This is a genomic window from Labilibacter marinus (genome assembly GCF_001659685.2).
GTDB classification, from domain to species: Bacteria; Bacteroidota; Bacteroidia; order Bacteroidales; family Marinilabiliaceae; genus Saccharicrinis; species Saccharicrinis marinus.
In genome coordinates, this window is the sequence record NZ_LXYE02000003.1 from 1 (window position 1) to 45,281 (window position 45,281).

Annotated in this window: 33 protein-coding genes and 1 other RNA gene; 25 read left to right on the plus strand and 9 right to left on the minus strand. The window is 35.6% G+C overall.

What is annotated here, in order from left to right:
- Positions 1–179: 179 nt before the first annotated feature.
- Positions 180–1,718, minus strand: coding sequence for an AbgT family transporter (locus A8L32_RS02315; protein WP_075589964.1), 1,539 nt, complete (start codon positions 1,716–1,718; stop codon positions 180–182).
- A gap of 295 nt (positions 1,719–2,013) precedes the next feature.
- The gene (locus A8L32_RS02320) at positions 2,014–3,219 is read right to left on the minus strand and encodes an S-adenosylmethionine:tRNA ribosyltransferase-isomerase (RefSeq protein ID WP_075589965.1); all 1,206 of its coding nucleotides are present in this window, start codon (positions 3,217–3,219) and stop codon (positions 2,014–2,016) included.
- A 201-nt stretch (positions 3,220–3,420) separates the two neighbouring features.
- Here A8L32_RS02320 and A8L32_RS02325 point away from each other — a divergent pair, with 201 nt between their 5' ends.
- The 24 genes from A8L32_RS02325 (at position 3,421) to truA (ending at position 35,746) form a co-directional block, all read left to right on the plus strand.
- Positions 3,421–4,080 (plus strand): hypothetical protein, encoded by a 660-nt coding sequence (locus A8L32_RS02325; protein ID WP_075589966.1) that lies wholly within the window; start codon positions 3,421–3,423, stop codon positions 4,078–4,080.
- A 255-nt stretch (positions 4,081–4,335) separates the two neighbouring features.
- Positions 4,336–5,340 carry a Smr/MutS family protein gene (locus A8L32_RS02330; RefSeq protein WP_075589967.1) on the plus strand — a complete coding sequence of 335 codons (1,005 nt, stop codon included), beginning with the start codon at positions 4,336–4,338 and terminating at the stop codon, positions 5,338–5,340.
- A gap of 432 nt (positions 5,341–5,772) precedes the next feature.
- Positions 5,773–6,429 carry a hypothetical protein gene (locus tag A8L32_RS02335; RefSeq protein WP_075589968.1) on the plus strand — a complete coding sequence of 219 codons (657 nt, stop codon included), beginning with the start codon at positions 5,773–5,775 and terminating at the stop codon, positions 6,427–6,429.
- Between the two features lie 471 nt (positions 6,430–6,900).
- Positions 6,901–15,843 (plus strand): gliding motility-associated C-terminal domain-containing protein, encoded by an 8,943-nt coding sequence (locus A8L32_RS02340; RefSeq protein WP_143524998.1) that lies wholly within the window; start codon positions 6,901–6,903, stop codon positions 15,841–15,843.
- A 52-nt stretch (positions 15,844–15,895) separates the two neighbouring features.
- A complete protein-coding gene (locus A8L32_RS02345; RefSeq protein WP_075589970.1) occupies positions 15,896–16,825 on the plus strand; it encodes a PorP/SprF family type IX secretion system membrane protein in 930 nt (309 codons plus the stop codon).
- 146 nt (positions 16,826–16,971) lie between these two features.
- Positions 16,972–18,966 (plus strand): OmpA family protein, encoded by a 1,995-nt coding sequence (locus A8L32_RS02350; protein WP_083631146.1) that lies wholly within the window; start codon positions 16,972–16,974, stop codon positions 18,964–18,966.
- A 15-nt stretch (positions 18,967–18,981) separates the two neighbouring features.
- Positions 18,982–19,611 (plus strand): hypothetical protein, encoded by a 630-nt coding sequence (locus A8L32_RS02355; RefSeq protein WP_075589971.1) that lies wholly within the window; start codon positions 18,982–18,984, stop codon positions 19,609–19,611.
- A 52-nt stretch (positions 19,612–19,663) separates the two neighbouring features.
- Positions 19,664–20,036, plus strand: an RNA gene (gene rnpB / locus A8L32_RS02360) — RNase P RNA component class A.
- Positions 20,037–20,079: 43 nt separating this feature from the next.
- Positions 20,080–21,399 (plus strand): YihY/virulence factor BrkB family protein, encoded by a 1,320-nt coding sequence (locus A8L32_RS02365; RefSeq protein ID WP_075589972.1) that lies wholly within the window; start codon positions 20,080–20,082, stop codon positions 21,397–21,399.
- 196 nt (positions 21,400–21,595) lie between these two features.
- Complete coding sequence (locus tag A8L32_RS02370) at positions 21,596–22,759, plus strand: iron-containing alcohol dehydrogenase (RefSeq protein WP_075589973.1); 1,164 nt, start codon at positions 21,596–21,598, stop codon at positions 22,757–22,759.
- A gap of 80 nt (positions 22,760–22,839) precedes the next feature.
- On the plus strand, positions 22,840–23,880 hold the full coding sequence (locus A8L32_RS02375; protein ID WP_075589974.1) for a DUF6340 family protein: 1,041 nt from the start codon (positions 22,840–22,842) through the stop codon (positions 23,878–23,880).
- Complete coding sequence (gene dacB / locus A8L32_RS02380; protein ID WP_075589975.1) at positions 23,877–25,268, plus strand: D-alanyl-D-alanine carboxypeptidase/D-alanyl-D-alanine endopeptidase; 1,392 nt, start codon at positions 23,877–23,879, stop codon at positions 25,266–25,268. The genes A8L32_RS02375 and dacB overlap by 4 nt, the downstream gene beginning before the upstream one ends.
- A 3-nt stretch (positions 25,269–25,271) precedes the next feature.
- Positions 25,272–26,432: a DUF819 family protein gene (locus tag A8L32_RS02385; RefSeq protein WP_075589976.1), complete on the plus strand. Its 1,161-nt coding sequence runs from the start codon at positions 25,272–25,274 to the stop codon at positions 26,430–26,432.
- Positions 26,433–26,489: 57 nt separating this feature from the next.
- The gene (locus A8L32_RS02390) at positions 26,490–27,260 is read left to right on the plus strand and encodes an amidohydrolase (protein WP_075589977.1); all 771 of its coding nucleotides are present in this window, start codon (positions 26,490–26,492) and stop codon (positions 27,258–27,260) included.
- 294 nt (positions 27,261–27,554) lie between these two features.
- Positions 27,555–27,854 (plus strand): hypothetical protein, encoded by a 300-nt coding sequence (locus tag A8L32_RS02395; protein ID WP_075589978.1) that lies wholly within the window; start codon positions 27,555–27,557, stop codon positions 27,852–27,854.
- 146 nt (positions 27,855–28,000) lie between these two features.
- On the plus strand, positions 28,001–28,633 hold the full coding sequence (locus A8L32_RS02400; RefSeq protein ID WP_075589979.1) for an energy transducer TonB: 633 nt from the start codon (positions 28,001–28,003) through the stop codon (positions 28,631–28,633).
- A 146-nt stretch (positions 28,634–28,779) separates the two neighbouring features.
- Positions 28,780–30,015: a M48 family metallopeptidase gene (locus A8L32_RS02405; protein WP_075589996.1), complete on the plus strand. Its 1,236-nt coding sequence runs from the start codon at positions 28,780–28,782 to the stop codon at positions 30,013–30,015.
- A gap of 33 nt (positions 30,016–30,048) precedes the next feature.
- Complete coding sequence (locus A8L32_RS02410; RefSeq protein ID WP_075589980.1) at positions 30,049–31,302, plus strand: CinA family nicotinamide mononucleotide deamidase-related protein; 1,254 nt, start codon at positions 30,049–30,051, stop codon at positions 31,300–31,302.
- 331 nt (positions 31,303–31,633) lie between these two features.
- The gene (gene rpmB, locus A8L32_RS02415; RefSeq protein ID WP_075589981.1) at positions 31,634–31,876 is read left to right on the plus strand and encodes a 50S ribosomal protein L28; all 243 of its coding nucleotides are present in this window, start codon (positions 31,634–31,636) and stop codon (positions 31,874–31,876) included.
- A gap of 13 nt (positions 31,877–31,889) precedes the next feature.
- A complete protein-coding gene (gene rpmG, locus A8L32_RS02420; RefSeq protein WP_075589982.1) occupies positions 31,890–32,078 on the plus strand; it encodes a 50S ribosomal protein L33 in 189 nt (62 codons plus the stop codon).
- A gap of 11 nt (positions 32,079–32,089) precedes the next feature.
- On the plus strand, positions 32,090–32,242 hold the full coding sequence (locus A8L32_RS02425) for a DUF4295 domain-containing protein (RefSeq protein WP_075589983.1): 153 nt from the start codon (positions 32,090–32,092) through the stop codon (positions 32,240–32,242).
- Positions 32,243–32,454: 212 nt separating this feature from the next.
- Complete coding sequence (gene ftsY / locus A8L32_RS02430) at positions 32,455–33,405, plus strand: signal recognition particle-docking protein FtsY (RefSeq protein WP_075589984.1); 951 nt, start codon at positions 32,455–32,457, stop codon at positions 33,403–33,405.
- A gap of 213 nt (positions 33,406–33,618) precedes the next feature.
- The gene (gene rimO, locus A8L32_RS02435; RefSeq protein ID WP_075589985.1) at positions 33,619–34,914 is read left to right on the plus strand and encodes a 30S ribosomal protein S12 methylthiotransferase RimO; all 1,296 of its coding nucleotides are present in this window, start codon (positions 33,619–33,621) and stop codon (positions 34,912–34,914) included.
- A gap of 67 nt (positions 34,915–34,981) precedes the next feature.
- On the plus strand, positions 34,982–35,746 hold the full coding sequence (truA, locus tag A8L32_RS02440; RefSeq protein WP_075589986.1) for a tRNA pseudouridine(38-40) synthase TruA: 765 nt from the start codon (positions 34,982–34,984) through the stop codon (positions 35,744–35,746).
- Here the strand turns inward: truA and A8L32_RS02445 are convergent.
- The 5 genes from A8L32_RS02445 to A8L32_RS02465 form a co-directional block, all read right to left on the minus strand.
- Positions 35,743–36,183, minus strand: a complete 441-nt coding sequence (locus A8L32_RS02445) for a VTT domain-containing protein (protein ID WP_075589987.1) — start codon at positions 36,181–36,183, stop codon at positions 35,743–35,745. The two genes, truA and A8L32_RS02445, sit on opposite strands and share 4 nt — an antisense overlap.
- A 94-nt stretch (positions 36,184–36,277) precedes the next feature.
- Positions 36,278–37,024: a shikimate dehydrogenase family protein gene (locus tag A8L32_RS02450; protein ID WP_075589988.1), complete on the minus strand. Its 747-nt coding sequence runs from the start codon at positions 37,022–37,024 to the stop codon at positions 36,278–36,280.
- Positions 37,025–37,059: 35 nt separating this feature from the next.
- Complete coding sequence (locus A8L32_RS02455) at positions 37,060–37,974, minus strand: DUF368 domain-containing protein (RefSeq protein ID WP_075589989.1); 915 nt, start codon at positions 37,972–37,974, stop codon at positions 37,060–37,062.
- A gap of 81 nt (positions 37,975–38,055) precedes the next feature.
- On the minus strand, positions 38,056–39,459 hold the full coding sequence (locus A8L32_RS02460) for a tetratricopeptide repeat protein (RefSeq protein ID WP_075589990.1): 1,404 nt from the start codon (positions 39,457–39,459) through the stop codon (positions 38,056–38,058).
- 138 nt (positions 39,460–39,597) lie between these two features.
- Entirely contained in the window at positions 39,598–41,145 is a 1,548-nt protein-coding gene (locus tag A8L32_RS02465; protein WP_075589991.1) for a DUF4301 family protein, read from the minus strand.
- Between the two features lie 151 nt (positions 41,146–41,296).
- Here A8L32_RS02465 and A8L32_RS02470 point away from each other — a divergent pair, with 151 nt between their 5' ends.
- Complete coding sequence (locus A8L32_RS02470) at positions 41,297–42,238, plus strand: TIGR01212 family radical SAM protein (protein ID WP_075589992.1); 942 nt, start codon at positions 41,297–41,299, stop codon at positions 42,236–42,238.
- A 49-nt stretch (positions 42,239–42,287) separates the two neighbouring features.
- Here A8L32_RS02470 and A8L32_RS02475 read toward each other — a convergent pair whose 3' ends face one another.
- Both A8L32_RS02475 and A8L32_RS02480 read right to left on the minus strand, forming a co-directional pair.
- The gene (locus A8L32_RS02475) at positions 42,288–43,028 is read right to left on the minus strand and encodes a DUF4197 domain-containing protein (protein WP_075589993.1); all 741 of its coding nucleotides are present in this window, start codon (positions 43,026–43,028) and stop codon (positions 42,288–42,290) included.
- 64 nt (positions 43,029–43,092) lie between these two features.
- Positions 43,093–44,997 carry a YgiQ family radical SAM protein gene (locus A8L32_RS02480; RefSeq protein ID WP_233145449.1) on the minus strand — a complete coding sequence of 635 codons (1,905 nt, stop codon included), beginning with the start codon at positions 44,995–44,997 and terminating at the stop codon, positions 43,093–43,095.
- Positions 44,998–45,281: the final 284 nt, after the last annotated feature.

The window sequence follows — 45,281 nt, forward strand, 5'->3', positions numbered from 1 at the left end:
CAATATTTATCTAAAATATATTCCCCGATAGGATTTATTCTTATCGGGGATTTTTTTGTCGTTGCATGATCTGTATTTTGATAATGACACCTTTGAATACTATCAAAGCTTATTGCTTGTTCCATAGTTTATTGGCAGCGCCAAAAGGTTTAATACCTCAAGGCTTGCTCCGAGGTGGTTCACTGTAGTTGATAAAACATTTCTGCTCCAGGACCTAAAGGCAAACCAAAAAACAGCCATACCACAAGTAAGAGTATCCATGCCAATAAAAATACAAATGTATATGGAAGCATAGTGGCTATAATGGTTCCAATGCCAGACTTTGGATCGTATTTTTGGACAAAGGCTATAATAAGGGCATAGAAGCTCATCATGGGTGAGATGACGTTGGTAACACTATCTCCAATTCTGTATACTACCTGAGATAATTCAGGAGAGTATCCCATAATCATAAACATAGGAATAAAAATAGGTGCCAGTATGGCCCATTTGGCAGATGCACTTCCCATCAGCATATTAATAGCGGCAGAGAGTAGTATAAATAAAATCATTAATGGAATTAAGCCAATATCAGCAGCCATTAACAAGCTAGCTCCTTTTACGGCGAGTATAATTCCAAGATTACTCCATTTAAAGTAGGCCACAAATTGAGCGGCAAAAAACACCAATACTAAATAAGAAGCCAGTGTTTTCATCGATTTAGCCATGCCATTCATTACGTCGGCATCGTTTCTGAAAGTTTTAGTAACAAAGCCGTAACACAAACCCATAGAACCAGCCACAATCAACAACATAGCTACTACGCCTTTTATAAGGGGTGAGTTTAATAAACCTCCGCCTTCGCCGCGTAAAAATCCATTGCTAGGTATAATTCCGAACAAGATAATTGCAATGACTGCTAATAATACCAAGCCAGAATACAATAAACCCTTTTTCTCTAGTTTATTTAAGGGGTTAAAAGCTTCCTGTTCAGTCTCTGAGGTGCTGGTGTATTTTCCTAGCCTAGGTTCAACTAGCTTTTCTGTAACAAAGGTGCCTGCAAAAGCTATAATAAATGTTGAAGCCACCATAAAGTAATAGTTGGCAGTTGGGTTTACTACATAGCTAGGGTCAAGAATATGAGCTGCTTCCTGCGATAATCCTGCCAGTAAAGGGTCTACTGTTCCAAGGACTAGGTTAGCGCTGAATCCTCCTGAAACTCCTGCAAAAGCAGCGGCCATTCCTGCAATGGGATGACGATTTACGGCTGCAAAAATTACTCCCGCTAAAGGTATCAATAACACATACCCCACATCAGAAGCTAGGTTGGAAAGAATCCCAGAAAAAACGATAATAAATGTAAGGAGGCGTTTATGTGTATTTAAAACTAGTAAACGAATAATGGCACTAATCAAGCCGCTCTGTTCCGCAATGCCAATGCCTAGCATAGCCACTAGGACTATTCCTAATGGAGCAAAACCGGTATAATTGTCAACCATTTCAAGTATGATACGATGAATACCATCGTGAGAAAGTAGGTTGATGGGTTTAACTATCTCTTGCGTTCCTGGATGAATAACTTCCCATTGCAGATAACTTCCCAATGCAGATATCAATAATGTAGATAATGCGAATAGTGCAAATAAAGTGGCGGGATGAGGTAGTGCATTCCCAGCTCTTTCAGTCCAATTTAATATGATGTCTAAAAAACTCCTTTTACTAGTCTTGGTTTTGTGCATAGTCAATTCTTATTTATCCTTATAAATATAAGCTTTATTTAAGAAGTCTATCTACTACAAAATGTTTACCAAACTATACGCCTATGTTTTTATTTAATATCTATAACTCAAACATCTTTTATTGACAAAGCTACTGCCGAATGCCAACTGCCGAATTTCAACTGATTACTGAATGCTGTCTATTATTGACTGCCCACTGAGAATTGCTAACTACCTGCTATTTACTTCGACTGCCTACTGAATACTGCCCACTGCTATCTAAATACTATTTTAAACTATCCTCTGAACTTCGCAACTACCCTTTATATAACAGCGAACTATCACCATAGCTCAGGAATCTAAAATCGTTATCTAAGGCGTAATTGTATATCTCCTTCCATGAATCACCTTTTGTAAATGCCGATATTAGCAATAATAAGGTGCTGTTAGGTTGATGGAAATTTGTAATCAGTCTATCTATCACTCTGAATTCGTAACCAGGTGCAATCAATATTCCAGTGTGACTTTCTAAAATACTTAATTCGTTCTGTTGCAAATAGTCAATTAACTTGTTGATGGCCTCCTCTAATGTGTAATGTTGTGGAAGTTGGTAGGCATCCCATTGGTTAATGAAAAGTTCTGAATCGCCATTTAATAACTTAACGCCTAGCCAGTATAGGCTTTCTAACGTTCTAACGGTGGTGGTTCCAGTACTGGTGATATTACCTTTGTATTTCAGTAATAATTTTAAGGTGTTGATATCCACAAAAAAGTGCTCAATGTGCATTTCATGGTCGCCAATAGCTTCCGACTTTACAGGTTTAAAAGTGCCAGCGCCCACGTGCAGTGTTACATGAGCTGTTTCTATGTTGTTGTCATTGATTTCTTTCAGAATCTCATCTGTAAAATGAAGTCCAGCCGTAGGAGCGGCAACCGATCCTTTATGATTGGAATAAACGGTTTGGTAACGTTTGGTATCTAACTCTTCGGACTTTCTTTTAAGGTATGGAGGAATGGGAGTATTGCCAATAGCATCCAATAGTTCGCCAAAGCTAACAGAGCCATTATTCCAGCTAAACTCTATAAGCTGGGCATCCTCCTGAGTTTCTTTTCTGATGATGCTAATTTCAATAGCCTCATTATTTATAACAACCTCTTTGCTTAGGCTGCCATCCTTCCACTTTTTAGAGTTGCCCACAATGCATTTCCAAACGGCACGCTCTTTTACTTGAAAAGCCATCGATATGTCGGCGGGTTCTATGGGCTCCAGACAAAATATTTCAACTTTAGCACCAGTCGCCTTCTGAAACATTAATCGAGCCTGAATGACCTTGGTGTTATTAAATAATAGTAGGCTATTGGCTGGTAAAATAGATGCAATATGGCAGAATTTATCTTCCTTAATTTTACCATCATAAACTAAAAGCTTTGAATCGGATCGATTCTCAAGTGGGTATTTTGCGATGCGTTCATCGGGTAGCTCGTAGGTGTAGTCCTCTATTTTAATATCCTTGGTATTCATTCCTCTATTTTTAAACGAGCACAAAAATAATCAACAATTATTAATGTGCTGTAGTATTCCTCCATTATAAATTAAAATTCCTGTTTGATATTAATAATGATATTATTATATTTAATAAGCTAAAATTATCTGGTTTTGCAGTATGCTTGTTAATGTATTTAATATCAGACTGTATATTGTGTAATTATTAAAAATAATAACATGAAATCTCAAGTGAATTTAACCGAAGAGGCTACTATGGAAAAATACAGAAACGCCTTAGGTAATGTGATTAGTATCTCAGAAATTGCTGAAGCGATGGAAGAACTGGGGTACGATGAACTAAAAATTGCTGAAGGAAAAAAGATTTTTAATTTGGCAGAGCTGTCATTAATGGATGCTCAAAAAGAAAGGAAGGAATCGAGTAGAGCTCAGAAGGTGTTTTCGCAAAAGTTTAAGGAGTTATTAAAAGTATATAAGTTGGATAGAAAGAAGGCAAAAGCCGAATTTATGCGAGAGGCATCGCTGCTGGAGTTTTTAGGCATTAATCATGTGGTGCCCTTAAAGTACGTGCAAGTGATGAGTGAAATAAAGATGTATTACAGTCAGTTGTCGGACAATGCTGATGTTTTGGAGCGCTTAGCTAAAATGAAAATAGATGCAGAGAGAGTGAACCTGGCTATGGGTTTAATTGAAGAAGTGGAGGTGAATAAGCTTAATTGTATGAAAGGAAAAGGAGAGTCGCAGGATGCTACTCAGTTAAAAAATAATGCCTTAGATGAAATAGATGATTGGATGAGTGAATTTTATGCAGTGGCAGCTATTGCGCTGGAGGATAGACCTCAGTTATTAGAGGCCTTAGGGAAAGTAGTGAAATCGTAAGTTTGGTTAATAGTGATGAGCGCCCTCTGTTATCCTTTGTGGAGTAGAGGGCGTTTTTTTTGGTCATCTATCTTCGTTAGTAAAAGTAAGTGGTGCAAAAATTATAATCATCCAGTTTATCGTATCAATAGTCAATTTAAAGCCATTCTTGGTGCAGTAAATTGTATATTCGCAATCCTTTGCTAATTTTAATACCCTAGTGGATGAATTAGCATTCGCAAAAGATAAAAAACAACAACTTAATACACCTCAAAAATGAAAATCTCAGTTGGAGACAAAGTGCGCTTTCTTAATGATGTTGGAGGCGGCGTAGTCAGTAGAACCGAAAGTGACAAGCTTCTGTTTGTTTTAGATGAAGATGGTTTTGAAATACCTGCAGTGCCAAGCGATGTGGTTCTTGTCGAGAAAAAAGCGGATAGCTCTAATCAGGGTTCCTCGAGCAGTGTTTCGGTAGAGTCGGATTCATCCTACGAGTTTGAGGAAAGTGATGATGAGGGAGAGCCGAAGTTAATGTTGGCCTATGTAAGGGATATGGAATTGACGGGGAATGTAAAGCTATTTTTAATTAATGATTCCAACTTTTTTGCCTTTTATACCATCGGTAGGCTCAATAAAACGGAGGTTACTAATGCCTACCAGGGTCTTATTGAACCTAATACCAAAATCAATTTAGATAATGTAGCTATTAACTATATAGATGGCGTGGAGTACGAATGCCAGATAATGCTCTTTCGTAAAAGTGTGGCTTATACATCTTATCCGCCTATTGTTGAAAAGGTGAAGCAATCGGGCGTAAAACTCCTTAAGGGCAGTAGTTATATCTGTAACGATTATTTGCAAGATAAAGCCATAGTGGTTTCTTTAATAAAGGGAAGTTTTGAGCAAAAGCTGGAGGAGCTATCGGCAAAGGATATAAAAAAGGTAATTAGAGAAAAGGAAAGTGTACCTGTCAAGAAAAAGCAAGTTAGAAAGGAAAATAATGGCATTTTAGAAGTGGATTTGCATATTCATGAATTGCTAGATGATACCCGAGGGCTTTCTAATAAAGATATGTTAGAATATCAGATGGCTAAATTTTATGAGGTGATGAATGAGAATAAGAATAACAAAAATAAAAAGATTGTTTTTATTCATGGCAAAGGAAATGGTGTGCTGAAATCTGAAATTTTAAAGAGTTTAAGCAAAAAATACACCTGGCATTCGTATCAAGATGCTTCTTTTAAGGAGTATGGATACGGAGCCACGATGGTTACTATCTAGTAATATAAAAATACATAGATTGTTAGCGTAAATAGCTAGCATATTATAGCCTAAAGGCCTGTCTCATCGAGATAGGCCTTTTTTATTGGTCAATATATGCTTTCTTAAATAAAAATGTAAGCTACTGATTTTATAAATAGTAAGTCAATAAATTGTAAACTTGAATCGGTATGAGTATATATTCTATCTAATTTTGAAATGTAGCATTATTATTGAATAAACCATTATACTTATTATATAATGAGCTTTGCTAAGGTTAATTTAATTAATCCTAAATAATAATGATATAATACAAATCAAAATACGATTACTCCAATAGAAAATAAGATGTTAATAATTTGTTTATAAAATTTAAATATTCTTTATTTGTTATTGAATTTGATATAATAGCTATAATTGTATAGGAATTATACAGTGTAAATTAAATTATATATGCATTATACTAAACATACGAAAGTAGATTACCTTTATAAATTAAGGGATATAACTTCAATGAGTATCAATGTTGAGGATATTCGTAATGTTGTAAAAGGTTATGGGTACGATAGTGTAAAGCTGGCCGAAGGAAAGAAGATGGCGGAGGAGTTAGAAAGGCTAAATGATGAGGTGAATAAAAAGAATGGCTTAAAAAAGACCATGTTTGCCCAAAAGAAAACGCTCCAGACCGAAATTCATAAAAAATATATGAAGTTTCTTAAGCTTTCGCGCATTGCTTTTATAGATGATGTAGAGGCTCAGGAGTCATTGTTGTTGATGGGGGCCAGGGCACGTACCTACGAAAAATGGCTGGCGCAAGTAGTGGTATTTGTAAATAACGTATTAGCTAATGCAGAATATGTAAAAGCATTAAAGGGATACGGAGTTACTAAAGCTGAAGTGAAACTTGTGCAGCAAAAGGTGGATGAATTAAATAGTTTGTCTTCGGAGTGTATTAAAATTACAGGGGTAGTTCGTATGCTTAATCATAAAATTAAAAAAGAGACTGTGGTGATGCAGCATTGGTTAAGTAGTTATATAAAAGTAGCCCGAATTGCCATGGATGAAAACCCCAAAGTGGGCAAGTTAATAAAGCAGGCAATTGGTGCGTAAAGAAATGAAGTGTTTTGTGGTTTCATTCTGATAAATAAAAATTAGTTTGAGATATAGGCTTTGAGGTCGCAAGGTGAGTTAGTGGAGGGCGTTTGGTAGTTGGAGAGAAGAATGCGGTGTTTGACAAAAAAGTAAGTTTGATATAATAATTGATTGAAACTAAAGATCCTTTTGTCCGTACAAAATGGGAGTATCAATGTGTGATGTTGAAAATACGCGTTGGTGGTGGCTGTAAGAGGCTAGGGATCAAATTAAAGCGGTGTTGTATGCTGCTTTTGTGTGTAAAGTGCTTTGTTGGTTGTGTAACAGGGCTTATGTGAAATGATAATTTTATAAGATGATTAAATCGAGAAAGATTAATAAAATCTTGAATTTAACGTTGCCAGATTGGGACCTTGGTAGCGCTTTGTCATTTTACAGCATTAGTATAAAAAAAGAAATAAAGAACCAGGAGTCATTATATTCATAGTTATGATGAAAAACTTAAACCGATTTATAGGTATCCTAATTATTTGTTCAATTGGCTTTTTGTCAGTTGAAAATAGTTTGTTGGCACAAGGGTATAAGAAGCCAGGGAAAGATGCCAATAAGGTAGAGATTGCTAAATATTACGGATTGCCTAACTTAAAAGGAGGTAGAAATGTAATTCCTAGTTTAGGAAATATTTATTGTACGCAAGGTGGTACGGCGGATATTTATATTGACCCTGCCAACCTCCAAGGTTCTACAGCTAATATTATTTGGACAATATATACAGGTAATGGACCAACTTACGAAGAGCATCCAGGTTGGGTTACTTCCATAGGTGCTGCTCCTAATAATGGGGTGCAGTTCGATCCGTCAGTAGTTCCAGAAGCATATCATGGAATTCCTGTAGTGTTTAGTTATGAGCAATTTGATGGTGTGGGGGTTATAGATGCGGATTATGATTATACTTACGTTCAGAAAAACCCTACAGCTTATAATTTTGGTAGTGATGCAGTAGTTTGTTCAGGTACTCCAGTTGACTTAACTCTAGATGATTCAGAGGTGGGTATGGAGTATTTTTTGTATAGAAATACTGTTCTTGTTTCTGGTGTGCCGGTTGCAGGAACAGGTAATAGCTTGGATTTTACTGTAGGTGCGGCTGGTACTTATACGGTTGAGGCCCGAAATGCAGTAGAGAATTCGTGTACAGCCGTAATGACTGGGAGCGCAGAGGTTACTGTAAATAGTAATCCAATTGTAGATCCAGGTCTTGATCAAACTATTTGTGAAGGTCAAACGGCCAATCTATCTGCTACCAGCGATATGGATGGTACGGGTAATATGAGCTATCAATGGACGGATGGTACAAATACACAGGCTGGAGCAACTTGGGATGTTAGTCCTTCTGTAACTACAACTTATACTGTTACAGGTACAAATACAGTAACAGGTTGTTCTGATGTGGAAAGTGTTGATGTTATTGTAAATACGAACCCTACTATTACTGCTGGAAGTAACAGTCCTGTATGTGATGGTAGTGATATAAATTTAACTTCTACTCCATTGGGAGGTTCGGGTACCTACTCTAGTTTTTCATGGACAGGTCCAAATGGTTTCACCTCAAGTGCGCAAAATGCTGTTATTGTTGGTTCTTCAGCGGTAAATGCTGGAGACTACTTTGTGACAGTAGCAGATAATAATGGTTGTTTAAGTGATGCTACAGATTTTACAACTGTAGTTATAAGCGACCGTCCAACAGTAAGTGTGGTATATAACTCTCCTGTTTGTGAGGGAACGGATTTAGTATTAACAGCTACACCTGCGGGTGGGAGTGGAACCTATACGAGTTATGCTTGGACAAAGGATACTGCTCCAATAGCTGGAGAAACGGGAGCTACTTTAACAATAGACCCGACGGCTGCAGCAGATGCAGGAACTTATGGCGTTGTTGTAACAGATAATTCAGGTTGTGTGAGTGATGAATCTACTACGGCCGTAATAATACATACTTTACCAATTCCTACGGCAAGTAATGATGGTCCTGCATGTGAAGGCGAAACTGTAAATTTATCAGGTGGGCCAAATGGATTAACATATACATGGACTGGGCCAGGTAGTTTTTCAAGTGCTATCCAAAACCCAGCTTTAACTAATGTTACATTGGCAGATGCTGGTGTGTATACATTAATGGTTACAGATGGAAATACTTGTGAGCAATCTATCACTACTACAGTTGTTGTAAATAGTAATCCTACTATCGTCGCAGCAAGTAATAGTCCTGTTTGTCAAGGAAGCCCATTAAATTTAAGTTCAACTCCAGCTGGAGGTTCTGGAATTTACACAGGTTATTCGTGGACTGGCCCTAATGGATTTACTGCCAATACCCAAAATGCGGTTATAGCTACTGCAGCTCTTGTGAATTCTGGGGATTACTTCGTTGCTGTAACTGATGATAATGGCTGTTCTACAGATGGAACAGACCTAGTAAACGTTTTAGTTAATAACCGTCCTACGGTTAGTGTTGGTTATAATGCACCAGTTTGTGAAGGGAATGATTTGGTATTGACGGCTACTCCAGCAGGTGGTAGTGGAACCTATGCAAGTTATGCTTGGACAAAGGATTCTGCACCAATAGCTGGAGAAACAGGCGCTACTTTAACAATTGACCCGACAGTAGCAGGAGATGCAGGAACTTATGGTGTTATTGTAACAGATAATTCAGGTTGTGTGAGTGATGAGTCTACTGCAGCCGTAATAATACATACTTTACCAATTCCTACAGCGGGTAACGATGGTCCTGCATGTGAAGGCGAAACTATAAATTTATCAGGTGGCCCTAACGGATTAACATACGCATGGACTGGACCTGATAGTTTTTCAAGTTCTGTTCAAGATCCAGCCTTAACTAATATTTCGTTGGCGGATGCGGGTGTATATACATTAAGGGTGACTGATGGTAATACTTGTGAGCAAATCATGACAACAACTGTTGTAGTAAATAGTAATCCTACTATAGCTGCGACAAGTAATAGTCCTGTTTGCGAAGGTTTAGCAATTAATTTAAGTTCTACTCCTGCAGGAGGTTCTGGTACATATACAGGTTTTTCATGGACAGGTCCAAATGGGTTTACAGCCACAACGCAAAATGCCGTAATAGCTGCAGCAGTTCCCGCAAATGCTGGAGATTATTTTGTTACTGTGACGGACGATAACGGCTGTTCTACAGCTGGTACAGATCTGGTTACGGTATCTGTTAATAGTAAACCAACAGTAAGTTTAGGGTATAATAGTCCAGTTTGTTTAAATACTAGCCTAGTATTAACTGCTACAGCGGCAGGAGGAAGTGGTAGTTATGTTAATTATGTATGGACGAAGGATGGTTCAACTATTCTTGGTGAAAACGCATCAACACTTACAATTGACCCGGCTTTAGTGGCTGATGCAGGTACGTATGGTGTTATAGTTGAAGGTAATTCAGGTTGTTCTAGTGATGAGGTAACACAGAATGTTGTAATTGAAAGTTTACCGATAGTAACAGCAGGTAATGATAGTCCAGCTTGTGATGTAGAAGCAGTTAATTTAACAGGAGGGCCAGGAAGTCTAACTTATTCTTGGACAGGTCCTAATAGTTTTACAAGTGTAGCGCAAAATCCAACGATTAATCCAATTGGTTTAGCAGGTGCAGGAACTTATACTATGGTGGGTACTGATGCCAACGGATGTTCAGCATCAGCAACTACCGATGTTATTGTAAATACAGTAACTGCAAATATTAGCGTTAGCGCTCCAAGTCCTGGGGTGTCAACAATTTGTGCGGGTACTGCAGTAACCTTTAATGCTGCGGGAACAAGTACAGATCCTTCGCCTAATTTCAATTACGATTTCCATTTAGTGCGTGGAGCATCGGATACTTCGGTTCAAAATGGTACAGGCATTACCTACACTACATCCGCATTGCAAGATGGAGATCAGGTTTATGTTATAATTACAGATCTTACAACAACTTGCGATGATACTTCACCAAGTATAATTATGACCGTAGTTGCTAATCCGGTTCCTGTTTTAACTATTGTTAGTGCCGGAGGAAGTAATACAATTTGCGCAGGTCAGAGTGTTGACTTTTCTGCAACTACTGGTTATGGAAGATATGTTTTCTTAAGAAATGGAACGGATATTTTGCAAGATAGTCCTTCTAATACGTATAGTACAGATGTGTTTACTGATGGAGATGTTATTTCCGTAACAGCATATACAGGTACTTGTTCGGGAACTTCAACTGGTGTAACCATTACGGTTAACCCACTACCAACTCCAAGTTTAGTTTTAGATAATGTGGGAAGGACAACAGTATGTGAAAATGAAACGGTTGATTTTACAGCAAGTGCTACGGGTAACGGTCCGTTCACTTATTTATTCTATGTAGGTACAGGTGGAATTTTCAATCCGCAAGGCAGTTTTAGTTCAACGGCTACTTTTAGTCATTCTTCAACAGATGATTTTAGTGTATATGTAGAAATACGCGATGGCAATAGCTGTGAAGTTGCTAGTAATGTTATTGATATAGTTATTAGTAAGCCAGTTGCTGGGTTAACTGCAGACAAAACAATCATTTGTGAAAATGAAGAAGTTGTGTTTACAGGAACAGGTGGTGTAAATTATAATTTCTTTGTGGATGGATTAAGTCAGCAAGATGGAGCATCTGATGAATTTAGAACGTCAACTTTAACTAATGGTCAAAATGTTTCGCTAGAAATAACAGATGCATTTGGATGTACGGCTACACACGGTGGAATTGTAGTTACTGTTAATTTAATTCCTATCCCAACTTTAATAAGTTCAGATGTAGATAATATAATTTGTGCCACAGATGAAGTTACTTACACTGCAGGTGGTGGTGATACTTATGAATGGTTTATTGAAGATGCGTTAGGAACAGTAACAAGTGTTCAAGGACCTAATAATAACTCTAGTTTTGTAACAACTACTTTAAATGATGGAGATATTGTTTCAGTAAGAGTTAGTTATACAGCTACCTCTTGTTTTGCAGACGCTGCTCGACCAGCTATAACGGTTAATGCGTTACCAGTTGCTGCGATCAATGCTAGCCCAGGTTCGACCGTAATCGCAGGTACTGAGATTATTTTTACAGGTTCAGGAGGAACGGAGTATGAATTCTCAGTTAATAATGTTGTTGTACAAGGCAGAAGTGTAGATGATACTTATAATGTCAGTACGCTTGTTGACGGAGATATTGTTAGTGTTGATGTATATGATGGAAATGATTGTATGGCCTCTGCTGATCTAACTGTTTCTATTTTAGAAGGTATACTACCATTGGATGTATTAACTACTGGACCTGAGTATTGTGAGGGAGATGGTGGAGTAAGCATCTATGTAGATACTCCGCAACATGGTATAACGTATGAGATGTTTAGAACTTCAGATAATAGCAAGGTAGAACCGTCTATTATGTTTGATAGCGCAGTTGGTAATCCTGTTCAATGGGATGATATATTAGGAAACGACGAATATAGAGTTGAAGCATTTTATACTGCAGTTCCTACTGGAAGAGTTGAAATGAATAATAGGATTGATGTTGTTGAGAATTCTTTACCAGTAATTTATGACCTTACTACAACGGGGACTGAAATTGGTTGTAATGGTGGAGCTGGGCATATTGTCTCGTTACAAAATTCGGATGCAACTATTAATTATATATTAGAATTAGATGATACTCCCGTGGAAACATTGGTAGGTGTAAACGGACAATTAGATTTTAGTGCTCAATTGGGTATTGGAACATATACAGTTGTTGCAGAAAATCCTAGTACAACATGTACGAGTGATATGAATGGAACCTTTGAAATACAAGGTGATGGTTCAGATGTTGCCTTTAATTTATCTGTTGTTTCTCCTGCAGATCCTTCAGACCCAACGGATGGAAGATATTGTGCTGGAAGTTCTGGCGTAGAGTTGGTATTAGATGGTTCATTGGATAATACAGTAAATTATAAATTATATTTAGATGGTACCGATACTGGCGTTTCTGTTCCAGGAGCAAATGGAGCAATTTCGTTTGGCACCTTAACCACAGAAGGGACTTATACAGTTAGGGTAGAGTCCGCTTCAGGCTGTCAGTTCCCGATGAATGGATCTGCTATCGTTAGTATTATTGATTTACCAATTGCCTTTAATGTTGTAAGCGATAATGTGGTAGATAATACCAGTGGTCATTATTGTATTGGTGATGTTGGAGTTAATATTAGTGTTGAAGGACAAGAGGTTGGTGTTGAATATAGTTTGTTTAGAGATGCTACATTTATTGAAACACTAACTGGCGGACCTACACCAGGTGCATTATTAACATTTACAGGGCCATTTACTACAGAAGGTGTTTACTCTGTATCGGCTATGGTTCCAGAAGTTGGTTGTGTTAATAATATGAGCAATAATATTCAGGTTGTGATAGATCCATTACCTGTAGTTTATGATGCCTTAAATGATGATGACGAATATTGTACAGGTGAATCAGCTATCATATATATTAATTTCTCAGAAGCAGATGTTGAGTATACGTGGAGAGATATTGCTGCGCCAGCAAATATAGGTGCTTGGCAAAGTGGTAATGGAAGTAGATTAGACTTTACTATTACGGCTACTGGCGATTATGAAATAATTGCGAGACGTACAGATGGTATTACTTCTTGTATGAGTGTAATGAATAATACTTATTCCATTACAGAAAAACTTTTACCAGTAGATGTAGTACTTTCTTTAGGTGATTTAGGTACAGGGTGTGATAATGGGGACTCTTTATATGTAGAAAGTTCAGAGCTCGGAGTGGAATATACCTTAGTTAAAGTTGTAGGTGGATTATATTTTGAAAATCCAGATGTTAATCCAATCATTGGTGATGGAAACGATTTAGGTTTTGCAGAAAGAGTGGTGGATAAAAATGCGACATATGCGCTACAGGCTGTTAGAGATGGATGCTCTATCTATACAACTTCAACTATTTTTGTAGATGTTCCAGGAGTTATAGAGCGACAAACTGTAACAGGAACAGGTGAGATATGTAACGGTGATCCAGGTGTGAGTTTTGGTTTAGCCAATACTGAAGCAGGTGTAAATTATCAGCTGTGGAGAACAGGAGATGGCGCATTTACTGAAGAACTTCCAGGAACAGGTCTTCCATTAACATTTGGGCCAGTTATTAATGAAGGTGAATATTATGTGCGTGGTGTCATTGCAGGTACTTGTGATTTAGAAATGGCCAATAGAGTTGATTTAAATATTAACGATTTACCAATTGCTTACCCAATGTTTGGGTCAGGACAGACGTGTGATTTAGCAGCTGATGGTGCTTTAATTGGTCTTGTAGCTTCCGAAGATACATATACGTATAGATTGCAAGTTGATGATGGTTCAGGAATGTTAACGGTTGTAACCACTATTCCAGGTAGAGTTGATAATGATTCATTAAAATATATAGTAAACACGGAAGGTACTTATACATTTATGGCAATTAGTGATAAGGGTTGTACCTCAAATATGAATGGTAGTGTTGTTGTTGCAGAAGTAGTAGCACCATTAGATCAAGTTATAGATCCAACTATTGAGACAACCTATTGTGGCAGTGCTTCTGGTGTTGAGCTTAAGTTGACAAATAATGAATTAGATGTAACTTATCAAGTTCGTGATGCAAGTAACAATGTGATGTCAGAGGTAGTGGGAACTAATATTGATGTGGCTACACCTGAGGAATTAATTTTTCCAAATATTCTTACTGCAGGTTCTTATACTATTTGGAAAACAAGAGGAGGAGATGCCTGTGAGTCTATTACCAATGGTGGTAATACTGTAGATATAGTGCAGGAGTCAGAACCTACAGATCATAATGTTCTGGTTGATAATACTAGGGTTTGTGGAGCTGTTGATGTAATGGTTTTTCTAGAGGATTTTGAACCAGGTAGAAGTTATAGAATAGAATCTTCAGTTGGACCAATCCTTGATACGATTACAGGAGCAGATAGAGATCCAGTTTCCTGGTTAGTAAATGAGCCAGGTGCTACTAGTGAAATCTATGAAGTAATTGCAATGTCTGCTAGTGGAGCTTGTGATAAATCTATGGGTACGCAGCAAGTTATTTATAGTGAATCACCTGATCCATTTATTGTATTTACTGAGTTGAATGGTAATTCTGGTGTTATTGAATACTGTTATGCAACTGATAGTGTTACAATCGGAATTGAAACAACTCAAGTTGATGTGGGATATTTATTAATTGATAATGTAAGTGGAAGTACGCTTGATTTTATCAATGGAACAGGTAATAGAGAAGTGTTTAATAAAAATTATGGACAAGGTAGTTATGTAGTAAGAGCTACATTGTTTACAACGGGTTGTTCTATTGATTATGGAACTTCAATAGATATCACAATGCTAGAATTACCAGAATCTACTTATTTACTTTCATGTTCAACACCGGATGGTGGTGATTGTTATGTGGGAGATTATGTAATAATGGATAATAGCGAATTAGGAATTGAATATAGTTTATATAAGGACTTTGATATTACCAATCCTATTGGTAGTGTTAAGGTAGGTGATGGAAATCCAATTAATTTCGACGATGAAGATATACTAATTGGAGGTAGTTACTATGTTCAAGCCACTAATCCAGTTACTGGTTGTGTTGTTTGGATGGATGATGATGTATTATTCTATGACTCTCCTTTAATTGCACGAAACGATAGTGTAAGTATGGAAAAAGGTAGTTTAATTGGTAGTGTAGACGTTGGCTTCAATGATATCTTTAATATTGCAATTGATGAAATTGGTACTGGAGGCGATGAAGGCAATATAAGATTTAATCTTGTTGATGGCTTTATTGGGGATGACGGTAATCCTGCTTTAGATGAAAATGGAGATTTGGTTAAAGTTATCGGTGTGGCTGCTATTGATAGCATAACAGGAATTTTAACTTATGAAAAATTACCAGGATTCTTTGGGCTTGATTCTATAAGGTATACTGTTAGAAATAGAGACTATAGCTACAGAAGCGACGAAGCAATTGTTTATTTTTATGTTGGAAATAAAGAAATAGATGATGATAGAACATTCTTAATACCTAATGCATTTTCGCCTAATGGAGATGATTTTAATGATTACTTTAGGATAACAGGTATTAATAAGAATGGAGTTCAAGCAGAAAAATCTAGCCTTGAGGTATTTAATAGATGGGGTACGTTAGTGTATCGATCTAAAGGGAATACTTATGGTGAAGATGATCAGTGGTGGGATGGAACTTCTACCGAAGCTAGTATGGTTTCTATTGGTGCTGACTTACCTAATGGAACTTATTACTATGTTTTTGTTGTGGAAGTTAATATTGATGGAGCTGTTGAGAAGAAAGAGTATAACGGATATATAGAGTTAAGAAGGTAATACTTGTTAATGTAGAGTTAAATATTGAGATATAAAATTGACCATGATATATATGCAATTAAAAAGAATAATCATAGGCATAGTGTTGCTTTTAGTAACAAGCATCTCTTATGGGCAAGATATGGCACAATTCAACCATTATATTGCTAATCAGGGATTGTTAAATCCCGCTTATAATGGTACGAGGGATGTAATAAGTGGTTTGCTTATTCATCGAAGTCAATGGGTAGGTTTTGAAGGTGCACCAATGACGCAAGCATTAAATGTTCATGGTGCAATTGAAGACACTAACCTTGGAGTAGGTGTTAGTATTACGAATGATATTGTTGGGTTTTCTAATAATTTAGATGCTTTCGGTTCTGTATCATATAAATTAATGGTGGATAGGCGTAAGTTTGTTTCGTTTGGATTGCAGCTAGGGGTTAGTTCTAGAGTGTATGATGGAACAAAGGCTGTTACGGAACAATATGGTGACCCTTTGTTTGAAGGTAAGCAATCAAAAATTGGTTTAAATGTAGGTTTTGGTACCTACTTTTATGGAGAAAACTATTTTGCAGGATTTTCCATTCCAAGGATGTTTTCTAATAACTTCGATGAAGATGTCAGTTTATACAAAAACTCACTTGATTTTAAAAATATGCATATGTATTTATATGGTGGGTATGTATTCGATTGGCAGGATGTAAAGGTAAAACCTACCTTATTGTTTAGAGAGGTTTATGGTGCACCGCTTCAGTTTGATGTTACAGCTAATGTATTACTAATGGAGAAGCTTTGGTTAGGACTAGGATATCGTTCTATATCAGAGGCTGTTTTCTTAGCAGAATATATTATTGATAGGCAGTTTACTGTACGTTATTCGTTTGATTATTCATTAAGTAGTATAAATCAATACGCAAAGTTTGGATCTCATGAGATAAGTCTTCAGTTCGACTTTACCTTTAATAAAAGGGCTGGTATGAGATCAATACGATATTTTTAATATTGTATAACCAAACGAGGTTTTACAATATGTAGTTGGTTCTGTATATTAGAACTACTACTGATTTAACTTAAACATTGACCTAGTTTCTTTAAGGAACGAAAAATAGAACGATAGTTCTTATCACAGACTAAATATCTTTTATCATGAAGAATATTGCTCGGTACATAGTTTTTTTCTTAGTGTGTTTTGTTGGGGGACAAGCTTTAAATGCACAAAAGAATATAAAAAAAGGAGATAATCTCTACGAAAAGGGAGAGTTTTATCAGGCATTAAAGGCTTATGACAAAGCTGAAGAAGCTGGTGAAAATATAACTACCTCAGTTAAAAAGAAAATTGGAAATTGCTATTTTCAGTTAAATGATTTAAATAAAGCTTATCAGGAATTCGAGCCGATTGCTCATGAGTTGACAGGCACTGATGTGCTAACTTTTGCGATGATATATCACCAGTTTCCTTTTTACACAGAAGCTATAGATTGGTATAAAAAAGCTAAAAATGAAGGTGCTGACCCAAATAAGGTAAATAAACTTATTGAGGCTTGTGAATGGGCTAGCGAAAATCAGGATATAGATTTTAACATTAGGGTAAATCCAACCACCATTTATACTGGAGGACAATCTTTCGGTATCGAATACTATAAGGATGGAGTAGTGTATTCTTCGGTTGATCAAAGTGCCGATAATAAAGTAGATAAAACAGGTAAGGCTTTTTTGGATTTATATTATTCAGATTTAAAAAATGAAGAGATTCAAGAAGGAAAGTTGTTATCGGAGAAACTTCAATTCCCTTATCATGTTGGGGCTATTTCTTTTACATCTGATTTTAACACCATGTATTTTACACTAAGTGTACGTGTAAAAGGAGATAGTCGATTGAAAATTTATAAGGTCACCTATGATGGAGGAGATTGGAGTAAAGAGGTTGAGCTTCCGATAAATAGTGAAGATTATGATTGTGTTCACCCTGCAGTGTCTCCGGATGACAAGTTTTTATATTTTGTGTCTAATAAAAAAGGAGGTATAGGAGGTAAAGATATTTACCGTGTTGAACGCTTACGAGGTGGTATGTATGGAAAGGCAAGAAATTTAGGGCCAGAAATCAACTCCTCAGAAGATGAGCAATTCCCATATTTATCTAAAGATGGAGAATTATTCTTTTCATCGGATGGTCGTCTAGGATATGGAGGTTTAGATATTTTCAAAGCAGAAATGGTTAATGGAAAGTGGGTGAATCCTGTAAATATGCTTCGACCATTTAACTCCGAAAAAGATGATTTTGCTTATAGTATTAATCCTAAGAATCCCCAAAGAGGTTTCTTATCCAGTAACCGTTCGGGAAATGGAGATCAGGATGTTATTTTTTATGTAGATATTCAGAAAGAAGAGAAAGATGAACCTAAAGTTGGTGACGTTATAGATATTACGACTTTACCCGTTGAGGAACCTGTAGTTAAAGAACCTGTAGTGGACTTATCTAAGTTTCCTTCATCATTATCTGCAAAGATTAAATCTACATTTAATAATGATGCTGCCTCAGGTATCAATGTTCAAATAATTGATGATGTCACGGGTGCTGTCATAGCTTCTGGAGTTTCGAATGCTAATGGAAATGTAAGTGTTGAGATCCCTGATGAATATAAAAAGGAGGGTCAAGAATTTGAAATTATGTTTTCTAAAGAAGGAGAATATAACTCAAAACGTATGATTGTTAATATTATGGAGATTAATGATATTAATGATAAAGGAATTTCATTAACCCCGATATTTAATGATGAAGTATTAGATGATATTAGCGGAATGACGCTTTATTATAATGGTACCGAATTATTAGAAGAAAGTAAAAAGACCTTAGAGAGATTGGCAACGTACTTACAAAAGAATCCTCAAATTGTTGTGAAGCTAAATACGCACAGTGACGCTAGAGGTAGTAAGTTGGATAATTTACGTAAGTCACAAACGATGGGAGAAAAGGTAGAGAATATGCTTCAGGTAAAAGGAGTTGATGGTAATGCTACTATTCCAAGGGGTTATGGTGAAAGGTATTTAGTAAATAAATGTAAACGAGGAGTTCTTTGTAGTGAAGAAGAGCAACAAAAGAACAAGCGTATAGAAGTTGTTGTTTGGAGGGTTAATAAATAGTTTAAAAGAAGAAAGATGAAGAAGTATAATATTTTATCCTTTTTATTGGTTATTTGCCTTACAACTGTAATTGCTCAAAATAGCCAAGATAAGTTATCGGGTTTAAGAACATCAAAGAAGATTGTGAGTGTAAATAGTGTTTCGCAGACTGCTGATTATGCGGTTCAGATAATAGCGCTAAAATTACCTGCTGGTGAACCTGGTTTCTTTAAAAATATTGAGAAAGCCAGAGAGTTTGCTTGCGCTGATGGTTATGTAAGATATACTGTAGGTAGCTTCAAAAGTTATGCCGAAGCAAAGGAAGAGCTTATCTATTATAAGGATTTAGGTTATGATCAATCTTTTGTAGTAAATACTGCAAAGTTCGATTTAGGGCAAGGCGTAAAAAGAACCGGTTTTAAACCAGATCCTAATAAACGTTATACTATACAATTAAGTGCATTCCGTTTTCCGGTATATATATCGCATTTTAAAGGTTTAGAAAATGTAAAAGAATTTTATTTGAAAGATAGAATTTATAGATATACGTGGGGGGATTATTCTTACGATGATGCCGAAGCAGAATTGGATGCTATTAAAGAAAAAGGCTATCCTAAAGCATTTGTTACAGAACTAGATGCTTACTTGCCTTATCAAATTGAATAAACAAAAACACAACGGTAAGCTAATGCTTGCCGTTTTTTGTTACTTTTGCATCATAGCAAGTCAGTCTATCGCCGCTTAATTGAGGAGGAAAGTCCGGGCAATAAAGAGCACCATGCTTCCTAACGGGAAGATATTCGTGAGAGTATAGTAATGTAGCAGAAAATAACCGTCCAGCTTTTGTTGGATAAGGGTGAAAAGGTGAGGTAAGAGCTCACCGGTGCTTGTGGTAACATGAGTAGCCGTACAACTGATGGATTGCAAGACCAAATATATTATGATTTCGAAAGATACAGAGCTGCTCGCTTTGGTACGTAAGTAGTCGTAAGGGGTAGGTTGCTGAAAATTATAAGTAATTATAATTTTAGACAAATGATAGACCATTCTTTTATGAGTGACAGAACCCGGCTTATCGACTTGCTATATTTTTTTTCTTCTTATTTTAGATAGTTAATTCAAGTGTAAATTGTCATGTTTGAAAAACTAAAAGCATTCTTATCTAAAGCTATAAAGTACCTTACCGAAGATATGTGGCGTATTCAGAAAGTCGAACTTTCTAGACCGCATCTCATTATAGTTAATGTAATAAGGATACTATATCTAGCCATAAAAGGATTTATTTACGATAAATGTCAGCAGAAAGCTTCTGCGCTTACTTTCTACTCGTTAATGTCAGTTGTCCCAATGGTTGCTATGCTTTATGGTATTGCGCTTGGTTTTGGTTTTGGTGATACTTTAAAAGAAGAGTTAGCTAAAAGAATGGTAGGGCAGGAGGAGGTGTTGAGCTACATTCTTGACCTAGCAGAAGTTTATTTGCAAAGTGCTAAAAGTGGTGTTATCATTGGGGTTGGACTGGTATTATTATTCTGGTCGGTAATGAATGTATTGGGTAATATTGAGCAGAGTTTTAATGATATATGGGAGGTGAAACGTTCTCGTAATTTCGCTAGAAAATTTACAGATTACATTGCATTAGTTATTGTAGCTTTTCTTTTTTTGGTATCGAGTAGTAGTATGATTGTGTTTGTCTCGGGTAAGTTTAACGATTATGCCGCCCTAACTTATGTAGGTAAGATAGTATCTTCAACGTTGCCATATATATTGATTTGTATTGTATTTACAATGCTTATTCTTATCATGCCTAATACAAAAGTAAATTTTGTATCTGCTTTAGTTGGAGGTATTGTTGCTGGGGTATTGTTTCAATTGCTTCAATATGTCTTTATTAATTTTATGGTAGGAGTTTCCAGAACCAGTGCTCTGTATGGTAGTTTTGCCGCCTTGCCATTATTTTTAATTTGGATGCAATCTAGTTGGTTAATTGTAATGTTTGGAGCTGAGATATCTTTTGCCATGCAAAATGTAAGTAGTTATGAATTTGAAGCTGATACTAAGAATGTTAGTATGGAGTACAAAAGGGTAGTCGCTCTTCTAGTATCTTATAATACCATAAAAAGGTTTGAAAATGGCATGGAGCCATATACTTCTTTAGAGCTTTCTAAAGACCTTAAAATACCCATCCGTTTAATTAATGAGATTGTCTTTGATTTGGTTAAATCGAAAGTGCTTATCGAAGTAACAGCAGATATATCGAAGGAAACGGCATATCAACCTGCAAAAGATATTAATCAACTAAAGGTATCTACTGTACTAAATATGTTAGAAACTACGGGAAGTAGCAATATTCACTTTGAAGAAACAGAGAGCCTAGTTAAAGTAAGAGAAGTTGTTAAACGCTTTAAGGAACTTAGAGGCAATGCTGAAAGTAATGTTTTGTTGAAGGATTTGTAAAATATACATACATTAAAAAGACAGGCTTCCTATTTTGTACAAATACATCAATACATATATTGTTTTTGTAATAGATAGTGGTATTGTTTAGTTTCTACACTTTAGTTCCAATGCATCCTTCTATTCTCAGTATTTCTACTTGATAATATAAATTGGGTTCGTTAATTTAGACCGCAATATTAAAAAAAATAAAAGCATGAAGAATTTCAATTACCATACAAGTACTAAAATATTATTCGGTAAAAATAAAATAAATGAAATAGCTGGGGAGATTTTAAATTATGGCAAGCACGTTTTAATTACTTACGGACAAGGCTCTGTGATAAAAAGTGGATTGCTTGAGAAGGTTAAAACGATTCTTGCAGATAATGACATAAAGGTTAGTGAACTTGGCGGAATACAACCTAATCCGCGATTAGAGAGTGTAAAGAAAGGCATCAGTATTTGTAAGGAGAATGATATTGATTTTATATTAGCCCTTGGAGGAGGAAGTATTATCGATGGTTCTAAGGCTATTGCGGCTGGAGTTAAGTATGAAGGTGATGTGTGGGATTTTTATATCCGAAAAGCAAAGGTTGAAGATGCCCTTCCGATTGGAACAGTATTAACACTTGCCGCTACAGGTTCCGAGATGAATGGTGGTTCGGTGGTTACTAATGATGAAACGCAAGAGAAACTACCTATAAGTAGTGAATCTTTAAAACCTAAATTTTCCGTTTTAGACCCTACGTTGACTTTTTCTGTAAACAAATATCAAACTGCTTCTGGTGTAGTAGATATCATGAGTCATGTATTTGAACAGTATTTTACACCGGATATGGGTACTGAACTGCAGGATAATATTGCAGAGGGTATCTTAAAAACTTGTATTAATGAAGGACCTATTGCTTTGGCAGAACCAGAGAATTACCAAGCACGAGCTAATTTAATGTGGGCGTCAAGCCTTGCTTTAAATGGATTAACAGGGACAGGCAAAATGATGGGGGATTGGGGTACGCATATGATTGAACACGAAGTAAGTGCTATTTACGATTTAACCCATGGTGTGGGTCTCGCCATTTTATTTCCTAATTGGATGAAGTTTGTTTTAAATGAGCGTAATGCTTTTAAATTTGCACGATTAGGAAGAAATGTATTTGGAATTAAGGAAGAGGATGAAGTATTGGCTGCAAATAAAACGATAGATGCTATCAGGGCATTTTTTAGTTCTTTAGATATGCCAGCGAAACTTTCAGAAGTAAATATTCCGGAAGAACATTTTAAAAAGATGGGAGAGAAAGCCTGTAAATTTGGACCTATAGGTTATTTTCGAAGATTAAATGATGTTGCAGTTACCGAAATATTAGAGTTAAGCAAATAATTTTATATAGATGCCTGAGTTTATCTTAATTTAGGCATCTTTTTTGTTGAGAAAGCATTGTTTATCCCTAAAACTTAATTATGCTTAACCGAAATATACTATTTTTCGTTTTTCTTATTCTTATTACTTCTTGTACTACGTTTCGTCCTGTAAGTATTGATGTATTGCAACCTGCAAAATATTCTTTCCCTCCCGAAATTAAATCAGTTGTTCTGGTTGATAATTCTATACCTTACAGGTCTGATAAAATGCATACTATTACGGTACAGGGCAAAAGTCATAAAGTGGATACTATATGGGCAGATGACTTTGCTTTATCTACCTTAAAAGGGATGAAGAAGGAGTTAGATTATCGGGCATTTTTCGATTCAGTATATATTCATCCGAGTCCTGTTAAAACTAATCCTAAATTAGTCAATAGAGCTTTAAGTTGGATTCAGGTAGATAGCTTATGCAAGGCTTACAATGCTGAAGCTGTAGTTGCTGTTGAAAGGAATATATATAAAACAAAGCTGTTGGTGGATAATTTGCCAGATGGTTATTTGTATGGGTATTTGGATGCTTCGGGAGCTATATTGTGGCGAGGTTATAATAATTTAAATAATGAACAGATATATCAATCGGTTCAGAAAGATACTATTTCATGGGATGCTTATTCTTCAAGTGTAAATAATATAGCAGCTAAGATACCGCCGTTATTATCTGGCATAAATGAATTGGCTGGTTATATGGGTGCAAAAGCTACCGATGATGTGGCGCCCCGTTGGCAATTGCAAACAAGAGGCTATTATATTTCTGGTAATTATCAGTTTATGCAAGCCAATGAGTTTGTTCGTAAAGACCAGTATGGCGATGCAATAAAACTTTGGAAGTACGCTTTTGATCATACAGAAAAGAAATTAAAATATAGAGCTGCTTATAATTTAGCTTTTGTTTCAGAGATTATGGGTGATTATGAATCAGCTGTATATTGGATTCAAGAAGGTGCGAAAGAGCTAGGTAAGTATAAAAGTAATGTGGCAAAGGAAGATAGATCTAGATATATATCGTATATAAATTATTTAAAAGATAGATTATCGGATATGGATGCATTAAAGATCCAAGTAGGAGGAATTCAATGAGATTAATAATATTCAGTATATTTATTGTTTTAGTGGGCCATATTGGCAATGCCCAGCTTAATATAAATGATCAAGGAGCCATTGTGGGGCTTAAGCTGAAAGATATTGTTACGGATGAAGTAATTCTTTCGAATAATGAATCAATGAGGTTAATTCCTGCTTCATTAACTAAAATAGTAACTACTGCAACTGCCTTAGAAATTCTTGGACCATCATATAAATACAATACTAACATTTATATGGATGGAGAAATTTCTGATGGAATATTAACAGGGAATATAATTGTTAAGTCGAGTGGTGATCCAACGCTGGGATCAAAGTATTTTAATGAAACTAAACCTGAAGTTTTATTTTCTAAAATTACTCAAATATTAAAAAGTCAAGGTGTTTATAGTATCACAGGGAGTGTGGTGGTTCAAGCGGAAAAGATTCCTTATTCAGCTCCGCGTTTGTGGGAGGATATGGGAAATTATTATGGTGCATCACCTCATGGATTTAATTGGATGGATAACTCTATTGAGTTGACATTACAGTCTAAACAAGAGGGGAGTGTTTGTGAGATAGTTTCTACTAATCCTAGGTTTTATCCTCAAGCTATCGAATCTAGAGTTGTTGCGGCTACTCATAATAATGATAGTGCTTATGTCTTTGGCATTTCTGAAGTAGATACCTGGTGGGTGGAAGGATCCATTCCTTGTAACCGTTCTCAATTTAATATCAAATCAGCTATGCCCGATCCTAGGGTAATTTTTAAAAATCAGTTAAGTGATTATATAAAAAGTAAAGGCATTGAGCTTAGGGAGCAGCAAAATTCATTGAAAGATGAAAGTACTCAACAGTTGTTATGTGTACATAGCTCTCCAAAATTATCGGAGATAATAAGAATAGTTAACCATAAAAGCAATAATTTATTTGCAGATCAGCTATTATTAACCCTTGCTAAACATGAGTATGGTGAATTTACTTGGGATTATGGTAGGCTAGTTTTTGAAAATTTCTGGAAAGATAAAATTGATTACATAGATCATTTTAGCTTAAAAGATGGAAGTGGCTTATCTCCTAAAAATATTATATCTCCGCACGGTATGGTTGCCCTTTTAGAATGGATGAATAAGTATAGCTCAAACTTTAATTCTTTTTCAGAATCGCTTGCTAAAGGTGGTGAGACAGGAACGCTGAGGTCTGTGTTTAAAAATCCCAAAATTAAAGGAAAGGTTATTGGCAAAAGTGGTTCTATGGAAGGAGTTCTTGGGTATTGCGGATATGCCACTACCATGTCGCAAAAGCAAATAGCCTTTTGTGTTATGACTAATCATTACCTTATTCCAACCAAACAAGTAAGAATGAGTATTGACAGCATGTTAACTAGTTTGGTTTTGGAGGAGTAATTTATGCCAATTATTTTTGATATTTTATTAGTGCTTACTTATGTGCTATCTCCGTTAGGTATTCTTTACCTATGTTTTAAGTATAAAAAACTAAATAAAATAGGTGCAGTTCTGTTGGCTTATGTTGTGGGTATCTTATTATCAACAACTGGAATTTTACAAGGTGAACGAGTAGAATTTATTCAAGAAATAATCATGTCGGTATGTATACCTATTGGCATTCCGTTATTATTATTTTCTAGTGATTTGAGGCAGTCTTTTTTCTTGGCTAGAAGCGCTATGGTTTCTCTGTTAGTTGCCTTGTTTTCCGTAGTAACAGTTGTAGTGGTTGGATATCTTTTGTTCCAACCGAATGAAGCCGATAGCTTTTATAAAGTAGGTGGATTGTTGGTGGGAATTTATACAGGGGGTACTCCTAATTTGGCTGCTCTACAAATGGTATTAGATGTGGATGCTGAAACGTATTTAATGGTTCATACCTATGATATGTTATTTTCTACCTTACATTTATTCTTTTTAATGACAATAGGGAAAAAGGTATTTGAATTTTTCCTACCTACTTTTAAGAAAAAAACGAATCAAGAGTTTGATGAAAATAGTAGTGCTAATGAAGAGCTTTTTTGGGGGCTTTTGAAAAGGGATAACCAAAGTGCGATATTTAAGGCGCTAGGAATAGCTGTATTAATGGTGGTTGTAGGCGGTGGCTTAATGATGTTGGTTAGTGAGAAGTCTAAGATGGCAGTATTGGTTTTATCCATTACAAGCTTGGGTGTATTAGCATCTTTCAATAATAAAATAAAATCGTTGCCAAAAACCTTTGAGTTAGGGATGTACTTTATTTTAGTGTTCAGTGTTGTTGTATCATCTAAATTAAATTTATCTGAATTATCTCATATCAACGTATCAGTATTTTACTATATTCTTTTTGTTGTTTTCGGTTCGTTATTGTTGCATGTACTAATTTGTATGATTTTTAAGGTGGATGCAGATACCGTTATAATTACTTCTGCTGCTTTAATTTGTAGTCCACCGTTTGTGCCTGTGGTTGCAGGAGCATTGAATAACCGTAGTATTATAATTTCTGGTATCACCATAGGAGTGGTTGGTTATGCTATCGGTAATTATTTAGGTTATTTAATGAGTGAGTTACTTCAATTGTTATAATGTAGAATCTGTTGTGTATTTTGTAACTTTATGCAGTTTTATCATTAATTCAAAAAAATGCAACTCAATATAGCTCTTCTTCAATACAATATTATTTGGGAAAACGTTAAAGATAACCTTAAATATCTGTCGGACTTATTGCAAAGTTTACCTCATGAAGTAGACTTAGTTGTGTTACCAGAAATGTTTGCAACGGGGTTTTCTATGAATGTTGATGAAGTTGCCGAACCAATGGATGGAGAGGTATGTGCTTGGATGAAGAAAATCGCCAAGTTGCATGATGTTGCATTAATGGGAACTCAGGCAATTCGGGATAAAGGAATTTATAATAGAGCACTTTTAGTTCATTCGAATGGAGATATAGATCATTACGATAAGAGGCATCTGTTTTCACCAGGTGGAGAAGATAATAAGTATTCAAAAGGACGAGAACGAAGAATCTTCATGCTTAATGGGGTTCGTATACTACCTCAGATTTGTTATGATTTAAGATTTCCTGTCTGGAGTAGAAATATAGGTGATTACGACGTGGCTATTTATATGGCTAATTGGCCAGCTGCGAGGCAATCTGTTTGGGATGCCCTTTTGATTGCTAGAGCGATTGAAAATCAGAGTTACACAATTGGTGTGAATAGAGTTGGGGTGGGGAATCAGATTGTGTATTCCGGAGGCTCAAGGTGTATTGATTTTAAAGGACAAATAATCAAAGATGTCAGTAATTTAGAGGGGATCGTTGAAATTCAGGAGTTTGATATAAAAAAACAGAATGTATTTAGGAGTAAGTTTTCGGCATTGCAGGATGGTGATGATTTTGAACTACTTCTTTAATAACTTTAATATTGTTTGCAATCGAACTATTTTATCGTTAAATTTAAATTGTTCCACTACCCAAGTAATTCTTAATCAAGCTGATTTGTAGGTGAGCTATTCGGATTATAGCATTCGATTACAGCTTAGAATATAATAATATGATTAATTAGACGAACTAATCTTTGTATAAAAGTGTTAGTAAGTTAATCAGATATTTTAAAATAGAAATTTATAATAAACTTGGTGTATGATAATGTCCATTGATGGGAGGTTGTTGTATGGCGGATTTGCACAATATTAAAATTATGACATATGAAAAACTATAAGGTACAGGTTAGTGAAAAAGAGGCAAGGTTTTTTGTTGAGTTAATGGATAAATTAAGTTTCGTTCAGTATGAAGAGGTGGAGAGTTTTACTGAACCAAGGATTTATCCAGCAGCAGATTTTGAAATTAGATCTTCGAAAGATAAAACTGTCATTGCAGATCTTCATAATTCTAAAAATAGTCCTAATAAATCATTGGAAGTAAAGGATGAGAGTAAGAAAGATGCGATGAGAGATATTCGAGATGTAATATCTCAAATAGACAAACTTAGAAATAGGCCAAAGTAGTTTAAAAATAGATAATAGTAGGCATGAATTTTGTTGTATCCAGTTATGTTATAACCAAAATTAATATGCTTAAAACTATTTCGAATACAGCGTTTTTGCGTTAGAAGAGTTTTAAGAAATACTATTAGAAATTTAAAACTAGAGTAATGAGAAAATCTACTTTGTTAATTGCAGCCTTTATGTATGCCATTGGATGCTTGTCAGTTTATGGTCAAGAATCTGCCGAGAAAATTTATGATACTGTTGATCAGGTTCCTTTGCATAAAAAAAATAGAGGTAATGTACAAAAGTACTTAAGTAAGAATATTAAATACCCTGTTGATGCATTGGCCAAAGAAATAGAGGGTAAAGTGATGGTTTCTTTTGTGGTTTCCTCGCTGGGGGAAATTAACGATGTTAAGCTGGTTGAAGGACTGTTCGAGAGTATAGACACAGAGGCTTTACGTGTTGTTAAAACGATGAAGGAATGGAAGCCTGCAAAATTGGATGGAGAGCTAGTTGCTGCAAAAGTTACTATTCCAGTTCATTTTTATTTATCAGAGGAAAATAAGGCATTAGCTGAACAGATAAAGCCATTTTATTTAAATGATCATCCTCCACTTTTTGTACTAGATAATAAAAAAGTGATGGGAGTTACAACCTTAGATTATTTTAACGTAAAGTCAATTCGTGTTATTAAAGGAAAAAAAGCACTCGACCTATATGGAGAAGAAGGTAAAAATGGGGTGTTAGTGGTTCAAACCAAGCGAGGGACATCTAGAGATTATCAGATGTATTAAAAAATATTGAAAATTATATAATAGATAGAGGGAACTTATTCAAGAAATAGGTTCCCTTTTTCTTTTATCTTTACAGGCTTAAATTTAATTGTAATATAAAAATAGTTTTCTACGAGCTGTAGGAGGATTATTTATTAATGGAGAATATGTATACAACAGTTTTTTATTTGATCGTTTTAATTATTGTTATCGAGTTTTTATGGGATAGATTTTTATTATACCTGAATACCACCATGTGGAGCGATAAATTGCCTAGTGAGCTGCAAGATGTATACGATGAAGAGAAGTATGCTAAACAGCAGCAATATTCAAAAGTCAATCATAAGTTTGGTTGGTTGACGACTATTTATAGTCTGGCGTTGATATTGCTCATGTTGTTTTTTAATGGCTTTGCTTGGCTTAATTCGTGGACGACTCAGGTGTCAGACAATTCGATTATACAGGCTATTTTATTTCTTGGTGTGTTAGGTTTAGGATCTACCGTTTTAAATATGCCATTCTCCCTGTATAGTACTTTTGTAATAGAGGAAAAATTCGGTTTTAATAAAACGACACCAAAAACATTTGTCTTGGACTTTATAAAATCACTGCTTATTGGTGCTTTATTAGGTGGGGGAATATTAGCGTTAATAGTTTGGTTTTATGAAGCTGCAGGAGAAAATTTTTGGTTATATGCATGGGGATTTATGACCGTTTTCATGTTATTTATCACGATGTTTTATACTTCTGTTTTATTGCCACTGTTTAATAAGCAAACACCATTGGAGGATGGAGAACTAAAGGTGGCTATCGAGGAGTTTAGTGAAAAGGTAAATTTTAAGCTGGATAATATCTATATTATGGATGGCTCCAAACGAAGTACAAAAGCCAATGCTTTTTTTAGCGGCCTTGGAGCTAAAAAACGTATTGTATTATACGATACCTTAGTTAATGACCTTGAAGTTGATGAGATTGTTGGTGTGTTGGCCCATGAAATTGGACATTATAAAAAGAAACACACCCTTTGGGGCATGTTAAGTGGAATAGTACAAACAGGAATTATGCTGTATGTATTTTCATTGTTTGTTGATTCACCTGTATTGTCTCAGGCTTTAGGTGTGCAGAAGCCAGTTTTTCATATTGGTTTAATTGCATTCGGTATTTTATATAGTCCGATATCAGGAGTGTCAGGATTGTTTTCAACTTTATTATCTCGTAAAAACGAATACGAAGCAGATGCTTTTGCCGCCACTAATCATAATTCATCGTCTCTTATTAAGGCTTTAAAAACCATATCGGTAAATGCCTTGAGTAATTTAACGCCGCATCCTTGGTTTGTGTTTTTTCATTATTCTCACCCTCCCTTATTGGCTCGTATTAATGCATTAAAAAAGTATTCGTAAAAACATTTTTTGATTGAATAGGCTTACTATAATATGGCAAAAATAGAAATAGTTACCATAGGCGATGAATTGCTTATAGGTCAAGTAATAGATACCAATTCTGCTTGGATGGGCAAGCAGTTGAATGATGCTGGTTTCGAGGTGGCGAGGGTGAATTCTATTAGTGATAGTGAAGAGGAGATTCTGAATATTTTAAAGGAAACATCTGAAAGGTCAGATGTGGTTTTAATAACAGGTGGTTTGGGACCAACAAAGGATGATATTACTAAAACAACCTTATGTCGGTATTTTAATACAGAGCTTGTTTTTAATGAGGAAGTTTTTGAGGATGTAAAGTCTTTATTAAAGCGATATGTACCCAATATAAATGAATTAAATCGTCAGCAGGCCATGGTGCCTGCCAATTGTTCTGTTATTCGAAATCCAGTTGGTACAGCACCAATTATGTGGTTTGAGCACAAAGAAACGATCTTTGTATCTATGCCTGGAGTTCCTTCGGAGATGAAACGAGCGCTTGAGTTTGAAATTATACCTCGCTTAGTATCTCGATTTGTAACATCATCAATAATTCATAAAACAGTTATTGTTAGCAATATTCCAGAAGCTACATTAGCAGATATGTTAAGCGATTTTGAAAAAGAAATCCCAACACATATAAAATTAGCTTATTTGCCTTCTCCTGGTAGGATACGTTTAAGGTTTACAGGAAGAGGAGAGAGTGAGAAAGTTGTTGCTGCTGAAATTGAGCAATTAATTACGAATTTGGAACCTATTATTGGCGATGCTATACTTGGATATGATGATAAGCCTACCGTGCAATTTATTGCGGATATCTTTAAAGAAAATAATTTAAGCTTAGGAACTGCAGAAAGTTGTACTGGCGGTAATATAGCGCATCAAATTACATTATTACCTGGTAGCTCTAATTATTTTAAAGGTGGCGTTGTGGCCTATCATAACGATGTTAAAATGGGCATGCTGGCTGTAAAAGAAGAAACCTTGAATAAAGTTGGTGCAGTAAGTAAAGAAGTTGTTGAGCAAATGGCTATAGGTGCTAGGTATAATTTAGGTGTTGATTATTCGGTTACCACTTCAGGAATAGCAGGTCCTGATGGAGGAACAGATGAAAAGCCAATAGGTACTATTTGGATTGCCGTAGGAGGTCCTAATGGTATAAATAGCAAAAAGTTTAACTTTGGTCATATTCGCGAAAGAAATATTGTTCGATCTACCGAGATGGCTCTGGTAATGTTAAAAAAGATGGTAGAGCAAGATTTAACTAAATAATTAGTCTTATAAAACATTACCATATTTTTATAGTTAATGTTTTAAGAAAGAATGACAGCTCTAAGATAAATGGTCAGATATAATGATGATTGAGTTGTTCATAGGGGGGTGATAAAAGCGAATGGTTATGCATTTTTCAAAGGATAATGTTGATGAATCACTGAAAACTAATTTACCATTGTTTTAGAAGACTTCTAATTTTTAATTGCAGCAGTGTAAAAAAGATAAAGAAAAATGGAATTTTTATTAAACAATGTTTGTTATTTTAAATAAAATTGCCGTATTTTGCGCTCTGTTTGAAAAATGTATCCGAAAATAAACGGTTGTAAAGATGTCAAGAGTTTGTCAGATAACTGGAAAAAGGTTCTTAGTTGGGAACAATGTTTCCCACTCCAAGAGAAGAACCAAAAGAAGATTTGATGTAAATCTATTTAAGAAACGTTTCTTCCTTGTGGAAGAAGAGCGTTGGGTAGACCTTAGGGTTTCTGCCTCTGGGCTTAGAATGATTAACAAGGTTGGTTTATTAGCTGCTTTGAAATCTGCTAAGGAAAATGGTTATATAACTAAATTTTAAAGGAGATTAAGAGATGGCTAAAAAATCAAAAGGAAATCGCGTTCAAGTAATTCTTGAATGTACTGAGCACAAAGAGAGTGGAATGGCTGGAACTAGTCGTTATATTACTGTTAAAAACAGAAAAAACACTCCAGATAGAATGGAATTGAAAAAGTATAACCCTATTTTGAAGCGTTATACTGTTCATAGAGAAATTAAATAAATCTTTGTAAAATGGCTAAGAAATCAGTAGCAACACTACAAAAAGGAGGCGGAAAAGGTCACTCAAAAGTGATTAAAATGGTAAAATCGCCTAAAACTGGTGCTTACTCTTTTAAAGAAGAGATAGTAACCAATGAAGAAGTAAAAGGTTATTTCAAAAAATAATTTTGCTCAAGCAAAAGACATTTTTATTAAAAGAGCTTCCTTTATTATAAAGGAAGCTTTTTTGTATATGCATTATTAATTAAAGTATGCATATTTTTTCTATTTTTAAGTGGTTTATTATAACAGTATACATATGTAGTACTGTGTAATACTAGAAACACCTTGCTTGAGGTGGAAACCAAAAATAAAGTGTCTGTTTTACAAAATGAGATATGGGATTATTCGGAAGGTTTACAAAAGAGAAAAAAGAAAACTTAGATAAAGGTTTAGCAAAAACCAAAGAGAGCGTGTTTAAGAAATTGACACGTGCGGTTGCTGGACGCTCTAAAGTTGACGATTCGGTTCTAGATGAATTAGAGGAGGTGTTAATTACTTCTGATGTGGGTGTTGATACCACACTAAAAATCATTGAGCGAATCGAAGAACGTGTAACTAGAGATAAGTTTTTAAGTACTTCTGAATTAAATTCTATTCTTAAAGAAGAAATTGCTGATCTTTTATCTGAAAATGAGGTAGAAGGAGAGGGTGATTTTGAACTTCCTAAAAGTGATAATCCTTATGTGATTATGGTGGTGGGAGTGAATGGAGTGGGCAAAACAACTACTATTGGTAAGTTGGCATATAAATTTAAAGCAGCCGGTAAAAAGGTTGTTTTAGGTGCTGCTGATACATTTAGAGCTGCAGCAATTGATCAGCTGCAAGTTTGGGCTGATAGAGTAGATGTACCTTTGGTTCGTCAGGAAATGGGTTCCGATCCTGCTTCTGTAGCTTTTGATACACTGTCTTCAGCAAAATCGCAAGGAGCGGATGTTGTAATTATTGACACAGCAGGCCGTCTTCATAATAAGGTTAACTTAATGAATGAGTTGACTAAGGTGAAAAAAGTAATGCAAAAGGTCGTGCCAGATACACCAAATGAAATAATTTTGGTTTTGGATGGTTCTACAGGACAAAATGCCTTTGAACAGGCAAAAGAATTTACCAAAGCAACAGAGGTAAACGCACTTGTAATTACCAAATTAGATGGTACAGCTAAGGGTGGAGTTGTAATTGGCGTTTCTGATCAGTTTAAAATTCCTGTAAAGTATATTGGAATTGGAGAAGGAATAGATGATCTACAGGTTTTCAACCGCAATGAATTCGTAGATTCATTGTTTAATTAAGCAGATTATTTAAAAACAATATAAGTGGCTACCTGTTCTATGGGTGGCCTTTGTTATTTTAAGAAAGCATTGGTGATGAGTCAGTGTTAATGTGTTGAGTGCGTTATCTTAAAGAAAGCAATAAACAGTTGTTTTGTAAATGTTCTCAGAAAAATTAGGTAGAAGTGTTTCGGTATTTAAGCAAACACTTTTGTCTCTATACTAAAAAATAGAATGAAGAAGATTGATGTAGTAACGTTGGGGTGTTCAAAAAATTTAGTGGATTCTGAATCCTTAATTAAGCAATTTGAGGCGGGAGGTTTTTCTGTGGCTCATGATGCGGAAACGCCTAAAGGAGATATTGCTATTATAAATACATGTGGTTTTATTGGTGATGCCAAAGAAGAATCTATAGAAACTATATTAAATTTTGCGGAAGCTAAAAAGCGCGGAGATTTAAAGAAATTGTTTGTAATGGGTTGTCTTTCAGAAAGATATTCGAAGCAACTCAAAGAAGAACTACCAGAGGTGGATGCTATTTATGGTAAATTCGACTGGAAAAAGATTGTGGAGGATCTGGGGCAGAATTACCGTGCAGATTTAATTAATGAACGCAGTTTGACAACTCCTGGTCATTATGCGTATTTTAAGATATCAGAAGGTTGTAATCGCTCTTGTTCGTATTGTGCTATACCTCTTATTACAGGTAAGCATCAATCTAAACCTATGGAGCAATTGATTGATGAAGCCGAAGGATTAGCTGCACAAGGAGTAAAAGAATTGCAAGTAATTGCACAGGATTTATCTTTTTATGGTTTAGATATATATAAGCAAATGAAGTTAGCTGAGCTTACTCATAAAATTGCTGATGTAAAGGGTATTGATTGGGTGAGGTTGCATTATGCATATCCTGCAGGATTTCCGTATAATTTATTAAAAGTAATGAACGAACATCCTAATGTTTGTAATTATATTGATATAGCCTTACAGCATATTAGTGACCCTATGCTTAAAATTATGCGTCGTAATGTTTCAAAGGCGGAGACTTATAAGCTTATTGAACGTATGCGTAATGATGTGCCAGGAATTCACCTACGTACCACTATGATTACAGGGCATCCAGGAGAAACAGAGCAAGACTTTAAAGAAATGTTAGATTTTGTGAAAGAGATGCGTTTTGAGCGCTTAGGTGTATTCCCATATTCGCACGAGGAAGATACGCATGCTTTTCGTAATTATAAAGATGATATTCCACAAGAGGTAAAGCAAGAGAGAGCTGATGCTATCATGGAGGTTCAAGAGCAAATAAGTTGGGAAATCAACCAGGAGAAAGTGGGTAGTGAAATGAAAGTAATAGTGGATCGTAAAGAAGAAGACTATTATGTGGCTCGTACCGAATTTGATTCGCCAGAAGTAGATCCTGAAGTACTAATTCCTGTTGATGGTAATGAAGCAAAGGTTGGAGAGTTTTGTCAAGTTAAAATTACAGATGCGGAGTCATATGATCTTTTTGGAGCTGTTGTTAAGTAAAAGGATTATAGCTTAACTTATGATTCTTAATTATTGACTAATAACCAATGTCGAATGACTGGAAAATATGGCGAGATTTTTCATAGAACTATCCTATAACGGTAAAAAATATCATGGTTGGCAGATTCAACCGAATGCTATTACAGTGCAGAAGGTGCTTAATGATTCCTTAAGTAAGATACTGAGGGAAGAGATTAATGTGGTTGGATGTGGGCGTACTGATACAGGCGTTCATGCCACCTATTTTGTGGCTCATTTCGAAAGTGAAAAACAAGATATAGATGAGTTACATTTTGTGCATAAAATGAACCGTATTTTACCCAAGGACATTGCGGTATATTCTTTAACGCTTGTTGATGATGAAACGCATACTCGCTTTTCAGCAACAAGTCGTACGTATGAGTATCATATCGTAGATAAAAAGAATCCTTTTTTACAAGAGTTTGCTTATCAATCCCATGTTCCGTTGGACTTTAATTTAATGAATGAAGCATCGAGGATTCTATTTGATTATATCGATTTTACCAGTTTTAGTAAGTTACATACGGATGTAAAAACCAACAATTGTAAAATTACCAAGGCTATTTGGGAGTTTAAAAATAATAAGTGGGTATTTACTATTAGTGCTGATCGTTTCCTGCGTAATATGGTACGTGCCATTGTAGGAACCTTATTGGAGGTTGGTCGTGGTAAAATGACTTTAGATCAATTTAAAAAGGTGATTGAGGCTAAGGATAGGGGAGTGGCTGGAACTTCTGCGCCAGCTCATGCACTCTATTTAATAAATGTTACCTATCCAGAGGAGTTGTTCAAGGCCAAACATCAAGGTTAGAACAATCCTTTTATATAAGCAATTACGGGATCGGATAGATAGGTGATTCCGTAACTCCAGATGACAATTCCAATGAGTAGATAAATTATAAATTTCCGCGTATTATCAATTAAGAGTATACCAATCATTAAAGTAATAAACGATCCGAACAATCCTGTTGCCACTAAACCAAGTCCAGCTACGCCATACTTTTCGAGCCAAGAAGATATTTTTTTACGTTTATTGCTTTTGCTTTCTTTACCATATTTACTTAATAGCCAATTGCGGAATGATTCTCCTGAAAAATAAATAATAAGGGTCGATGAAATGGCTCCTAAAGATGTTAGTGTTGCGGTATAAAAAGGAGCTAGGCCTAAGGCGATACCTACAGGAATTCCTTTCCATATGCCAGCGGCACCAGCTAAGTATACGCTAATGTATTTTATTAATTCTTCCATAGAATCCCATGCCTGAACCTGTGGTTCAATACTTCCCTATGTGCAGTTAAAGGGAAGATTCATTGTGATATATCGCTTTATTTTTGATGGTTTACTAACTGTTCCAAATATCCCATGCAGCTTCAGCTTGCAGGTGTAACATCTCTAAACCGTTTTTTATAGCGGCACCTTGTTCTTGAGCCGCCTTTAAAAAAGCAGTTACTTCTGGGTTATAAATTAGGTCGAAGAATAAGTGCTGCTCTCCGCAGAATTCATAAGGAATGGCTGGTTTTGCATTCATGTCACCATACATCCCTAATGGAGTAGTATTAATGATGACTGTATTTTCTATCATCACTTCTTGGTTCAACGAATTGTATGTAATTTGATTCTCACCTTTAGGAGTTCTGCTCACGAACTGATAGGATATGCCCATGCCTTTAAGTGCAAAGCCTACTGCTTTGGCAGCGCCACCAGTGCCTAGTATTAAGGCCTTTTTGTGATGTGCCTTAATGAATGGTTTGATGGAATTGGTAAAGCCAATTATATCGGAATTATAACCTTTAAGAATAGGCTTTTCAGGATTGCTCCAATCGAACTTAATTACGTTTACGGCACCTGCTTCTTCAGCAATTGGGTCCAATTCATCCAAAAATTGCATCACTTCTTCTTTGTATGGAATAGTAACGTTTAGTCCGCCAATATACGGATGATGATTAATCAGTTCTGGAAATTCTTTTATCGACTCGATAGGAAAGTTTAAATACCTTCCTTCGATGCTTTCGTCGTTAAATTTATTGGTGAAATATTTTTGTGAAAATGATTGCGATAGCGGGTAACCTATTAGTCCGAACGTTTTCATAATTCTAATTTAAATATGAAGTATCAGGTTTATATTTATTTTTCCTCAGAAGAGATCTTTGAGCCTAAAGATTCTGTGACCCAGATTGCTGCCATCCCTAAAACAATAAAAACAACAGCTATAAAAAACTCAGTATTTACACTAGGTAGGAACCACTCGTAACCTACTGTTTTTACTTTCTCTCCAAAGGTTCTTGTAATGGTTTCTTTCCATGGCCATAAAATTCCCAGTGATCCCATAATAAAACCAGTTAGCATAGCGATGGTTTGGTCGTGATACTTTTTTAATAGCCATGATAAAAAGTGAGAAAAGCCCACTAGGCCAATTCCTGCACCAGCAGCAACAGGTAAAAGTATTTTTATGTTTAACTCGCTAACAGCATTAATCATTACGAGTTGATAGTTACCTAATAGTATTAATACAAACGACCCTGATAAACCAGGTATAATCATACTACAGATCGCTATGATCCCACAAATAAATAAGTATAGTGAGGATGCGTTTTCTGATGCAGGAGTTAATACACTAACAGCTACAGCAACAATAGTTCCAACTATAAAGGTAGTGATACTAGCGATGTTCCATTTGCCCACTGTTTTTCCAACAAAATAAATACTGGCTAATACAAGTCCAAAAAAGAAAGCCCAAATGTATACAGGGTATGTCTCAAATAGATATTTAAATAATCGAGCTAATGAAACTACAGCTATACCAACACCTAAAAATAAAGAAACTAAAAACCACAGGTCAATGTACTCTACAAATTCCTTAAATTTACCCGTGAATAATAGTTTGATAGCTTTTAAATTAAAGGATTTAATAGCATCGATAAGTCTTTCAAACACTCCTGTTATAAGGGCAATAGTACCTCCTGAAACTCCAGGGATAACATTGGCGGCACCCATGGCCATACCTTTGAATATATTCTGAAAAAAAGTTTTCGTAGTCATTGTTAGTTTGTGAAAAGTATAGTTTAGCTATTTTAATAAGTTATAGAAAGTTTATTAAAATTTAATAATTATCGTAGGGTATTAACGTTGAGCATTGATGTATTCTGCAATTTCGGGCATAGATACTAAAGAAGGATATTCATTTAATACCTCTTCTAAGTCATCTGGCAAAAGCTGACGCGCTATTACAAGATGACGTAAAGCTTCCTCGTCATTATTACTTTTGTTATAAATAATAGCCGCTAAATAATGTAAAGCACCATTGGTTTGATCTTTACCTAATAATTTTTTTAAGAACGGAATAGGCGTAAAGTCTTTTTCGTTTTCTTCCAAAAATTGATACATTTCAATCCAGCTAAATGTATTTTCGTGCTGATTAATTAAGGCTCGTTTTAAACACCTTTTGGCATCAGCAGGGTTCTTCATTTTTTTGTAGCTCTTACCTAATGATAGCCATAGGTCAGAAGAATCTGGATTAATTACAAGTGCTTTATCAAAGGCGAAAACACTGGTTTCGTAATCTTGAACGCGATACGAAGCTCTTCCTAAAGATTGTAAAGCTTCAATATGATCGGGCTCAATGTCTACCGCCATTTTATAAAACTTAGAAGCTAGCTCGTAATTGTTCAGGTTTTCCCAGCAGTCGCCCATGTAATAGTAGGTTACTGCCATTGGGTAGCTGTATGAAATATATTCAGAATAAGCATTGATGGCCTCTTTGTACTCTCCAACTTGCGCCAGACTATTAGCTTTGTTGTAATAGGCTTCGGATAAATTAGGAGCTATGGCTATGGTAATGTCATAGGCCTCAATGGCTAATGCATACTTTTCCTGTTTGTTATACAGAATCCCTAAATTGTACCAAGCGTTTTCTAAATACGGATTGATATCCAGTAATTTATTATAAACATCAATACCCTTTTCAATTTCCTCCAATTTGTCGTAAGCGTATGCTAACTCAAATAAAATATTGTCATTGGTCGGAAATTTATCCTGAAAATTAACCAGCAAATGCTTAGCTTCTGTATAAAAGAATTCCTGATTTAGATTAAAGCTAATTTCAAAAATATACTCGCCAAGTTCATCAGTGCTTACCAGTTTAATTGCCTTTTCGTAATACGAAATAGCTTCTTTCTTCTGATGTTTTTTGGTGTAAATAATTCCCAGATTCAGATATACTTCAGCGTTAGTCTTTTCAAGTTCTTTTAAATAGTCTAATACTTTAACAGCTTCATCATAGTCGTGCTGTTCTATTAAAAGGGTACTGTATTTTAGTTGTAGTGATGTTGAATCAGGATGCTGACGCAGGCCCATACTTATGGCTGTCTCTGCTTTGTCGAGCATATTTTTCTCATGATAAAAATCGAAAATAGATTCAATTTGAAACACGTCAAAATAGGATTCCTTATCGTGGTTAATCAACTTCTCAAACATTTCAACCGCCTCTCTAGCCCCATCTTGATTTCCGTGAGAGTATTCTTGCATATAATAACCTTGTTTTATACATCTCAAAAATACCACAATTTTGGCTAATTGCAATACTAAAGCCCAGTAAAAAGGGCATTGTTAATAACTTATTAACAATGCCCTTAGCTATTTATAATATTTTAACTAAAACTAAATTTAATGCGCTTCAGTGGTTTCTGGTTGGTGCTGAACACGTAATAGGTCATTCACCGTTTTTACAGGGTTAAATGTACTAATAGGCACCTCAACAAATAAAGTTGTCCAATCGGACATGGCACCATTCCAAAGGCCTGGTAATTCCAGCGCTTTCAGACTTTTACCGTTTAATGATTTACTTGAAATGAATCCTGTTTTTGGATCTACATATTCCAATAAATCAAATTTCTCACCTTTGTAATTTTTTGTAGCACAAATTAAATCAACCGGGTTAAAATGGGTGCTTTGTTCTACCAATTTTGTTTTTTCAGCATTGTTCGTATCAATTTGCGAGCCTTCCACAATTTGGAGAGAAGTTTCTCCGTGTTTACCAACTCCCCAAAAAGGACCTCCACCAGGTTCTCCTTCGTTTTTTACCATACCGCAAACGCGCATCGGTCGGTTCAGTTTAGACTGAACATATAAGCGTTTTTCAGCATCATTATAAGAACTTATATTTTCAGGAAGACTAATGTAAAGTTCAACCTGCATAAAGTCCAATATCTCATCCAATAGCTCCGAATCATCAGTGCTTTTATCCAGCTCTTCTATATATGTAAATATCTTCTGCTGATAAAAATATAGCACTCCTGCTAAAGCTTCTTTATACTGAATAGTGTCTTTTAATCGATATTCTGGCACTACATTATCAATGTTTTTAATAAAGATGATGTCAGCGTCAAGTTCGTTTAAGTTCTCAATTAATGCTCCGTGCCCACCAGGACGAAATAATAATTCTCCATCTTCTTTTCTAAACGGTGAATTATCAGGATCAACAGCTATAGTATCTGTATATGATTTTTGTGTTGAATAAGTAATCTGAAAATTAGCATCATATTTAGCTTCGTAAAGTGGTAGATTTTTTTGAACGATGCCTTCAAATAATGTCTGATGATCTTCAGATACGGTAAAATGGATGTTAACAATAGCTTCGTTACTCTGGCCATAAGCAGCACCTTCTGTTAAATGCTCTTCAATAGGGGTAGTGGCTTTATCTCCCGAAAGGTGAAATTTTAATACTCCCTTAGGATAATTACCGTAGTTTAAACCATCAGGTAATAACAATTTTGAGATGATGGTAGCTCCATTTTCAAATACTGCTTTCTCGTTATTAAAGTCAACTCCAGTAGCAGCTTGTAAATCCTCCGAAAATGCAAAATATTTAACATGAGTCAAGAAATCGTTTATAGGGCCTGATTTCTTTTGTTCCTCTTGCTTGCTTTTATCTGCATCTATAAAAGAGAATAAATCTTTAAACATTCGGGAAGCAGCACCAGAAGCGGGAACAAACTTGAGGACGTTGCACCCTTCATCAATACCAGTTCTAAACTGATCGGTAAACATCAATTTTTGTTCTTCGTCTAAAGAGATAATTCCTTCGGAAACTGAAGCGGCCTTCTTGATGTCCATAAATGGAAAACCCAATTTAAATTGCTCAAGTTGTTTTTCTACCTTTTCGGTAGAGATGCCTTTCTTTTCTAAAAGTGCGTGATCGTCTTTTTTTATCATTATAGTTCGAGTTTTAGATGCTTAAATATAGCAAACAATTCTTCTAATTGAAGGTATTTATTGACATTTGAGCTGTAATTTTTGGCCAAAAAGTTGCTTTCATTTTTATACATTTGCAACCTAATTATTCAAATAGTTAAATATTAACAAGATGGAATACCCATGGGGGCATGCAAGAAGATTTAATGATTATAGTTCTTACATTAAAAGAACTTTTAATGAACGTGTGCAGAAGATTTCGGTAGATGCAGGATTTTCGTGCCCCAATAGAGATGGAACTAAAGGACTCGGAGGTTGTACTTTTTGTAATAATTCTACCTTTAAGCCATCGTACTGTGGAGAGGGTAAATCAATTGCGGATCAAATACTTACTGGAATTGACTTTTTTTCACCCAAATATAAAACGCAACATTACTTAGCCTATTTTCAGGCTTATAGTAACACCTATGATAGTATTGATATTTTAAAGCAAAGATACCAAGAAGCTTTAGATCATCCCATTGTAATTGGCTTAGTTATAGGAACTCGCCCAGATTGTATTAGTGAAGAATTGCTGGCTTATTTGGCTGAATTAAATCAAAAATATAATATTACTATTGAGTATGGTATTGAGTCTACTATAGATGACACTCTATTAAAGATAAACCGTGGACACGATTACAAGAGTGGTGTTGAAGCCATTAAGAAAACAGCAGAGGCTGGTATAAAAGTTGGTGCTCACCTTATTTTAGGGTTACCTGGCGAGGATAAGAAAGACATGTTGAAACATGCCAAAGAGATGTCGGAATTGCCTTTAGATTATTTGAAATTACACCAGTTACAGTTGGTGCGAGGGTCTAAAATGGGAGAGGAGTATTTGAGTAATCCTAGCCAAATAAAGTTGTATGAGGAGGATGAATTTATCGATTTGGTAGTGGACTTTTTAGAAGTGCTAAACCCATCTATTGTAATGGAACGTTTTATTAGTCAATCGCCCAAAGAATTATTAATTGCGCCTAAGTGGGGATCAAAGAACTTTGAATTTGTTGCCAAAGTAGATAAACGATTAAAAGAACGCGATACTTGGCAAGGGAAATTGTTCAATAAACAATAAACAGTCTTCAATAGGCAGTTTGTATCCTGTCTACTGAAGACTGCGTACTTTATTTAAAAACTCTTTTGAGAATATCAGTAACACGAGCTACTGGGTCGGTTCTAATCTTTTTTTCCTCGTCTGCAATTTTTAAGAAAAGGCCATCTAAGGCTTTTTGTGTAAGGTATGTTTCTAGTTCAACATCTACTGGTTTTAAACTAGCCATTTGCCCAACAAATGAAGTTGCAACTTTATTGTAGTTTGATGTCATAGTATCCCAAGTATCTCCTGCTGAGTATCCCGCTATTAAGTCTTTATCGATGGAGCTTTTAATTTTAGGACTATATAAATCTGTTAAGCTCTGATAGGTTTTCGATTTAAAATATTCTGTTGCTGCATTGTCCGAGCCTTGTAAAATGTTAAGAGCATCAGAAATAGTCATCTCCGTAATGGCTTGGTAAAAAACTGCTCCAGCTTCATTGGCAGCATCTTCAGCTGCTCTGTTAATACCTAGTATAACATCATCAACAAGCTTTTGACCACCTGGAATTTTTCCGGCATTTTCAACAATAATGTTAGCTTCAGGAGGTAATAGTATTTTAACCATCTCGTCACCAAAGTAACCGTCAGTTGCAGCAAGATGACTGGCCGCAGAATCCGTACCCACGCGCAATGCTTCTTTAAGTCCGGAGGCGATCTCTGTTTCTGTTAAAGGAACATCTAATTCCATGGTATTGGCAATATGCATCAATTCGGCACAACTAGTCAGCACTACTATTATAAGGCTAGCTGCAAATAATTTCTTAAACATGTCTGGTATTGTTTTATTCTAACTCAAGTTAAAATCAGTTATTCATTATATCAAAGAAAGGTAATTATTTTCTTTTACCATATCTTTTTTTTCTATTCGATGTGTTGATATTGCTCTTTTTAGCAAAATGCACATCCTTTTTTTCTTTGGTAAATAATTGATTAATGAGTTCTTGTTGGTTGTTCTGTTTTAATAAACTTTCTATCTTCTTTTTATATTCTGGTTTATACCAGAAAAGAAAGATTCGTTGGTTTTGTTTTTGTTCTTTTGTTTTTGCTGTAAAGGTTTTTTCTAATGTGTATGGGTGAACCCCTGCATAAAAAATAACTGTAGCCACAGTCATCGGTGTAGGTGTAAAGTCTTGAACCTGTTCTAACCTAAAATCCAATTGTTTAGTCTCTACCGCTAAATTAACCATATCTTCTACCTGACTTCCAGGGTGACTGGAAATAAAATAAGGTATAATTTGCTGATTTAGATCGTTGGCTTTATTGATCTCATCAAAATCCTTTTTAAACTTATAGAACAATTTAAAATCAGGCTTTCGCATTAATTTAAGTACCTCGTTAGAAGTATGCTCAGGAGCTACCTTTAATCTTCCCGAAACATGTTTAGAAACTAATTCAGTCATATACTCTTTATGGCTTTCTTGCTCTTTGGTAGAAGCCATTTTGTTATATAACATATCGTACCTTACTCCACTACCCACAAATGCCTTTTTAATATCATGCATATTATTTACCTTCTCGTAAATCTTAGTCATGGGTGTGTGGTCTGTATTCAGGTTGCTACATATATTAGGATGAATACAAGAAGGGCGCGCACAGCGTTCGCAGATCCTTAAATCCTTTCCTTGCATTTTATACATGTTGGCACTAGGACCTCCAAGGTCAGAAATATAACCTTTAAAGTCGGGCATTTCCGTAATAGCTCTTACCTCTTTTAGTATTGACTTTTCAGAGCGAGAGGCGATGAATTTTCCTTGATGTGCCGAAATAGTACAGAAGCTACAGCCACCGAAGCATCCACGGTGCATATTCACCGAGAATTTAATCATTTCAAAGGCGGGTATATTTCCTTTTTTGTTGTACTTAGGATGTGGTAAACGTGTAAAAGGTAAATCGAACGAAGCATCCAACTCCTTACTCGACATTGGAGGATAAGGAGGGTTGATGACAATCTTATTTTCGCCAATAGGTTGAATCAATCGGGCAGCTTGCCATCGGTTAGACTCTTCTTCAACATGCCTAAAGTTTTTAGCATATTTTATCTTGTCCTTCAAGCATTCCTCATGGGACGAAAGCTCAATGTCGTTCCAGATTTTGTTTTTAGGAAGTTCCTCTTCTTTATGTATATATGCCGTTTGCGGAATAGTAGTTAACGAGCTAAAAGGAACCCCTTTTTGCATTAAGCGAAGAATCTCTTTAAGCGGTTTTTCGCCCATACCATATACCAATAAATCGGCTTTGGTAGATTCTAAAATTCCAGGCATTAGTTTATCTTGCCAATAATCATAATGGGTAACTCTTCGTAATGAAGCCTCTATGCCACCAATCATTACAGGAACATCAGGGAATAGTTCTTTAAGAATTGTTGAATAAACCTGGGTTGCATAATCAGGTCTAAAACCAGCTTTACCACTAGGGGTGTAGGCATCATCTGAACGTAAGCGCTTATTGGCTGTGTAATGATTCACCATGGAATCCATACTACCTGACGTAACTCCAAAAAATAAACGAGGTTTACCCATTTTCTTGAAATCACGTAAGTCATCTCGCCAATTGGGCTGGGGAACAATGGCTACTTTTAATCCTTCTGCTTCAATAATTCGACCAATTACTGCTGCTCCAAACGCTGGATGATCAATATAGGCATCGCCACTAAATAGAATTATATCTAATTCTTCCCATCCTCTTTCCTTAACCTCCTTGGCGGTAGTCGGTAACCAATCACTTACTTTATATTGCACGCTCAAATATTTTAGTACAAAGGTAGTTAATATTGAAGAATTAAAGATGTTTTCGTATTAATTTAGTTTTGGATGATTGTTAACGTGGTATGTATAGCGCTAATTCGCTATATAATACTTTCGTATGGGTTTATCGTTATAAGCCAATTTAGTGAGGAAATGCAAAGGAACTACGATGAAGTTTTGAAGCTGTCATGATCAGATATATAAACTATATGCTATTAAAAACAATAGAGTGAGTTTAAGGAGGTAAGAGGAAATTTATATTTTAAGAATCAATATTG

Bases quoted from the DNA above. Each gene is read 5' to 3' on its own strand.
- A8L32_RS02405 (WP_075589996.1), top strand. From the start codon at position 28,780: ATGTATACAACAGTTTTTTATTTGATCGTTTTAATTATTGTTATCGAG.
- A8L32_RS02315 (WP_075589964.1), bottom strand. From the start codon at position 1,718: ATGCACAAAACCAAGACTAGTAAAAGGAGTTTTTTAGACATCATATTA.
- A8L32_RS02455 (WP_075589989.1), bottom strand. From the start codon at position 37,974: ATGACTACGAAAACTTTTTTTCAGAATATATTCAAAGGTATGGCCATG.
- ftsY (WP_075589984.1), top strand. From the start codon at position 32,455: ATGGGATTATTCGGAAGGTTTACAAAAGAGAAAAAAGAAAACTTAGAT.
- A8L32_RS02325 (WP_075589966.1), top strand. From the start codon at position 3,421: ATGAAATCTCAAGTGAATTTAACCGAAGAGGCTACTATGGAAAAATAC.
- A8L32_RS02340 (WP_143524998.1), top strand. From the start codon at position 6,901: ATGATGAAAAACTTAAACCGATTTATAGGTATCCTAATTATTTGTTCA.
- A8L32_RS02375 (WP_075589974.1), top strand. From the start codon at position 22,840: ATGCTTAACCGAAATATACTATTTTTCGTTTTTCTTATTCTTATTACT.
- dacB (WP_075589975.1), top strand. From the start codon at position 23,877: ATGAGATTAATAATATTCAGTATATTTATTGTTTTAGTGGGCCATATT.
- A8L32_RS02460 (WP_075589990.1), bottom strand. From the start codon at position 39,459: ATGCAAGAATACTCTCACGGAAATCAAGATGGGGCTAGAGAGGCGGTT.
- A8L32_RS02350 (WP_083631146.1), top strand. From the start codon at position 16,972: ATGAAGAATATTGCTCGGTACATAGTTTTTTTCTTAGTGTGTTTTGTT.
- A8L32_RS02410 (WP_075589980.1), top strand. From the start codon at position 30,049: ATGGCAAAAATAGAAATAGTTACCATAGGCGATGAATTGCTTATAGGT.
- A8L32_RS02335 (WP_075589968.1), top strand. From the start codon at position 5,773: ATGCATTATACTAAACATACGAAAGTAGATTACCTTTATAAATTAAGG.
- A8L32_RS02370 (WP_075589973.1), top strand. From the start codon at position 21,596: ATGAAGAATTTCAATTACCATACAAGTACTAAAATATTATTCGGTAAA.
- A8L32_RS02470 (WP_075589992.1), top strand. From the start codon at position 41,297: ATGGAATACCCATGGGGGCATGCAAGAAGATTTAATGATTATAGTTCT.
- A8L32_RS02320 (WP_075589965.1), bottom strand. From the start codon at position 3,219: ATGAATACCAAGGATATTAAAATAGAGGACTACACCTACGAGCTACCC.
- A8L32_RS02390 (WP_075589977.1), top strand. From the start codon at position 26,490: ATGCAACTCAATATAGCTCTTCTTCAATACAATATTATTTGGGAAAAC.
- rpmG (WP_075589982.1), top strand. From the start codon at position 31,890: ATGGCTAAAAAATCAAAAGGAAATCGCGTTCAAGTAATTCTTGAATGT.
- A8L32_RS02450 (WP_075589988.1), bottom strand. From the start codon at position 37,024: ATGAAAACGTTCGGACTAATAGGTTACCCGCTATCGCAATCATTTTCA.
- A8L32_RS02395 (WP_075589978.1), top strand. From the start codon at position 27,555: ATGAAAAACTATAAGGTACAGGTTAGTGAAAAAGAGGCAAGGTTTTTT.
- rimO (WP_075589985.1), top strand. From the start codon at position 33,619: ATGAAGAAGATTGATGTAGTAACGTTGGGGTGTTCAAAAAATTTAGTG.
- A8L32_RS02475 (WP_075589993.1), bottom strand. From the start codon at position 43,028: ATGTTTAAGAAATTATTTGCAGCTAGCCTTATAATAGTAGTGCTGACT.
- A8L32_RS02345 (WP_075589970.1), top strand. From the start codon at position 15,896: ATGCAATTAAAAAGAATAATCATAGGCATAGTGTTGCTTTTAGTAACA.
- A8L32_RS02445 (WP_075589987.1), bottom strand. From the start codon at position 36,183: ATGGAAGAATTAATAAAATACATTAGCGTATACTTAGCTGGTGCCGCT.
- A8L32_RS02425 (WP_075589983.1), top strand. From the start codon at position 32,090: ATGGCTAAGAAATCAGTAGCAACACTACAAAAAGGAGGCGGAAAAGGT.
- A8L32_RS02400 (WP_075589979.1), top strand. From the start codon at position 28,001: ATGAGAAAATCTACTTTGTTAATTGCAGCCTTTATGTATGCCATTGGA.
- A8L32_RS02465 (WP_075589991.1), bottom strand. From the start codon at position 41,145: ATGATAAAAAAAGACGATCACGCACTTTTAGAAAAGAAAGGCATCTCT.
- A8L32_RS02365 (WP_075589972.1), top strand. From the start codon at position 20,080: ATGTTTGAAAAACTAAAAGCATTCTTATCTAAAGCTATAAAGTACCTT.
- rpmB (WP_075589981.1), top strand. From the start codon at position 31,634: ATGTCAAGAGTTTGTCAGATAACTGGAAAAAGGTTCTTAGTTGGGAAC.
- truA (WP_075589986.1), top strand. From the start codon at position 34,982: ATGGCGAGATTTTTCATAGAACTATCCTATAACGGTAAAAAATATCAT.
- A8L32_RS02330 (WP_075589967.1), top strand. From the start codon at position 4,336: ATGAAAATCTCAGTTGGAGACAAAGTGCGCTTTCTTAATGATGTTGGA.
- A8L32_RS02355 (WP_075589971.1), top strand. From the start codon at position 18,982: ATGAAGAAGTATAATATTTTATCCTTTTTATTGGTTATTTGCCTTACA.
- A8L32_RS02385 (WP_075589976.1), top strand. From the start codon at position 25,272: ATGCCAATTATTTTTGATATTTTATTAGTGCTTACTTATGTGCTATCT.